General features: G+C 54.1%; 54 protein-coding genes and 1 tRNA gene (1 of these 55 only partly in view). 30 read left to right on the top strand and 25 right to left on the bottom strand.

Annotated elements, in window-relative coordinates; genetic code table 11:
* The 5 genes from EV680_RS03415 to EV680_RS03395 form a co-directional block, all read right to left on the bottom strand.
* A protein-coding gene (locus EV680_RS03415; protein WP_132953227.1) for a DedA family protein crosses the window boundary here: on the bottom strand, positions 1–341 show its 5' end (the start). 352 nt of this gene lie to the left of the window's left edge; 341 of the gene's 693 nt are visible here — the first part of the coding sequence; it begins with the start codon at positions 339–341; its stop codon lies off the left edge, out of view.
* A 91-nt stretch (positions 342–432) separates the two neighbouring features.
* Positions 433–1776, bottom strand: a complete 1344-nt coding sequence (gene glmM, locus EV680_RS03410) for a phosphoglucosamine mutase (RefSeq protein WP_132953225.1) — start codon at positions 1774–1776, stop codon at positions 433–435.
* 183 nt (positions 1777–1959) lie between these two features.
* Positions 1960–2817: a dihydropteroate synthase gene (gene folP, locus EV680_RS03405; RefSeq protein ID WP_132953223.1), complete on the bottom strand. Its 858-nt coding sequence runs from the start codon at positions 2815–2817 to the stop codon at positions 1960–1962.
* A gap of 356 nt (positions 2818–3173) precedes the next feature.
* Positions 3174–5228 (bottom strand): ATP-dependent zinc metalloprotease FtsH, encoded by a 2055-nt coding sequence (gene ftsH, locus EV680_RS03400; RefSeq protein WP_424580108.1) that lies wholly within the window; start codon positions 5226–5228, stop codon positions 3174–3176.
* Positions 5229–5294: 66 nt separating this feature from the next.
* Positions 5295–5915 (bottom strand): RlmE family RNA methyltransferase, encoded by a 621-nt coding sequence (locus EV680_RS03395; protein WP_132953221.1) that lies wholly within the window; start codon positions 5913–5915, stop codon positions 5295–5297.
* Between the two features lie 109 nt (positions 5916–6024).
* Between EV680_RS03395 and yhbY the strand changes: the two genes are divergently transcribed.
* Entirely contained in the window at positions 6025–6306 is a 282-nt protein-coding gene (gene yhbY / locus EV680_RS03390) for a ribosome assembly RNA-binding protein YhbY (RefSeq protein ID WP_132953219.1), read from the top strand.
* Between the two features lie 69 nt (positions 6307–6375).
* Here the strand turns inward: yhbY and EV680_RS03385 are convergent, their stop codons facing one another.
* The 4 genes from EV680_RS03385 to EV680_RS03370 form a co-directional block, all read right to left on the bottom strand.
* Positions 6376–6819 (bottom strand): DUF4149 domain-containing protein, encoded by a 444-nt coding sequence (locus tag EV680_RS03385; RefSeq protein WP_132953217.1) that lies wholly within the window; start codon positions 6817–6819, stop codon positions 6376–6378.
* 317 nt (positions 6820–7136) lie between these two features.
* Entirely contained in the window at positions 7137–7613 is a 477-nt protein-coding gene (greA, locus tag EV680_RS03380; RefSeq protein WP_132953215.1) for a transcription elongation factor GreA, read from the bottom strand.
* A 271-nt stretch (positions 7614–7884) separates the two neighbouring features.
* Positions 7885–8382, bottom strand: a complete 498-nt coding sequence (locus EV680_RS03375) for a single-stranded DNA-binding protein (RefSeq protein ID WP_132953213.1) — start codon at positions 8380–8382, stop codon at positions 7885–7887.
* Positions 8383–8385: 3 nt separating this feature from the next.
* Positions 8386–9768, bottom strand: a complete 1383-nt coding sequence (locus EV680_RS03370) for an MFS transporter (RefSeq protein WP_243650328.1) — start codon at positions 9766–9768, stop codon at positions 8386–8388.
* A 407-nt stretch (positions 9769–10175) separates the two neighbouring features.
* Here EV680_RS03370 and EV680_RS03365 point away from each other — a divergent pair, with 407 nt between their 5' ends.
* Complete coding sequence (locus tag EV680_RS03365) at positions 10176–11936, top strand: assimilatory sulfite reductase (NADPH) flavoprotein subunit (RefSeq protein ID WP_132953211.1); 1761 nt, start codon at positions 10176–10178, stop codon at positions 11934–11936.
* Positions 11937–12152: 216 nt separating this feature from the next.
* Here EV680_RS03365 and aroD read toward each other — a convergent pair whose 3' ends face one another.
* The 3 genes from aroD to EV680_RS03350 all read right to left on the bottom strand — a co-directional run bounded on the left by aroD (position 12153) and on the right by EV680_RS03350 (position 14130).
* Positions 12153–12911 (bottom strand): type I 3-dehydroquinate dehydratase, encoded by a 759-nt coding sequence (gene aroD, locus EV680_RS03360; RefSeq protein WP_132953207.1) that lies wholly within the window; start codon positions 12909–12911, stop codon positions 12153–12155.
* A 66-nt stretch (positions 12912–12977) separates the two neighbouring features.
* Complete coding sequence (locus tag EV680_RS03355) at positions 12978–13322, bottom strand: glycine cleavage system H protein (protein ID WP_132953205.1); 345 nt, start codon at positions 13320–13322, stop codon at positions 12978–12980.
* Positions 13323–13425: 103 nt separating this feature from the next.
* Positions 13426–14130 (bottom strand): 5'-methylthioadenosine/adenosylhomocysteine nucleosidase, encoded by a 705-nt coding sequence (locus EV680_RS03350; protein WP_132953203.1) that lies wholly within the window; start codon positions 14128–14130, stop codon positions 13426–13428.
* 126 nt (positions 14131–14256) lie between these two features.
* On the opposite strand from EV680_RS03350, the gene EV680_RS03345 reads away from it, so the two are divergent.
* The 6 genes from EV680_RS03345 to EV680_RS12000 all read left to right on the top strand — a co-directional run bounded on the left by EV680_RS03345 (position 14257) and on the right by EV680_RS12000 (position 18805).
* Positions 14257–15387: a PilT/PilU family type 4a pilus ATPase gene (locus EV680_RS03345; RefSeq protein WP_132953201.1), complete on the top strand. Its 1131-nt coding sequence runs from the start codon at positions 14257–14259 to the stop codon at positions 15385–15387.
* A gap of 399 nt (positions 15388–15786) precedes the next feature.
* Complete coding sequence (locus EV680_RS03340) at positions 15787–16104, top strand: HLGFF motif protein (protein WP_132953199.1); 318 nt, start codon at positions 15787–15789, stop codon at positions 16102–16104.
* Positions 16104–16328, top strand: a complete 225-nt coding sequence (ccoS, locus tag EV680_RS03335; RefSeq protein WP_132953197.1) for a cbb3-type cytochrome oxidase assembly protein CcoS — start codon at positions 16104–16106, stop codon at positions 16326–16328. The genes EV680_RS03340 and ccoS overlap by 1 nt, the downstream gene beginning before the upstream one ends.
* Complete coding sequence (locus EV680_RS03330; RefSeq protein ID WP_132953195.1) at positions 16312–17628, top strand: MFS transporter; 1317 nt, start codon at positions 16312–16314, stop codon at positions 17626–17628. The genes ccoS and EV680_RS03330 overlap by 17 nt, the downstream gene beginning before the upstream one ends.
* A 113-nt stretch (positions 17629–17741) precedes the next feature.
* Positions 17742–18269 (top strand): DUF2062 domain-containing protein, encoded by a 528-nt coding sequence (locus EV680_RS12005; RefSeq protein ID WP_207894280.1) that lies wholly within the window; start codon positions 17742–17744, stop codon positions 18267–18269.
* Positions 18266–18805 carry a type IV secretion protein Rhs gene (locus EV680_RS12000; RefSeq protein ID WP_207894279.1) on the top strand — a complete coding sequence of 180 codons (540 nt, stop codon included), beginning with the start codon at positions 18266–18268 and terminating at the stop codon, positions 18803–18805. Before EV680_RS12005 ends, EV680_RS12000 begins: the two co-directional genes overlap by 4 nt.
* Positions 18806–19387: 582 nt before the next feature.
* Here EV680_RS12000 and EV680_RS03320 read toward each other — a convergent pair.
* Entirely contained in the window at positions 19388–20299 is a 912-nt protein-coding gene (locus EV680_RS03320; RefSeq protein ID WP_132953193.1) for a LysR family transcriptional regulator, read from the bottom strand.
* 170 nt (positions 20300–20469) lie between these two features.
* On the opposite strand from EV680_RS03320, the gene EV680_RS03315 reads away from it, so the two are divergent.
* The 7 genes from EV680_RS03315 to EV680_RS03285 all read left to right on the top strand — a co-directional run bounded on the left by EV680_RS03315 (position 20470) and on the right by EV680_RS03285 (position 30021).
* Positions 20470–21570, top strand: coding sequence for an alpha/beta hydrolase (locus tag EV680_RS03315; RefSeq protein WP_132953192.1), 1101 nt, complete (start codon positions 20470–20472; stop codon positions 21568–21570).
* A 278-nt stretch (positions 21571–21848) separates the two neighbouring features.
* Complete coding sequence (locus tag EV680_RS03310) at positions 21849–22427, top strand: restriction endonuclease subunit S (protein WP_132953190.1); 579 nt, start codon at positions 21849–21851, stop codon at positions 22425–22427.
* Positions 22420–25623, top strand: coding sequence for a type I restriction endonuclease subunit R (locus tag EV680_RS03305; RefSeq protein ID WP_132953188.1), 3204 nt, complete (start codon positions 22420–22422; stop codon positions 25621–25623). Before EV680_RS03310 ends, EV680_RS03305 begins: the two co-directional genes overlap by 8 nt.
* A gap of 10 nt (positions 25624–25633) precedes the next feature.
* Positions 25634–26632, top strand: coding sequence for a virulence RhuM family protein (locus tag EV680_RS03300; RefSeq protein WP_132953186.1), 999 nt, complete (start codon positions 25634–25636; stop codon positions 26630–26632).
* Between the two features lie 22 nt (positions 26633–26654).
* Positions 26655–27185 (top strand): RhuM family protein, encoded by a 531-nt coding sequence (rhuM, locus tag EV680_RS03295; RefSeq protein ID WP_207894278.1) that lies wholly within the window; start codon positions 26655–26657, stop codon positions 27183–27185.
* The gene (locus EV680_RS03290; protein ID WP_132953184.1) at positions 27172–28395 is read left to right on the top strand and encodes a restriction endonuclease subunit S; all 1224 of its coding nucleotides are present in this window, start codon (positions 27172–27174) and stop codon (positions 28393–28395) included. Before rhuM ends, EV680_RS03290 begins: the two co-directional genes overlap by 14 nt.
* A gap of 27 nt (positions 28396–28422) precedes the next feature.
* Complete coding sequence (locus EV680_RS03285; protein ID WP_132953182.1) at positions 28423–30021, top strand: type I restriction-modification system subunit M; 1599 nt, start codon at positions 28423–28425, stop codon at positions 30019–30021.
* Positions 30022–30074: 53 nt separating this feature from the next.
* Here the strand turns inward: EV680_RS03285 and EV680_RS03280 are convergent, their stop codons facing one another.
* Positions 30075–30446 carry a restriction endonuclease subunit S domain-containing protein gene (locus tag EV680_RS03280; RefSeq protein ID WP_132953180.1) on the bottom strand — a complete coding sequence of 124 codons (372 nt, stop codon included), beginning with the start codon at positions 30444–30446 and terminating at the stop codon, positions 30075–30077.
* A 145-nt stretch (positions 30447–30591) separates the two neighbouring features.
* Between EV680_RS03280 and EV680_RS03275 the strand changes: the two genes are divergently transcribed.
* The gene (locus EV680_RS03275; protein WP_207894277.1) at positions 30592–31134 is read left to right on the top strand and encodes a restriction endonuclease subunit S; all 543 of its coding nucleotides are present in this window, start codon (positions 30592–30594) and stop codon (positions 31132–31134) included.
* Here EV680_RS03275 and EV680_RS03270 read toward each other — a convergent pair.
* Positions 31131–32063: a site-specific integrase gene (locus EV680_RS03270; protein ID WP_207894276.1), complete on the bottom strand. Its 933-nt coding sequence runs from the start codon at positions 32061–32063 to the stop codon at positions 31131–31133. The genes EV680_RS03275 and EV680_RS03270 overlap by 4 nt on opposite strands.
* A gap of 571 nt (positions 32064–32634) precedes the next feature.
* On the opposite strand from EV680_RS03270, the gene EV680_RS03265 reads away from it, so the two are divergent.
* The 3 genes from EV680_RS03265 (at position 32635) to EV680_RS03250 (ending at position 34547) form a co-directional block, all read left to right on the top strand.
* Complete coding sequence (locus tag EV680_RS03265) at positions 32635–33081, top strand: MmcQ/YjbR family DNA-binding protein (protein ID WP_132953176.1); 447 nt, start codon at positions 32635–32637, stop codon at positions 33079–33081.
* Positions 33078–34142, top strand: a complete 1065-nt coding sequence (locus EV680_RS03260) for an NAD(P)-dependent alcohol dehydrogenase (RefSeq protein WP_132953174.1) — start codon at positions 33078–33080, stop codon at positions 34140–34142. The genes EV680_RS03265 and EV680_RS03260 overlap by 4 nt, the downstream gene beginning before the upstream one ends.
* A gap of 329 nt (positions 34143–34471) precedes the next feature.
* Positions 34472–34547: transfer RNA gene (locus EV680_RS03250), tRNA-Asn, on the top strand.
* A gap of 55 nt (positions 34548–34602) precedes the next feature.
* Here EV680_RS03250 and EV680_RS03245 read toward each other — a convergent pair.
* From EV680_RS03245 to EV680_RS03210, 8 genes are all read right to left on the bottom strand, one after another.
* Positions 34603–35283: an SIR2 family NAD-dependent protein deacylase gene (locus tag EV680_RS03245; protein WP_132953170.1), complete on the bottom strand. Its 681-nt coding sequence runs from the start codon at positions 35281–35283 to the stop codon at positions 34603–34605.
* A 525-nt stretch (positions 35284–35808) separates the two neighbouring features.
* A complete protein-coding gene (locus tag EV680_RS03240; RefSeq protein WP_132953168.1) occupies positions 35809–36999 on the bottom strand; it encodes an acetylornithine/succinyldiaminopimelate transaminase in 1191 nt (396 codons plus the stop codon).
* A gap of 354 nt (positions 37000–37353) precedes the next feature.
* Positions 37354–38496: a glycerate kinase gene (locus tag EV680_RS03235; protein WP_132953166.1), complete on the bottom strand. Its 1143-nt coding sequence runs from the start codon at positions 38494–38496 to the stop codon at positions 37354–37356.
* 10 nt (positions 38497–38506) lie between these two features.
* Positions 38507–39766, bottom strand: a complete 1260-nt coding sequence (locus tag EV680_RS03230) for a GntP family permease (protein ID WP_132953164.1) — start codon at positions 39764–39766, stop codon at positions 38507–38509.
* Between the two features lie 224 nt (positions 39767–39990).
* The gene (locus EV680_RS03225; RefSeq protein ID WP_132953162.1) at positions 39991–41103 is read right to left on the bottom strand and encodes a sugar diacid recognition domain-containing protein; all 1113 of its coding nucleotides are present in this window, start codon (positions 41101–41103) and stop codon (positions 39991–39993) included.
* Between the two features lie 183 nt (positions 41104–41286).
* Positions 41287–41508 carry a methionine-binding protein gene (locus EV680_RS03220; protein WP_132953160.1) on the bottom strand — a complete coding sequence of 74 codons (222 nt, stop codon included), beginning with the start codon at positions 41506–41508 and terminating at the stop codon, positions 41287–41289.
* Between the two features lie 54 nt (positions 41509–41562).
* The gene (locus EV680_RS03215) at positions 41563–42507 is read right to left on the bottom strand and encodes a class I SAM-dependent methyltransferase (protein WP_132953158.1); all 945 of its coding nucleotides are present in this window, start codon (positions 42505–42507) and stop codon (positions 41563–41565) included.
* A 447-nt stretch (positions 42508–42954) separates the two neighbouring features.
* Positions 42955–45666 (bottom strand): hypothetical protein, encoded by a 2712-nt coding sequence (locus EV680_RS03210; RefSeq protein ID WP_132953156.1) that lies wholly within the window; start codon positions 45664–45666, stop codon positions 42955–42957.
* A 423-nt stretch (positions 45667–46089) separates the two neighbouring features.
* Between EV680_RS03210 and EV680_RS03205 the strand changes: the two genes are divergently transcribed.
* The gene (locus EV680_RS03205) at positions 46090–47472 is read left to right on the top strand and encodes a DEAD/DEAH box helicase (RefSeq protein WP_132953154.1); all 1383 of its coding nucleotides are present in this window, start codon (positions 46090–46092) and stop codon (positions 47470–47472) included.
* 329 nt (positions 47473–47801) lie between these two features.
* On the opposite strand, the gene hemF is transcribed toward EV680_RS03205, so the two are convergent.
* Positions 47802–48707: an oxygen-dependent coproporphyrinogen oxidase gene (gene hemF / locus EV680_RS03200; protein WP_132953152.1), complete on the bottom strand. Its 906-nt coding sequence runs from the start codon at positions 48705–48707 to the stop codon at positions 47802–47804.
* 210 nt (positions 48708–48917) lie between these two features.
* A complete protein-coding gene (locus EV680_RS03195; RefSeq protein ID WP_132953150.1) occupies positions 48918–50189 on the bottom strand; it encodes a NupC/NupG family nucleoside CNT transporter in 1272 nt (423 codons plus the stop codon).
* A gap of 142 nt (positions 50190–50331) precedes the next feature.
* Between EV680_RS03195 and EV680_RS03190 the strand changes: the two genes are divergently transcribed.
* The 10 genes from EV680_RS03190 to EV680_RS03145 all read left to right on the top strand — a co-directional run bounded on the left by EV680_RS03190 (position 50332) and on the right by EV680_RS03145 (position 57223).
* Entirely contained in the window at positions 50332–50769 is a 438-nt protein-coding gene (locus tag EV680_RS03190; RefSeq protein WP_165870896.1) for a peroxiredoxin, read from the top strand.
* A 40-nt stretch (positions 50770–50809) separates the two neighbouring features.
* Positions 50810–51010 (top strand): hypothetical protein, encoded by a 201-nt coding sequence (locus tag EV680_RS03185; protein ID WP_132953149.1) that lies wholly within the window; start codon positions 50810–50812, stop codon positions 51008–51010.
* 34 nt (positions 51011–51044) lie between these two features.
* On the top strand, positions 51045–51500 hold the full coding sequence (locus tag EV680_RS03180) for a methylated-DNA--[protein]-cysteine S-methyltransferase (protein ID WP_132953147.1): 456 nt from the start codon (positions 51045–51047) through the stop codon (positions 51498–51500).
* 124 nt (positions 51501–51624) lie between these two features.
* The gene (gene yciA / locus EV680_RS03175) at positions 51625–52068 is read left to right on the top strand and encodes an acyl-CoA thioester hydrolase YciA (RefSeq protein ID WP_132953145.1); all 444 of its coding nucleotides are present in this window, start codon (positions 51625–51627) and stop codon (positions 52066–52068) included.
* Positions 52065–52940 carry a site-specific tyrosine recombinase XerD gene (gene xerD, locus EV680_RS03170; RefSeq protein WP_132953143.1) on the top strand — a complete coding sequence of 292 codons (876 nt, stop codon included), beginning with the start codon at positions 52065–52067 and terminating at the stop codon, positions 52938–52940. The genes yciA and xerD overlap by 4 nt, the downstream gene beginning before the upstream one ends.
* 98 nt (positions 52941–53038) lie before the next feature.
* The gene (tadA, locus tag EV680_RS03165; protein ID WP_132953140.1) at positions 53039–53761 is read left to right on the top strand and encodes a tRNA adenosine(34) deaminase TadA; all 723 of its coding nucleotides are present in this window, start codon (positions 53039–53041) and stop codon (positions 53759–53761) included.
* A gap of 70 nt (positions 53762–53831) precedes the next feature.
* Positions 53832–54683 carry a CAF17-like 4Fe-4S cluster assembly/insertion protein YgfZ gene (gene ygfZ, locus EV680_RS03160; protein ID WP_132953138.1) on the top strand — a complete coding sequence of 284 codons (852 nt, stop codon included), beginning with the start codon at positions 53832–53834 and terminating at the stop codon, positions 54681–54683.
* Positions 54684–54843: 160 nt separating this feature from the next.
* A complete protein-coding gene (locus tag EV680_RS03155; RefSeq protein WP_132953136.1) occupies positions 54844–55338 on the top strand; it encodes a DUF4442 domain-containing protein in 495 nt (164 codons plus the stop codon).
* Positions 55339–55454: 116 nt separating this feature from the next.
* Positions 55455–56354, top strand: coding sequence for a Dyp-type peroxidase (locus EV680_RS03150; protein WP_132953134.1), 900 nt, complete (start codon positions 55455–55457; stop codon positions 56352–56354).
* A gap of 98 nt (positions 56355–56452) precedes the next feature.
* A complete protein-coding gene (locus EV680_RS03145) occupies positions 56453–57223 on the top strand; it encodes a TatD family hydrolase (protein WP_132953132.1) in 771 nt (256 codons plus the stop codon).
* Positions 57224–57333 lie beyond the last annotated feature (110 nt).

Raw genomic sequence — 57333 nt, 5'->3', positions numbered from 1 at the left:
AAGCGAGCCACAAACAACACGCGGTTGCCGTATTTATCAAATTTTTCCTGCACTTGCGCATAGCGCTTGGGCGTCATCACCCGCGCCACAAAGCGGGCTTTCAAAATGCGGTGGCCAAACACGCGCCCGGCGGTAAACATCAACCCGTCGCCCACCAGCACGCCCAGCATGCCCACCGCCACCATAATGTGCACATTGGCATAGCCCAGGCCGGAAATCACCCCGCCGGCTACCAAAGTAACGTCTTCAGGAATCGGCACGCCGAAGCCGCAAGCCACCAGCACGAAGAAAACCGCGGCATACCCGTATTGAGTGAAGAATGCTTCTAACAGCGACAGCATAAAGGCTTGTTCCTGAATTATTTCAACTTATGATTGTATGAATTGGTTGTATGAATCGGTTTCAGACGGCCTCGACATAGGCCGTCTGAAACTATTTGGCCGTTCCGCCGGTGATGGCCGCCGCAATGCGCTCGGCGCCTTGCTGCGCCCAATCGGTCTGGCGCGCTTCCACCATCACCCGCACCACAGGCTCGGTGCCCGATGCGCGCAGCACCACGCGCCCTTTGCCTTCCAGCTCTTTTTCGACCGCAGCCAGCGCTTCTTTGGAAACGCTTTGCCAATCTTGGCCTTTTTGGATGCGCACATTAATCATGGTTTGCGGATAAGGCTGCCAATCGGCGCACACCGTGGCCAAATCCTGCTTGAGCGTGCGCAGGGCGGCCAGCACCTGCAAAGCCGAGATAATGCCGTCACCCGTGTTGTGTTTATCCATACACAAAATATGGCCGCTGGCTTCGCCGCCGATCAGCCAACCGCGCTGATGCAGCTGCTCGAGCACATAGCGGTCGCCCACTTTGGCGCGGCAAAAAGCCACGCCCTGCTCTTGCAAGGCCAATTCCATCGCCATATTGGTCATCACCGTGCCCACCACGCCGCCGATGGCCACGCCCTCTTTGGCGCGCGCTTTGGCAATCACATAAATCAGGCTGTCGCCATCGTAAACCTTGCCGTGTTTATCCACCATCATCAGGCGGTCGCCATCACCGTCAAGCGCGATGCCGTAATCGGCTTCATTTTGCAACACAGCAGCCTGCAAGGCTTTCGGGTGGGTGGCGCCCACTTTTTCATTGATGTTGTAGCCATTGGGCTCGGCGCCGATAGCCACCACATGCGCACCCAATTCGTGAAACACTTTCGGTGCCACATGATAGCCCGCGCCGTTGGCGGTATCCACCACCAATTTGAGGCCGCGCAAATCGAGATGGCCGGGGAAAGTGGATTTGCAAAATTCGATATAGCGGTCGTCCGCGCCATTGATGCGGCGGGCGCGGCCTAAGTGTGAAGAAGGCTGGGTTTGCATTTCTTCGGCCAATTTGGCTTCGATTTCCAGCTCGATGGCATCGCTCAATTTCACGCCGCCTTCGGCAAAAAATTTGATGCCGTTATCGGAATACACATTGTGTGAAGCAGAAATCATCACCCCGGCGGCCAAACGCAGCGCGCGGGTGAGATAGGCCACGCCCGGCGTGGGCAGCGGGCCGGTTTGAATCACGTTGACGCCGGCTGCGGTAAAACCCGCCACCAGCGCGGCTTCGAGCATATAGCCTGAAATGCGCGTGTCTTTGCCGATTAACACAGTCGGCCGGTGTTCGTCATCATGCTGCACCAGCACTTGGCCGGCCGCATAGCCCAGCTTCAACACGAAATCAGGGGTAATCGGAAATTGGCCGACTTCGCCGCGCACACCATCGGTGCCAAAATATTTTTTTGCCATATCTGCTCCATTCAAACTTGGTTTACATTGTAAAGCAGCAAGGCTGCACGAGCCAGCGGTTTACAAGGTTTTTCGGTCGTGCGGCCAAGGTTGGCCGCAATTTGCCATTGTCATGTATAAACTATTTTTCGGCATAAGTTTGCGATTTCAGGCCGCTTAATCCAACAAACGGTATGCCCGCTTTCAGACGGCCTCAAACACACCCACGGCCTGCCACACTTTCAGCGCATCGGCAGTGGCTTTCACATCGTGCACACGCACGATTTGCGCACCGCGCGCCACCGCCGCCAGCGCCGCAGCCACGCTGCCGTGCACGCGCGCAGCCGCATCTTGTTCGCCGCTTAAATCGCCTATCATGCGCTTGCGCGACACGCCGATAAGCAGCGGCAGGCCGCTGCCGCGCAGCAAGCTGCCCAAATGCTGCATCAGCGCAATATTGTGCGGCAGCGTTTTACCGAAGCCAAAGCCCGGGTCGAGCACCAGCCGCGCGCGCGCAATGCCTGCCGCTTCGCAGGCCGCCACCCGCTCGTTGAGATAACGCAACACTTCTTCTGCCACATCTTGATAGCTTGGACTCTGCTGCATGGTTTCGGGCATGCCCTGCATATGCATCAGGCAAATGCCGGTGTGCGCCTGTTGCGCCAGCAGCCCGATAGCGCCCTCATCGCTTAGCGCCGACACATCGTTGATTATGTCGGCATAGCCATGTGCCAGTGCCTGCTGCATCACTGCCGTGCGCCGTGTGTCGAGGCTGATCGGCACTTGCCATTTCACCAACTCTTCCAGCACCGGCTGCACACGCGCCCATTCTTCTTGCGCCGACACCGCAGCCGCGCCCGGGCGCGTGGATTCGCCGCCGATATCGAGAATATCCGCCCCGCTTTCCAGCAAGGCTTCCGCATGTGCTAAGGCCGTCTGAACACTGGCCGAATAAGTGCCGCCGTCTGAAAATGAATCGGGCGTGATGTTGACGATGCCCATGATTTTCGGTGCGCTCAAATCCAGCGTGAAGCGGCCGCATTGCCATTGGCAGGTTGCCATGATTTGTCCTTGGGTTGAATCTGATCGACAGGCATTATAAAGGCCGAGACCTTTGAAAAACCAGATATTTGTCGCACCCGCGCAGGCGGGTGCCCAGTGCAAAGCAGCGCTTTGCTTTTCTCACACTTTTCTGAAAATGAAAAACTTATTATAAAATCAAATACTTGATTTCTAATATTTTGATGGCTACTACCTGACCGACTACTGAAGCTGCGCTTCAGGCTGGGCTCCTGCCTGCGCAGGAGCGACGGAAGGGGTGTTTTGCAAGGCCTCAAGCCGTCTGAAAAGCTTGCTATGCTTTCAGACGGCCTTGCGCAAAAACGGCAGCCTTGCGGCTGCCGTTGCAGAAAAACAGCTTAGATTTTATCGCCCTGATTCGGACGGCCTTCACCACCGGCCAGCACATCGCCGGCATTATGGCTGTTGCCCGGCTGCGGATCGGCTTCGGGACCTATGGTCGGCTCCAGCGGACGCACATCCGATTCGCCTGCTGCGGGCACTTCTTCGTAGCCTGCCTCAACCGGTGCGGCCGGGCGCAATTCATCATCACCCTCGCCGCTGTCTTGGCGGATATTGTGGCTGTAGTCTTTCGGCGGGCTGGGCTGCTTGCCTGCCATGATTTCCAACACTTGGTCGCGATCGATGGTTTCCCAATCCATCAAGGCTTGGGTCATGGTTTCCATTTTATCGCGGCTGCTGTCCAAAATTTGGCGCGCCACGGCATATTGCTCGTCGAGAATGCGGCGGATTTCGGCATCCACTTGCTGCATGGTGTGCTCGGAAACATTTTGCGAATGCGTTACCGAACGGCCGAGAAACACTTCGCTCTCGTTTTCGCCATACACCATCGGCCCCATTTTGTCGGACATACCATAGCGCGTGACCATTTCGCGGGCGATTTGGGTGGCGCGCTCAAAATCGTTGGATGCGCCGGTGGAAATGCGGCCGACAAACAAATCTTCGGCAATGCGCCCGCCAAACAGAATCGAAATCTGATTGAGCATTTGGTCTTTATACATGCTGATGCGGTCGCGCTCCGGCAATTGCCAGGTGAGGCCGAGCGCACGGCCGCGCGGCATAATGGTAACTTTATGCACAGGGTCGGTGCCTTCTAGGCTTTCGGCCACAATGGCATGGCCGGATTCGTGGTAGGCGGTGGCGCGTTTTTCATCTTCGTGCATCACCATCGAGCGGCGCTCGGGACCCATATAGATTTTGTCTTTGGCATCTTCAAAATCGCTTTGATCCACCTTGATCTTGTTGCGGCGGCCGGCAAAGAGCGCCGCTTCGTTCACCAAGTTGGCCAAATCGGCGCCGGAAAAGCCGGGCGTGCCTTTGGCCAGCGTTTTCAAATCCACCGATTCATCCAGCGGCACTTTTTTAGCATGTACATTCAAAATCTGCTCGCGGCCGCGGATATCGGGCAGCGGCACCACCACTTGGCGGTCGAAACGGCCGGGGCGCTGCAAGGCCGGGTCGAGCACATCGGGGCGGTTGGTGGCGGCAATCACAATCACGGTTTGGCTGCTTTCAAAGCCATCCATTTCCACCAGCAATTGGTTGAGCGTTTGCTCGCGCTCATCGTTGCCGCCGCCCAAACCGGCGCCGCGCTGGCGGCCGACGGCATCAATTTCGTCGATAAAGATGATGCAGGGTGAATTTTTCTTGGCCTGCTCAAACATATCGCGCACGCGGCTGGCGCCCACGCCGACAAACATTTCCACAAAATCCGAGCCGGAGATGCTGAAAAACGGCACTTGCGCTTCACCCGCAATCGCTTTGGCGAGCAGAGTTTTGCCGGTGCCGGGGCTGCCGGCCAGCAAAATACCGCGCGGCACACGGCCGCCGAGGCTTTGATAGCGGTTGGGCGCTTTGAGGTAATCCACGATTTCCTGCACTTCTTCCTTGGCCTCATCGCAACCGGCCACATCGGCGAAGGTCACAGTGTTGGTGTCTTTATCCAAGAGCTTGGCGCGGCTTTTGCCGAATGAAAATGCGCCACCCTTGCCACCGCCGCCGCTTTGCATGCGCATGAAGTAAAACCATGCGCCAATCAAAAGCATCACCGGCAAAAGGCTGAACAAAAGGCTGGTAAACATGCTGGGTTTGTCTTCAGGCGTAACCTTTACGCGCACTTTTTTATCCAGCAGCGTTTGCACCAAATTGTCGTCCAGCGGGGCATTGGTGAAAAACTGGCTCTTGTCTGTGCGCTCGCCTTTAATCAAATAGCCGCTCACCACCGAGCCTTCGATGTTGACACTGGCCACATCGCCTTGGTTGACTTGGTCGATAAATTGCGAATATTCGATCTGCTGCTGGCTTTCCTGCTTATCGGTGATGGCGTTAAACGCCGCCATCAAACACACAGCCAAAACCAGCCAGACCAATAGATTTTTAACGGTATTCCCCACTGAAACAGGCTCCAATACAAAGGGTAGAAAAGAAAAAACGGATTGTAAATCAGGCTGTCGGCATTGTCAGCGTTTATTTTTGCCCAATAAATAAACCTCACTGGAACGATTGCGGGAGGCTTCGGGCTTGCGGGTTTGCACCACGCCAAACACTTCGCGCATAGCGGCCATATATTCCTGATAGCCCGCGCCTTGAAACACTTTCACTAAAAAGCTGCCGCCGCTTTTGAGATGCGCTGCGGCAAAATCCAGCGCCAATTCGCACAAATAAAAGCTGCGCGCCTGATCGGTTACGGCATTGCCCGACATATTGGGGGCCATATCGCAAATTACAAGGTCCAAAGCGCGCTGCCCGAGCAAAGATTCAAACTCGGCCAACACGCCCTCTGCCCGAAAATCGCCCTGAATAAACGACACACCGGCGATTTCATCCATCGGCAGGATATCCAGCGCAAACACGCGCCCGCTCCCGCCGGCCAATTGCGCCGCCACTTGCGACCAGCTGCCAGGTGCGCTGCCCAAATCGGCCAACACCGTGCCGGGCTTGATTAATTTGTCTTTCTCGTTGATTTCCAAAAGCTTGTAAGCCGCGCGCGCACGATAACCGTCTTTTTGCGCCTGATGCACATAATGGTCGTTAACATGCTCGTTGAGCCAGGCTTTGGAAGATTTGGAACGCACCGCCATAGATAATCATGCCGTTGAAACAAAGGTGTTATTGTACGTTATTTTCTCCACGCGCGGCGGCAATTCGCGTAGAATGCGCCTTTAATCTTTACACACAGCAGCAAATATCATGACCGACACCCTCAGCACCAAAGACTTGCTGGCGCTTAAAGCCCGCGCCCACCATTTAAGCCCGGTGGTAATGATCGGCCAACACGGCCTCACCGATTCAGTGATTAAAGAAACCGATGCCGCCCTCACCGCCCACGAGCTGATTAAAGTGCGCGTGCTGGGCGACGACCGCGCCGAGCGCGTGGAAATGTGCCAAGCCTTGTGCGATGCCGTGGATGCGCAATTGGTGCAACACATCGGCAAGCTCTTGGTTTTGTGGCGTAAAAACCCTGAATTGTAAAATTTTATTGCATGCAAAAGGCCGTCTGAATGTTTCAGACGGCCTTTCTTATTGGGTATTATTTCACACTCAATGCCAATCCAGCTTCAGCAAACGAAACACCAAGCCCAGCGCCAACAAGCTGCACAGCATATAAATCACGCTGGAAGTGCCGTGCCATTGCCCGAAAGAGCCACCCAGCAAGGAGAGCAGCCAATTGCTGCCGCCGCTTTTGTGCGCTGCAATCACCGGCGTAACCAGAAATTGGTTTACCGCCAGCAAGGAGAGCAGCAGCAACACGAATTTATTGGTTTTACTGCGCATAAGGCTGCGCCCCAATTCATGGCGGCCGATAAAATAAAGCAGCAGCCACACCGCCAGGCCGGTGTAGGCCACAAAATCAAACATGCTGCCGGCCATGGCGCCGGCTTCCATTTTACCCATATGCTGAAACAGCACCGGCACGGCCACATAGCCGATGCCCAACTGCAAACCCAACCACATGCCCGCCAACACGGCTGCCAATTTATTCATTTATCCCTCTGCTTTTATTTTATGTGTGATGCCTGCTGCTGCAAAAAAGCGCAATAATTTCAACATTTGAAACATTTATTGCTCAATTAATGCATATCAGACCGATAATTGTCAAATAGTTCCATTTGATACATTCGATTTAAGTATCTATCTGCGTTGTTTATTTTAAACGCATAAACCACTTACCGGCTAATGATAAATCCCCGCTTTTTTACTTAGCTCACTATATCTTTATTGTCGGTTGCACTCGTCAAAATAAAGATAAAAGGCCGTCTGAAACCGATAAACGTTTCAGACGGCCTTTCAAAATAGCCATATCAAATATATTGCACAGCCACAATATCATATTCGCGCACGCCGCCGGGCGCTTGCACTTCGGCCACATCGCCCTCTACTTTGCCGATCAGGGCGCGGGCAATCGGCGAGCCGATGGAAATTTTGTTTTGCTTGATGTCGGCTTCGTCTTCACCCACGATTTGATAGCACACTTCTTCTTCGGTGGCCAAATCTTCCAGCGTAACCGTGGCGCCAAACACCACTTTGCCCTCGGCATGAATATCGGCCGGGTTGATGATGTGCGCCCGCGAAAGTTTGTTTTCCACGTCGGCAATGCGCCCTTCGATAAAGCCTTGGCGCTCTTTGGCCGCTTCGTATTCGGCATTTTCCGACAAATCGCCATGCGAACGCGCTTCGGCTATCGCTTCAATCACTTCGGGACGCGCTACGCTTTTCAGGTGCTGCAATTCTGCTTTCAAAAGCTCCGCGCCGCGTACGGTTAACGGGATTTTCTGCATGATGTCTCAATTCTCCGCAAAGGGTGGTTTCACCCGATGATTACAATAAAAATGCAAGCCGCCCGATGGATGGCGGCTTGCTGGTTTCGCTCTAAATTAGGTGCTATTGTATCAAAAACAGCTAAAATGGCAATGGTTTAAACTGCTTTTCATCTGCCAAGCGCGGCAATCTTTGATTTCGCTCAGACAGATGCAGACTCAGCGCATGTGTGGCCGTCTGAAACCCGATGCACCGGGCTTGAAACGGCGGCGGCAAAACTAAAACGCCAATTTAAAACGGAATATCGTCGTCGATATCGTCCACGGCGGCAGCAGGCGCAGCCGGTGCCTGGCGACGCGGCGCAGCAGGCGCGGCTGCGGGCGCTTCGGGCTGATAATGGTTTTGCTGCGGCGCGGCCTGCTGATAGCCGCCGTCGTCATAAGGCGCAGCACCGCCGCCTTCGCGCGGGCCGACCATTTTCATTTCGTTGGCGATGATGTCGTAAGCCGTGCGCTCGATGCCGTCTTTGCCGGTGTATTTGCGGCTTTGAATGCGCCCTTCGATATACACTTCACGCCCTTTTTTCAGATATTGGCCGGCGATTTCGGCCAAGCGGCGATACATGGTGATGTTGTGCCACTCGGTGCGCTCTTGGCGTTGGCCGTTGCGGTCGTTCCACGTTTCGCTGGTGGCGATGCTGAAATTGCACACGGCCTCGCCGTTGGGCATATAACGCACTTCGGGGTCGCGGCCGAGACGGCCGAGCAGAATCACTTTGTTCACTGACATGGTTTAAGCTCCTGAAATAATTTTTTTAGCGGCGGCTTCGTCAAAACCTTTTTGCATGGCCTTGATATACACGGTTTGCTTGTCGGCGCTCAACTTAACCGCCTCCACGCCCGAGAGCGCAATTAGCGCAAACTGTAAATCATCTTCGCGTCCGTGCCAAGTGGCAGACACCGCCAAGGTGATATTTTTTACCGGCCGCGGAGCCGGCGCAGCCGCCGCCAACGCCAGCCACAGCAGCATCAAGGCGCTGCAAAAAGTAAACACGCCGCTAAAGCCGTAATGCTGAAACAGCAAGCCGCCCAGCGCGCCGCCGGCAAAGAGCCCGAGCGACTGCGAAGTGTTATACACGCCCATGGCCGTGCCTTTTAAATCGGATGGCGCGATTTTCGACACCAGCGAGGGCAGGCTCGCTTCGAGCACATTGAAGCCGATAAAATACACCACCAGGCTCGCCAAAATCAGCCACAGCGAATGCAGGCCGAACAGCAGCCCCAATTGCGCCGCCGCAATACATACAATGCCGCCGACAAACACCTGCTTAAGCTTATTGCGCGTTTCGCCGATGATAATCAACGGCACCATCAAAACCAAGCCGGCCAGCGTGGCAGGCAGATACACCTGCCAATGCTGCACTTTTTCCAGCCCCACGCCCACCAAGGCAAAAGGCAGCGCCACAAAAAGCGCCATCTGCGCCGCATGCAGCGCAAAAATGCCGAAATTGAGCCGCAAAAGCTGTCGATCGGCCAGCACTTCGCTGATGCGGGCGGGCTGCGCTTGGGCATCTTCATGCAGCTTGGATTGTTGCGGATTGGGCGTTACCCACGCCACCACGGCAATGCTGATCAAGGTAAGCACACCGGTGAGCACAAACAAACCGCCCACGCCGATTAGGCCTGACAAAAGCGGCGCGGCCACGAGGCTCACCGAAAAAGTGAGGCCGATGCTCAGCCCTATCATCGCCATCGCCCGCGTGCGCACTTCTTCGCGGGTGAGGTCTGCCAAAAGCGCCGTCACCGCCGCGCTCACCGCGCCCGCGCCCTGAATGGCACGCGCCAGCACCAAAGCCTCCAGCGTTTGCGCCGAGGCGGCCATAAAGCTGCCCGCCGCAAACACCAGCAGCCCCGCATAAATCACTTTTTTGCGCCCGAATTTATCCGAAGCCATGCCCAACGGCAGCTGCAACACAGCCTGCGTGAGGCCGTAGGCACCCATGGCCAGGCCGATGAGTGCTTTGTTGTTTTCCGCGCCGGGCAGCGTGGCGGCATAAAGCGCCAGCACCGGCAGCACCAAAAACATGCCGAGCATGCGCAGCGCATACACGCCGGCCAACGAGGTGCTGGCGCGCCATTCGGCGGGGTTCATCTGAGAGCGTTGCTTGCTTGCCATTTGTGCCTGCCATCTGCGCCGCCCTGCTTCATTCTTTCTTCGCAAAGCCGCACATCTGAAACGGAATAGATAAAAGCGGCGATTATACAACGATTGCCGCGCTTTGTTGCCGGTTTGTTGCGCTGCCGGAAATATTGCTGCGGCAAAGCAGGCGCATGTTTGAATGTTGGGTATAAAAACTCAAGCCCAGCCAAACAACACAGGCCGTCTGAAAGCTTTCAGACGGCCTTAGGGCGTGTTTATCATCTTTTTCCCAATCATTTTATTTGTTGAAACAGGCTGTTAAACAAAGACAAGCAACAGAACTTTATATATAACAAAACTGCATTTGGTTACAACAAACCATTCTTTCCCTTTTTCAGACGGCCTGATTAAAGTGACACCCAAATCGAAAACAAGGAACCGCCATGACCCAAGCCGCACCGCTGCCCCCCGAAATCACCGCCGGCCTTGCTGCGCTCTCGCCCACCCAGCTGGCCTGGTTGTCGGGCTATTGTTGGGCGCAAAGCCAGCAAGGGTCGGCACCGGCGCTGCCTGAAGCCGCCGCGCCCGCGCGCCGCATCACCGTGCTTTCAGCCTCGCAAACCGGCAATGCCCGCCGCGTGGCCGAGCAATTATTGCTCAAGCTTGAGCAGGCCGGCTTGGATGCGCGCTTGGTGGCGGCGGCCGATTTCAAAAGCAAAACGCTGGCCGGCGAAGATATTGTGCTGCTGGCCACCTCCACTCAGGGCGATGGCGAGCCGCCGGAAGAAGCGGTGCCGCTTTATCAATTTTTATTCGGCAAAAAAGCGCCCGATTTGAGCCGGCTCTCGTTTGCCGTGCTGGGTTTGGGCGATTCGAGCTACCCCGATTTCTGCCAGGCCGGCCGGGATTTCGACCGCCGTTTGGCCGAGCTTGGCGCAAAGCGTCTGCTCGATTTGGGCATTTGCGACCTCGATTATCAGGCTGCGGCCGATGCCTGGATTGGCGCAGCGGCCGACACTTTGGGCAAGCTTGCCGCCGCAGCCGTGGCTGCGCCCGCATCCCAAGCGGCCGTTGCCGAAGCTGCGCAGGTCTATAGCAAAGCGCAGCCTTTCAACGCCGTTTTATCGCTGCGCCAAAAAATCACCGCCCGCGAGGCCGAAAAAGATGTGGAACACATCGAAATCGACTTGGCCGGCTCGGGCATACGCTATCAGCCGGGCGACTCATTAGGCGTGTGGCCACTCAATGCGCCCGATTTAGTGGCCGAAATCCTCGCCTTGCACCAATTGGCCGGCCACGAGCCGGTGCGCCTGCCCGACGGCCGCGACACCGATATTCAGACGGCCTTGATCGAGCACGCCGACATCACCCAAAACACGCCCGCGCTGGTGCAGCAATATGCCGCCTTAAGCGGCAGCAGCGCGCTGCGTCAAACCGTGGAAAACGCCGCCGCGCTTGATGTGTATCTGGCCGCCACGCCGCCGGTGGGCGTGTTTGCCGAGCACCCGCACCCGCTGCCGGCGCAGGCTTTGTTTGAACTTTTCCGCCCGCTCACGCCCAGGCTCTATTCCATCGCTTCATCGCAAGCCGAGAGCGAAGACGAAGTGCACCTCACCGTGGGCATGCTGCGCTATACGCATCACGGGCAAGCCTACAGCGGCGCGGCTTCAGGCTTTTTAGGCGAGCGCTTGGCCGAGGGCGGCAGCGTGCGCGTGTTTGTGGAGCCGAACAAAAATTTCCGCCTGCCTGAAAACGGCAACACACCGATTATCATGATAGGCGCCGGCACCGGCGTTGCGCCCTTCCGCGCCTTTATGCAGCAGCGCGAAGCCAATGGCGACGCCGGCAAAAACTGGCTTGTGTTCGGCAATCAAAAATTCACCGACGATTTTCTCTATCAGGCCGAATGGCTGCAACACCGCAAAAGCGGCCTGCTCAACCGCGCCGATTTGGCCTGGAGCCGCCAAGGCGCAGAAAAAGTGTATGTGCAGCACAAGCTGGCCGCCGCCGCGGCCGAGGTGTGGCAATGGCTGCAACAAGGCGCGCACATTTATGTGTGCGGCGATGCCGGCCGCATGGCGCGCGATGTGGAACAAGTGTTGCTCAACATCATTGCCGACCAGGGCAAAATGAGCGACGACGATGCCGCCGATTATTTAAACGATTTGCGCGAAGAAAAACGCTATCAGCGCGATGTGTATTGATGCAAACAGGCCGTCTGAAAGATTGCCGTTGCCGACCATTCATACTTGCTCGAATAATCAAACAACAACGCTGAGAAGCGATTGCTGCGGGTTTTGTGGCCGCTGCCGAAGCAATTTTATCAAGCGGAAAATATCGGATACCAATATCTGCCCCACAAATTAATTGGCCGTCTGAAAACCTTCAGACGGCCTTTGCCAACCTATGCCGCAAACGCTTCAATCTTGCGCCAACATCTGCAAAATAAAGCGCAAATCACCGGCATCAATCTGGCCGGGCGCGGAAGCCTGCCCCGCAGCGCCGAAGCTCACCGCCGAGCCGAACACCTCACCCGCCAGCCGGCTCACCATGCCCAGCCGTCCCATGGCCATCGTAATCAGCGGGCGGCGCGCATGGCAGCGCTGCATGGTTTCGGTGGCGCTCAAAAGCGTGAGCACATCGGCCGCCGATTGCGGCATCACCGCGATTTTGCAAATATCGGCGCCCCAGTCCTGCATGCGGCACAAGCGGCCGACGATTTCCGCTTCGGCAGGCGTTTGCTGAAAATCGTGGTTGCACAACACCACCGCCACGCCGTGCGCCTTGGCCGCAGCGATTGCGGCTTGCACACCCTCATCGCCGGCAAACAATTCGATGTCGATTAAATCCGCATCGCCCGAAGCGGCGGCCGCATGCAGCAAGTCGAAATAATCAGCCGGCGCCATTTCGCAGGCGCCGCCCTCGGCAAAGGTGCGGAAAGTAAACAGCAGCGGCACATCGGGTAATTGCGCGCGCACGCTTTTCAGGCAGGCGAGCACCTGCGCCTGATCGGCGGCGGCGTTTAAAAAATCGGCGCGAAATTCCACCAAATCGTATTCCACGCCCAAGAGCCCCGCCACCGCCGCTTGCAGCGCAGCGGGCGTGTCTGCCACCAGCGGCACGCAGATTTTCGGGCGGCCGCTGCCGATAATGAGATTTTTAACGCGAATGCTGTTCATAAAGATATTCCAATTTGCGGCACTTGGTGTGCCGCTGGCGTAAAATAACTGTTCTGCTTTGGCCGCTTATACTGCGGCATTTTTAAAACGCAGGTCGGCTTCGAGAGCAGTTTTCAAATCGGCGTTAAACGGCTGCAACACCGCCGCGCTGCACGCCTGCATAATGATTTGACTTACCTGCACAAAGGCTTCGGCCTGCAAACCTGAAATCGACATGACGCCGCCGGCATACTCACCCTCGAATTGAGGGATATATTCCGGCACGATTGCAGCCATGCCATCCCGGATCCGCTCAAACAATTCCCAAGTGGCGGCCTTGCTCAAATCAACAACCACAAATTGGCGGTCAGTATCTTCACCTATATATAATTCTGATGCACTCATTTTTGCTCCCCCCGCCACAAACAACACTTTTTCCTGCCGTTTTTTAGCGTATTCCGACTATTCTGTTTACAGATATATTTCGTTGCTGAGGCCGTCTGAAACATTTCAGACGGCCTTCAATATGATCGTTTTATAAAGCTTCTATAATGCTGCGCACCATTTGCGCCGAATGCACCGAGGCCGTTTCCAAAAAGGTTTCAAAGCTCACATCGGCTTTTTCATCGGCCAAATCCGACACCGCGCGCACCACCACAAACGGCACTTCCAGCTGCGCACAAGCCTGCGCAATCGCCGCTGCTTCCATTTCCACCACTTGCACACCGGCAAAATCGCGGCGGATTTGCGCCACTTTATCGCTGCTGTGCACAAATTGATCGCCGCTCACAATCAGGCCGCGGTGCACGGCAGCGCCTTCAAACGCAGCCGCCGCTTCAGCCGCCACCGCGATTAAAGTGGGTGCGCTCTCAAAACGCGCCGGCAGCTGCGGCACCTGCCCTATTGCATAGCCGAATGCCGTTACATCCACATCGTGGTGCGCCACCGCCTCACCGATCACCACGTCGCCCACGCGCAGCCCCTGCCCCAAGCCGCCGGCGCTGCCGGTGTTGATCACGCAATCGGGCGCAAAATGCTGCACCACCAAAGCTGTGGCCACCGCGGCATTCACTTTGCCGATGCCGCTTTGCGCCAGCACCACACGCTTGCCCGCCAACATGCCGTGGTGCACGCTGAAGCGGCCGAATTTCATCTCGGCCGCGCCCTCAAGGCTTTGTTTCAACAATTCGATTTCCTGCGGCATCGCGCCGATAATGGCGATGGTGTGTGTTGCGCTCATATCCAACCGGTTTCTTTATTTTCAAAGATACGCATTATACGCATGCTGCAGCCAACGGCATATGATATTGGCCGCATATTCGGCTATAATCCGCCTCACAAACCACCTCAGCGGAAATAAAAAGCAATGACCTCTTCAGAACCTCAATCTGCCAAAGAAGCGCTCTTCAGCTGGCTGCGCCACCTTAATAAATACAAAGGCTCCGATCTTTTCGTTACCACCAATTTCCCGCCTGCCATGAAAGTGGACGGCAAAATCGTGCCCATCACCGAAGAGCCGCTCACCGCCGAGCGCTGCATGGAAATCGCGTTCAACATCATGAGCCCCAAGCAAATAGAGGAATTCACCAACACCAACGAATGCAATTTCGCCATCAGCCTGCCCGACACCAGCCGTTTCCGTGTAAACGCCATGGTGCAGCGCGGCGCCACCGCGCTGGTGCTGCGCGCCATCACCAGCAAAATCCCCACGTTTGAAAGCCTCAACCTGCCGCCCGTGTTGAAGCAGATTGCCCTCAAAAAGCGCGGGCTGGTGATTTTTGTCGGCGGCACAGGCTCGGGTAAATCCACCTCGCTCGCCTCGATGATCGACTACCGCAACGAAAACAGCCAAGACCACATCATCACCATCGAAGACCCGATTGAATTTGTGCACCCGCACAAAAGCTGCATCATCAGCCAGCGCGAAGTGGGCGTAGACACCGACAACTGGTTTGCCGCATTGAAAAACACGCTGCGCCAAGCGCCCGATGTGATTTTGATCGGCGAAATCCGCGACCGCGAAACCATGGATTACGCCATCGCCTTTGCCGAAACCGGCCACTTATGCATGGCCACGCTGCACGCCAACAGCACCAACCAGGCGCTCGACCGCATCATCAACTTTTTTCCCGAAGAGCGCCGCACCCAGCTGCTCACCGATTTATCGCTCAACCTGCAAGCCTTTATCTCGCAGCGGCTGGTGCCGCGCGAGCACGGCAAAGGGCGCGTGGCGGCGGTGGAAGTGTTGCTCAATTCGCCGCTGATTGCCGATTTGATCCACAAAGGCGAAGTACTCGGCATCAAAGAAATCATGAAGCGCTCCAACGACATCGGCATGATTACATTCGACCAAGCGCTCTACGAATTATACGAAAGCGGCCAAATCGGCTATCAAGATGCGATTAAAAATGCCGATTCCGCCAACGATTTGCGCCTCGATATCCAGCTGCGCAGCCGCCGCGCCCAAAATGCCGGGCCGGATTTGGAATTGATTTGATTTGATTTTTCGCGCACAGGCCGTCTGAAAAATAATGTTTCAGACGGCCTGGCTTTTTACCATCTATAGTGAAATGAATGAAAAACTTACACAGACGGATGTAGCAAGCCATACACGCAGAAGCCGTTTAAAACGCGCGCGTGGCTGCGCCACACACACCACACACGATTTAAGATTTCTTATTTTGGTATCCGTTTTTTTTGATTTCACGATATTCAAATGCGTAGAAATTCTCTCACCCCTGCTGCCCCAATGCCGGACTCAAAATCCGTTCTACACCCGCAAGGCCGGTGCAACAATTTCCCGCCCGCCCTTTGCAGCCGCCGCGCAAACTGCTACATTACGCGCTGATGATAACTCAGGCCGTCTGAAGCTTTTCAGACGGCCTTCTTGAAAAACATGCATTATTTCAGCATCCACACCCAATCGGGCGAGCATTTGGGCTTTTTGATTATGCTGGCCGACGATGAAACCGAGCAGCCGCCGCAAAGCGGGCGCTTTGCCGTGAAGCTGCAAAGCGAAGCCCCGCCGCAAGATCAAGCCGCCGTGCAGGCGCTATCCGCTTGGCAGCTCGCCGACACACCGCTTTTGTGGGCGGCGGAAAAAGATTATGTGGCGCTTTTTGGCGGCGACGAAGCCATCGGCCGCATCCGCAACGAATTTCTCAGCATCGGCGGCCACACCCTGCTGCTCACCGACCTCACAGGCATGATGTAATGGAAAGCGTATTTATTCTGATTCCCATCAGCGTGATATTGGCGTTTATCATCGCTTATTTTTTCTGGTGGTCGGGCAAAAGCGGCCAGTTTGACGACCTCGAAGGCCCCGCCCACCGCATTTTGATGGACGACGATTCCACCGACCGCCTCAACGCTGATACAGAATCTGCCACCCCGCCCGAAGCCGAACAAGAAGCCGAAAAAAATGAGCCTGAAAGATAACCTCTATTTTGCCCGCAGCCGCCGCTTTGCCCCGCTTTTCGGCACCCAGTTTCTCGGCGCATTCAACGACAATCTGTTTAAAACCGCGCTGTTTGTGATGATCAGCTTTTACGGGCTGGGCCACAACGATACGCTGCCCGCCAGCCAGATGCTCAATTTGGGCGCGCTGCTGTTTATTCTGCCCTATTTCCTTTTTTCGGCCATTTCCGGCCAGCTGAGCAACCGCTTCGACAAGGCCAAGCTCGCGCGCGTGGTGAAGCTGCTCGAAATCGCCGTGATGGGTGTGGCGGCGCTGGGCTTTTATATTCAGTCGGCACCTTTATTGTTGTTTTGCCTCTTTTGCATGGGCACGCAATCCACGTTGTTCGGCCCGCTCAAATACGCCATTTTGCCCGATTACCTCAACCGCCAAGAATTGCTGATGGGCAACAGCCTGATTGAATCGGGCACTTTTCTGGCGATTTTGTTCGGCCAGATTCTCGGCACCGCCATCGCCGGCTTCAATCCCAACGCCACCGGATTACTGGTGGTGGCCATTGCCATTTTGGGCACACTCAGCAGCTTTTTTATGCCCTCTGTGCCAGCCAAAGCGCCCGACACCAAAATCGAAATCAATATTGTAAAAGGCACGCTGGACCTGCTGCGGCAAACCTTCGTCCAACCAGCGCTCACCACCGCCATTATCGGCATTTCGTGGTTTTGGTTTGTGGGCGCGGTTTACACCACCCAGCTGCCCACGTTTACGCAGATTCATTTGGGCGGCAACGATAATGTGTTCAACCTGATGCTGGCGCTTTTTTCCATCGGCATCGCCACAGGCTCGGTGTTGTGCGCCAAATTGAGCCGCCAGCAATTGCGGCTGGGGCTGGTGGCGCTGGGCACCATCGGCCTGACCGTGAGCGGCCTGGCGCTGGTGTGGCTCACCCGCGGCAGCCATTATACGGAGCTCAACGGCATCGGCTGGTTTCTGATGCAGCCGCATGCCTACCCGATTATGCTGGCCATGATTGCCATCGGCTTTTTCGGCGGTTTTTTCTCGGTGCCGCTCTACACTTGGCTGCAAACCGCCAGCAGCGACACTTTCCGCGCCCACGCCGTGGCCGCCAACAATATTGTGAACGGCTTATTTATGGTGGCCGCCGCGCTGCTGAGCGCCTTTTTGCTGTGGGCTTTCGACAGCATTGTGCTGCTTTATCTGATTGTGGCGCTGGGCAATCTGCCGATTCTGATTTACCTCTGCAAACGCGAAACCACGATTTGGCCGGATTTGAAAAGCTTTCTCAGCGGCCGCCGGCTTTAAACAAATAGGGACAAAGGCCGTCTGAACGCTTCAGCTTTCAGACGGCCTTTAAATTCCGCACCACAAACGCCATATAAATGCATTCTTTTATTTAAAAACATTTAAAACACCCCATGCGCCGACTCCGCCACAAGCTGCCCGACCGCGAGCAAATTTTCGCCGCCCGCTGGGCCAAGCCTTTTGCACCCTTGTTTGACAAGCCTTATTTCTGGACCCTCAACCGCCGCCAGGCCGCCGTGTCGGTGGCGGTGGGCATGTTTTGCGGGCTGATGCCCGGCCCCACGCAAATGATCAGCGCCTTGATGGCCGCCTATTTTCTGCGCACCAATCTGCCGGTGGCCGTGTTCAGCACGCTCTACACCAATCCGCTCACCTATATGCCGCTTTATTTTCTGGCCTACCAAATCGGCGCGCGCCTGCTGGGCACCGAAGCCGGCGCTGAGCTGGTGTTTCCCGAGTGGCAAAACGGCCATTTTTTTGCAGATGCCTGGCATTGGCTTTTGGGCGCGGGCAAGCCGCTTTTGGTGGGCGTGCCCACGCTGGGCGCGCTCTTGGCCGTGGCCGGCTATTTTATCGTGCTCGGTCTGTGGCGGCTCAACACCGCCCGCCAATGGCAGCGCCGCAAGGCCGGGCGCGAATGAGAAAGCCGCGCCCGCTTCATGCCGATGAAATCAAGCTCGCCCGCTTGGTGTTTGCCGAGAGCATTGATTATGCGCGGGTGCGCATCCACCGCGGCATAGCCTGCCTGCCCGACCTGCCTTTCGCTTTTGCACCCAATAATCACATCTATTTTCCCCGCCGCCATTGCCCCGATGATTTCAGCCGCGCCCCCGCGCATTACCGAGTGTGGCTGATACACGAGCTCACCCATGTGTGGCAGCACCAACACGGCTACCGAGTCTGGCTCGGCGGCCTCTTTTTAGCGCTCAAAGGCGGCTACCGGCGGCGCAGCGCCTATGTTTATCCGCCGCTATGCAGCATCGGCAGCCTGGCCGATCTGAATATGGAGCAACAAGCCGATCTGATCGCCCATTATTACGCCGCCAAATTCCTGGCCCGGCCGCCCTACGCCGCCGAGCTGCCCCGCTTTCAAGCCGCCCTGGCCGGATTCTTGACCGACCCGCACGACAAAACCCTGCTTCCCCGCTACCGCAACACGCTCAAATGGTTTGCCTGAAAAACATAAGGCCGTCTGAAACGTTCAGACGGCCTCATGCTAAAAATAAACATTCTGATAAATCAATTTGTTATAACGACCCGCTCACGCAGCCCGTAGGTCGGATTCTCGAATCCGACACTTGTTCGCAGAACAAGGCACGCACATTGCTTTGGCCGATGTCCAAACGTCGGATTCGAGAATCCGACCTGCGCAGATGGTGCCGGCGAACGGCTTTTATCTTGTAAGGTTATTTTTTTGAATGGGTATAGCATGAGGCCGTCTGAAACGTTCAGACGACCTCATGCCAAAAATAAACATTATTACAAATCAATTTGTTACATGCAAACCTACTCACGCAGCCCGTAGGTCGGATTCTCGAATCCGACACTTGTTCGCAGAACAAGGCACGCACATTGCGTTGGCTGATGTCCAAACGTCGGATTCGAGAATCCGACCTAAGCAGATGGTGCCGGCGAACGGCTTTTATTTTATAAGGTTATTTTTTTGAATGGGTATAATATAAGGCCGTCTGAAACGTTCAGACAGCCTCATGCTAAAAATAAACATTCTGATAAATCAATTTGTTACACGCAAACCCGCTCACACAGGCAGCTCAAAACGCTTGCCCAAAATCTCTATCAACAAATCAAACACCACCTTCACCCGCATCGGCGTGACCACCCGTTGCGGGCGATAAATCGACACCGGCCAGCGGATTTTCGGCACTTCGGCAAACAGCTCCACCAATTCGCCGCTGCTCAAATACGGCGCCACCATCCAATCGAGCTGCTGCGACACAGCATTGCCCGCCAGCGCGGCTTGCAAGGCGTTGTGGATATGGCTGCCGACAAAGTGCGGTTTGGCGGGGGTGAATTGCAGGTTTTCGTTGATATACCAAGTGTCGGCGCGGCCGTTGTTGTGGTTGAGCACGGCGGCGAGCGGGTAGTTTTTCTGCAAATCGGCGAGGTCTTTCGGCTTGCCCAGCCGGCGCAATAAAGCCGGCGCCATCACGATTTTTTCGCAAGTTTCACCGATTTTTCGGGCAATCAAGCGGCTGTCGGCAAGGTGGCCGATGCGCACTCCGATGTCGATTTGCTCCTGCACCACGTTCAGCCGCACGGTGTCGCGGCGCCAATCGAGCACCAGCTTCGGATAAGCCTGAAGTGCGGTGAGCAATTCGCGCAACACGGCGTGCTCGTCGGGCAAATCGGGCACGGTAATGCGCACCAGCCCGGCCATTTCATCGGCATGGCGGTGGCGGCCGGCGGCAAACAGGCGCTCGCTCTCTTCCAATAATTGCTGCGCTTGCGGCAAAAACTGCGTGCCGAAATCGGTGAGCACGATTTGGCGCGTGTTGCGCTGAAACAGCGGCTCGCCCAATTCGTCTTCCAGCGCCGCCATCATGCGCGTAATCACCGGCGGCGACACCGCCAAACGAATGGCGGTTTCCTTAAATTGCAAGGTTTCAGCGGCGGTGCAAAACACTTTTAAGGCTTCGATTTTATCCAGCATGGCGGTTTCCTTATATGGCGATATTGATGCTCAACATAGCGCAAACGCATCACCTCAAGCAAGCAATAATTTCTATTTTAGAAATTATAAAATAATAATTGATGAATTTACTTGAAACCATCACCGCCTTAAGATGACGGCATCGAATCACCAATTAAAAGGACAACCACATGAAACTGAATAAACTTTCCGCCGCCATTATCTTCGGCGCCACTTTATTAACAGGAGCCCACGCCATGGCAAACACCCACACCGCCCAATCGGCAACCGCAATCGAAGTTCCCGCGCAAACCATCCGGCTCACCCAAGAATGGGACAAAATTTTTCCGCAAAGCGACAAGGTAACGCACCGCAAAGTCACCTTTAAAAACCGCTACGGCATCACGCTGGCGGCGGATTTATATGTGCCGAAAAACGCACGCGGCAAGCTGCCTGCGATTGCGGTGGGCGGCCCGTTTGGCGCGGTGAAAGAGCAATCTTCCGGCCTGTATGCGCAAACCTTGGCCGAGCGCGGTTTTGTCACACTCGCATTTGACCCTTCCTACACCGGCGAGAGCAGCGGCCTGCCACGCAATATGGCCTCGCCCGACATCAACACCGAAGACTTCAGCGCAGCGGTGGATTTTCTGGGCAATTTGGCCAATGTGAACCGCGATGAAATCGGCATTTTGGGCATTTGCGGCTGGGGCGGCTTTGCGCTCAATGCCGCCATTTCCGACACCCGCATCAAGGCCGTGGCCACCAGCACCATGTACGACATGACGCGCGTGGCGGCCAAAGGCTATAACGACAGCGTGGATGCCGAAGCGCGCTATAAAATGAAGCAGGAAATCAACAATAAGCGCTGGGAAGGTTCGAAAAACGGCTATGCGGATTTACAGCCCGCCAATAATTTGCGTAGCAACCAATTTACTGCCGATACACCGTTGTTTGTTAAAGAATATTCCGACTTTTACACCGCCAAGCGCGGCTTCCACCCCCGCGCCGTCAACTCCAACCCCAACGGCTCTTGGGCAGACACCGCCATGTTGGGCATGATTAATATGCCGATTCTGCAATACGCCGCCGAAATGCGCACCCCGGCGCTGGTGGTGCACGGCGAAAACGCCCACTCGCGCTACTTCAGCGAAGACGCGTTTAAAGCTTTGGGCAGCAAAAATAAAGAGCTGTATATCGTGCCGAACGCCACCCATGTGGATTTGTACGACAACCAAGCAGGCAAAATCCCGTTTGATAAATTCGAGCAGTTTTTTAAAGCGAATTTGAAATAAACCCAATTGCGAAAACAAAGGCCGTCTGAAATATTTCAGACGGCCTTTGTTTATATCTGGAGCATATAATACCAATTCAAAAAAGTAAGCTAACAAGGCGGCGAGCCGCAGACAGTACAGATAGTACGGCAAGGCGAGACAACGAAGTTAGGTTATTTTTTTGGATTGGTATAAAATGTAATTTAAAAAAATTACAAAATAATATTGAAAACAGTAAAATATCAGCTTATGATATGGAAATTTTATGTGATTTAAAAAAATCACAAAAGGAATTTCTGATGGTAAAGCTGGAAAAATTGGTTCGATTTGCCGGTGGCTCGCCCCAATTTAGAGTGGTTGAGTCGCCCGACAAACAGGCGCCCCGTTATATCTGGTATGCGCAACATCATCTGAATGCCGATTTATCCGGCTACGAGCCCGCGCATACCGATACCAAAGCCGTATCCACCTGGAGCAAGGTTTGCACACTGGCGGCGGGGGATATTGTGTTCAGCCTGATTTCCGGCACTGCGGCAATAGTGAGCCGCCACCATGAAGGCTATATCCAAACGCAAAACTACATCAAGCTCATTCCCGGCAAGCAGCTGGATAAGCAGTTTTTGCTGTATTTGCTCAACGAAAACAAACACATTAAAAGGCAATGGGCAGCGGCCTTACAAGGCTCCAGCGTGCTTAAATACACCTTGGCACAGCTGAAAAACCTGCAAATCAGCACTTTGCCGTCGCTGGAAAAGCAAAAAATCATCGGTCAGGTATACATGATGCAGCTACGGCTGCAAGCGTTGAAAAACCGGGTGGCGGCACAAGAAACCAAAATCACATTAGGGCTAATCGAAAGCGTGGTGAATCATGAATGAACAGCAATTTGAAACCGAACTGATCCAATATCTGAGCAGCGGCGTGATCAGTCATCGCGGCAACCACTCGGACGGCGGCAACACGCTGGCCGAGCCGGCGGCGGATTATATCTATAAAACCAAGCGCTGGCGCCATCATCCCGAAATCAAAACCACCGATGATTTGTGGGCTAATTTCAAAGCCATTTTGGAGCAGCACAATCAAAACACTCTGGATCACCCTTTGAGTGTGGTGGAATTCAATCAGGTAAAAAAAATTATTTCCGAGCTGCACACGCCCTATCTGGCCGGGCAATTTCTCTACGGCTTAAATGGCGTGTCGCAAATTGAAATTGATCTGGACGATGGCCGCCATGTGTTTCTCACCGTGTTCGACCAAAAACAAGTCGGCGCGGGCGACACCGTTTATCAGGTAGTGAACCAAATCCGCCGCCCGGCCAAAATCATCGGCAAGCAAAACCGCATCTTCGACACCACCTTGCTGATCAACGGGCTGCCGGTGATTCAGATTGAAGAGAAGCGCGACACCCGCGATGTGAACGAAGCGCTCAATCAGATGCACCAATACATCGACGAAAACCAGTATCGCGATATTTTTTCCACCTTACAAATCTTGGTGGCCATCACGCCCAACAACGTCAAATACATGGCCAACACCACCGCCGACAAATTCAACAAAGATTTCGCCTTCAACTGGCAAAACCGCGACAACGCCATTGTGCGCGATTGGAAAACCTTTGCCGATGCCATGCTGAGCATCCCGATGGCACACCAAATGGCCACCAATTACATGATTTTGGACGGCACCAAAAACAAGCAGGCGCTCAGAGTGATGCGCCCTTATCAAGTGTATGCCACCCAAAAAGTCATTACCCATTTGAAACAGATCGACTTTGAATTGGGCAGCAACAAAGTGGGCTATATCTGGCACACCACCGGCTCGGGCAAAACCATCACCAGCTTCAAAACCGCCTGGCTGGCCAGCCGCATGCCGCATGTCGACAAAGTGGTGTTTGTGGTGGATCGCATCGCCCTCACCCGCCAAACCAGCGAAAACTACCAAGCCTACGACCCCGACGGCGATGTGGCCGATATCGCCCAAAACGGCATGGTGAAGAGCACCAACACCACCACCGATTTAAGCCGCAAGCTCAAAAGCCGTGGCAACGACATTATCGTAACCTCGGTGCAAAAGCTGGACACCTTAATCAAACGCAAGCACTTTCAAGCGCCCGACAAAAACATCGTGTTTATTGTAGACGAAGCCCACCGCTCCACCGGCGGAGATAGCTTTAAAGCCATTCAGGCAGCCTTCAAACGCTCCGCCTGGATAGGCTACACCGGCACACCCATGTTTGACGACACCACCAAAGGCTTGCGCACCGAAGATATTTTCGGCCCGCTGCTGCACGCCTACACCATCCGCGAAGCCATTGCCGACCGCAATGTGCTTGGCTTCAAAGTGGATTTTGAAACCACCATCGATGAAGTGCAGATGAAAAGCCAATATCTGCCCGCTTTTTATCGTGAACGCAATCCGAATTGGACGGAAGAAAAAATCCGCCAAAAAATCGACAACCTCACCCAAGAAGACATGGACGATGCCGTGGAACCGAGCTTCTACGATGAAAACATCGAGCATGTGCGCCTGGTGGTGGCCGATATTTTCAAAAACTGGCGCAACCGCTCCAACGACGGCAAATACAATGCCCTGTTCACCACTCATGTGGGCGGCGGCAAAGCCAGCACGCCGATGGCGATGATGTATTTCCGCGAATTCCAGCGCGTCAATCAGGAGCATAAGGCCGCAGGCTTGCCCACCCTGAAAGTAGCGATTACCTTCAGCCACAACACCAGCAACAACGACAATATGCTGGCAACCAATCGCGGTTTGTCAGAAGCCATGGCGGCGTATGAAGCAGAATTCGGCATCCATTTCGGCATGGATGATGTGGCGGGCTATACGCAAGATGTGACCAGCCGTCTGAACAAATCCGCCGCTGATAAAAACTTTCTCGATTTGGTGATTGTGGTTGATCAATTGCTCACCGGCTTTGATGCGCCCGAATTAAACACGCTTTATGTTGACCGCACTTTAAAAGGCGCCGGCTTAATACAAGCCTATTCGCGCACCAACCGCATTGCCGACATGAAAGAAAAACCGTGGGGGCGCGTCGTGAATTACCGATGGCCGGCACAAAACGAAAAGCTGATGAATGAAGCGCTGGCCATTTATGCCAACAAAGATTCCGCCATCTTGTCGCCCGACGAGCAACGCATAAGCAATGAAAAAGACGGTCTTTTGGCCAAGCCGTTTTATGAGCTGCTTGCCGAAGTAAAAGCCGTGGTGGCAGAGCTGGCTGAGCTGACCGACGGCTTCAACAACTTACCGCCGTCTGAAAAAGCCAAGGATCACATGGTGGAATTACTGCGTGCCTACAACAATGGCATGAGCCAGCTCAAACAATACAATCCGGAAGCGCAAGCCGGTGAAATCGGCTTTGATTACGACAAGCCCGAAGTACTGCTGGCCGCATTGGGCATGAATGCCGAACAGGAAACCATGCTCACCACCGTGCTGGCCAACGATCTGAAAGCGCATTTGGCCGAAACCCAGAAAATTCCGCTGCACCAAATCGAATTGCGCATGACCCATGTGAAAGACGTCAAAATCGACTACGACTACCTCACCGAGCTGGTGACGCGCCTGCTGAACGAAGTGCACGAGCAAAAAATGGAAGCCGCCGCACACACCCGCGAAGACATCAACCGCTTTGCCAGCGGGCTGGAAGACCGCGGCCATGCTAAAGAAATCACCAATGCCGCCACCGCCATCTATAACGGCAGCTATCAGGCTGAACACTACCCGGTTGAAAACCTAACCGAAAGCGACAGCATTATTCAGGCAGCCAATAAGATAATACTCGACCATATCCTGATTGACTTCAGAGTGAAATGGGGCATTACCGATGCCATCAACAACACCCAAATGCGCGAGATGTTTTCCCGCCACCAATACGGCATGCAAGATTTGGACAGCACCGGCCAATTGCGCGACCTGATTACCGAAGCCGGCAAAAACTACCGCCTATTGGCGCGCGAGCCGGAAATCCGCGATTTAAACAAAATCCGCTATCGCAACGATTTGCGCCAAGCCATTTACCAGCTGGCCGACGAAATGGCAGAAAACCAATAAGGAGCAAGCCATGAATAAGCAAATGATCATCTATAACACCGAAGACGGTAAAGCCGAGATTTCATTGCATTTGCAAGACGGCACCGTATGGCTAAACCAATTGGAAATCGCAGAGCTGTTTCAAACCAGCAAGCAAAATATCAGTAAACACATCAAAGCGATTTTTGCCGATGGTGAGCTGGTGGAAGATTCAACTGTCAACTATCAGTTGACAGTTCAAAACGAGGGCGAACGAAGCATTCAGAGGCAAATCGCTTATTACAATCTGGATATGATTTTGGCCGTTGGGTATCGGATACGTTCAGTGCGCGGTGCACAATTTCGCCACTATGCAAGCAATGTATTAAAAGAATATTTAGTCAAAGGCTTTGCAATGGATGACCGCCGCTTAAAAGAGTTGGGCGGTGGCGGCTATTTTAAAGAATTGCTTGAGCGGATCCGAGATATTCGCTCCAGTGAAAAAGTGTTTTACCGCCAGATATTGGATTTATTTGCAACCAGCCAAGATTACAACGGTAAGGCAGACGAAGCCAAACAATTTTTTGCCACGATACAAAATAAAATGCACTACGCCATTCATCAGCATACCGCAGCAGAGTTAATTTATGAGCGCGTGAATGCCGAACAAAATTTTATGGGGTTGAAGTTATTCAACGGCGAATTGCCCACATTAAAAGAAGCCAAAACCGCCAAAAACTACCTGTCAGAAGCGGAATTAAAAGGCTTAAACCAGTTGGTTTCAGGTTATTTGGATTTTGCCGAACGCCAAGCCGATAGACAAGCTGCCATGACCATGCACGATTGGATTGCACATGTTGACAAGGTTTTGATGGCAACCGGCGAAGTGTTGTTAACAGATAAAGGCAAAATCTCTCATCAACAAATGGAGAAAAAAGTTGAAGTGGAATATCAAAAATTCCAAGCTAAAACCCTGACTCAAGTGGAAAAAGATTATTTGGAAAACTTGAAATCCCTCGAGCAAACGGCAAAAAAAGCCAAGGGCGGATGAGTTTATAAATAAGGGGATGAAAATGAATGAAATACAATTTTTAATTTATGCTGAGGATGGGCAGACCGAAGTATTGGTTCAAGACGAAACCCTGTGGGCGACCCAAAAAAGTATTGCCGAATTGTTTTCCGTCAGCGTACCGACCATTAACGAACACTTGAAAAATATCTTTGAAAGTGGCGAGTTAGAACAAAATCCAACTATTCGGAAATTCCGAATAGTTCGCCAAGAAGCAGCAGACAGGTTACGCGGAAAATTGAACACTACAATTTTGATGCCATTATTTCCGTCGGCTACCGCCTATTTCGATTATGTAGGGCGTCTGCTGGAAGACAAACATTTATTGGGTATGCAGGATTTTGCCAGAAGCATTGATGATTTCTTAAGTTTTAACCGTTATGACATTCTGCCGCACAAAGGCAAAATCAGCCGTGAACAAGCGGCACAAAGAGCGGTTGAAGTCTATCAGGCATACAATAAGCAGCAAAAAATCACCTCGGATTTTGATAAAGCGGTGAAACGCATTCAAGGAAATAAAAATGGGAAAAAATAAGCAACAAGTGCCAAGATTACGCTTCCCCGGCTTCAATGACACTTGGGAACAGCGAAAGCTGGGGGACGTAGTGGACATTGTGGGTGGGGGAACACCTGAAACAACAAACTCAGCATACTGGAATGGAGATATTGATTGGTATTCACCTACTGAAATTGGAGCTAAAGTTTATGCCAATGGAAGTGTCAAAAAAATTACAACTTTGGGGTTAGAGAAAAGTTCAGCAAAAATACTACCTGCGAATAAAACAATTTTGTTTACATCTCGCGCTGGTATTGGAGATATGGCAATCCTTCAAAAACAAGGAGCTACAAATCAAGGTTTCCAATCTTTTATTGTACGAGATGGAATAAATATCTATTTTCTATATTCGATGGGTAAAAGGATAAAAGACTTTGCACTCAAAAATGCTTCCGGCTCAACATTTTTAGAAGTTTCTAAAAATCAATTAGTGAAAATGGACGTGTTTATGCCATCTGAAAAAGAACAAATCGCCATCGGCAACTTTTTCAGGCAGCTGGATGAGGCTATCGCTTCTCATCAGCGTAAGTTGGAGAGAGTAAAGGAATTAAAGAAAAGTTTACTGCAAAAAATGTTTCCCAAGGATGGAGAGGCATTTCCGGAGCTTAGATTCCCGAATTTTACTGATGCTTGGGAACAGCGAAAGTTGGGGGATGTGTTACAGGAAGAAAAAAGACCAGTAATTTTAATTGATGAATATAACTATGAATTGCTAACTGTAAAGAGAAGAAATGCTGGAATAGTGTCTCGAGGAAGATTGCGAGGGAAAGAAATATTGGTAAAAAATTATTTCTCAGTAAAATGTGATGATTATGTTATTTCAAAAAGGCAAGTTATACATGGGGCAAATGGTTTAGTGCCTTCAACCCTAGATAATGCAATAGTTTCAAATGAATATCTTGTTCTTATTAGTAATCATCTTATTAATACTCAATTTTTATCTTTGTTATCAGCACGGAAAGAGATGTATAAGCATTTCTTTTTGAGCTCTTATGGTATTGATATCGAAAAATTAGTTTTTGATTTTACGGACTTTAGAAAACGTAAAATTTACTTGCCTTCCCTATCTGAACAAACCGCCATCGGCAACTTTTTCAGGCAACTGGACGAGGCTATCGCTTCTCATCAACGTAAACTCGAACATATGCAAGCCCTAAAAAAGGGTTTATTGCAACAAATGTTTGTATAAACAACCAATTACACAAGAGAATTCACCATGAACAATAATTTACAAACTATTACCGCCAAGCTATGGGCCATGGCCAATGAATTGCGCGGCAATATGGACGCCTCGGAATACAAAAACTATATTTTGGCCTTTATGTTTTACCGCTATTTATCCGAACGGCAAGAAGCCTACCTGCTGGGTGGCGATGTGCTGGATTTGATGGAGGGACAATCGCTGAATGAAGCCTATAAAGCACAGGCATCAGGCGATGATCTGGACGATTACTTGCAGGATATTTCCGCCACTTTGGGCTATGCCATCAATCCGGAAAACACCTGGGCATCGTTGATTGAGAAAATCGATAACAATCAGGTAGTTCCAAGCGATTACCAAACCCTATTCGACAGCTTCAATAAAAACGCCGAGCTAAATAAAGAAGCCTATCAGGATTTCAGCGGCCTGTTTAACGACATCAATTTGGGCGATTCCCGCTTAGGCAATTCCACCATCGCCCGCGCCAAAGCATTGAATGGTATTGCAAAATTGGTGGATAGCGTGCAATACAAGGGAGATGACGGCAAAGATATTCTCGGTGAAATTTATGAATACCTCATCGGCCAGTTTGCCGCCTCGGCGGGTAAAAAAGGGGGGGAATTCTATACCCCTCACCAAGTCAGCAAGATATTGGCGAAGCTGGTTACCCACAATGTGGCGGCATCCAAACAGGCTTTTGCGGTGTACGATCCGGCCATGGGCTCAGGCTCTTTGCTGCTTACCGTGCGCGGCGAGCTGCCCGGCGGCGAAAAAGAAGGCGCCATCAAATTTTACGGGCAAGAGCTGAACACCACCACTTATAACTTGGCACGGATGAATTTGATGATGCACGGGGTGAATTATCACAATATGACCCTGCACAATGCCGATACCTTGGAGAGCGATTGGCCGGACGGCCCGGACGATAAAGGCGTGGATCAACCGCGCGCTTTCGATGCCGTGGTGGCCAATCCGCCCTATTCGGCCAAATGGGATAATGCCGACACCAAATTGAAAGACCCCCGTTTCAGCCCCTACGGCAAGCTGGCCCCCTCATCCAAGGCCGATTACGCCTTTATCCTGCACAGCATCTACCATCTAAACGACAGCGGCACCATGGCCATTGTGCTACCGCACGGCGTGTTGTTCCGCGGCGCGGCAGAAGGCCATATCCGCCAAACCGTTATCGAAAAAAATTATCTTGATACCGTAATCGGCTTGCCTGCCAATCTGTTTTACGGCACAGGTATTCCCACCACCATTCTGGTATTCAAGAAAAACCGCCAAAACAAGGATATTTTATTTATCGACGCCAGCCGTGATTTTGAAAAAGATAAAAATCAAAATAAATTAAGCGATATGCATATAGAAAAAATCATTTCAGCCTATAAAGCACGGCAAGATATTGAAAAATATGCCTATGTCGCCTCGATTGAAGAAATCAAGGAAAATGATTTCAACCTGAATATCCCTCGCTATGTGGATACTTTTGAAGAGGAGGAGCAGATTGATTTGGATCTGGTTTTGCAACAGCTGGCCGAAGACAATCGCGAAATTGCCCGGCTGGAACAGGAAATCCAGCAGCAATTAAGATTATTGGGCGTGAAAATTTAAAATTTATGCGCAAACCGCCATTGCGGGATACACCCACAATGGCGGTTTGATTTTTAAGGCTTACGTTGATGAGAAGCGATAGCCGCGTCCAGCTGCCTGAAAAAGTTGCCGATGGCAGTTTGTTCTTCAATTTGTTTGGGTACAGTTCTTTCAATATCTAAAAATTCAGATTTTTTCAAAACTCGATTTCTCCCTGCACCACCTGGTGAAGCAAGCATCAAATCACTTTTAAATCTTTTGTCATATATTAAATTCTTAAAGAAAGTAGGTGAGTATTGATTTTTGAATTTATATTGAGGAAATCTGTGCGAAACCAGCTTTCCAGCATCTTCAGCATCGGTTACAGCCAATGCCAACTCCCAAGCAAATGTTATGTTAATAATTAAATTATCCGTTTCTACCTTGAACATAGTATCAACTGCCAACCCTGAGCCTGCCTCTACCTGCTCATGGAATGTGCCTTTGCCGTGACTTCTTATACCTAAACGAATATATGAGCCTGAGGGCTTCGGAACTGGAATTTGATTTATTTCTAGAATTTCCCCCAGCTTTCGCTGTTCCCAAGTGTGTGTGAAATCATTCCCGAAATTTAAACGGCAAAAGACACACGCTTGGGAACAGCGAAAGCTGGGAGAGGTAATAAATGTTTGTTCAGGTAGAGACTATAAACATCTATCCGATGGAGATATTCCTGTTTATGGAACAGGTGGATATATGTTAAGTATCAATGAAGCACTTTCTTATCTCGAAGATGCAATTGGTATTGGTCGAAAAGGGACAATTGATAAACCTTATATTTTGAAAGCACCATTTTGGACTGTGGATACCTTGTTCTATGCACTACCAAGAAAAAATAATAATCTGGATTTTATGTTTTCAGTTTTCCAGAAAATTGATTGGAAGAGCAAAGATGAATCAACAGGTGTTCCGAGTTTATCAAAAGCTACGATTAATAAAGTTACTTCTTCAATGCCATCTGAACAAGAACAAACCGCCATCGGCAATTTTTTCCGGCAGCTGGACGCGGCTATCGCTTCTCATCAACGTAAGCCCGTGTATAAAAAAGCGTCAAAAATAAAGCAGGCGGACACAATATCCGCCTGCTGCCGCTAGCAAAGTCCGGCCAAATGCCGCATCACAATATCGGTGTCCTGATTTTCAAGTTCCTGAATAATATGGATATAAGTGTGTTGCGTAGTGGTCATGCTTGAATGCCCCAGCCGTCTGGCCACGCTGGCAATCGACACACCGGCAAAAAGCAGTAATGAAGCATGGGTATGTCGCAGACCGTGAATGGTAATGGCGGAAACATTGGCTTTGTGGCATAAGCGCGCCAAGATGCCATTGATAGTGGAGTTGTAAATCGGGTTTGGATGGTGAAATACCGGCTGCTCCGGCGGCAGGTTTTTCACCAGCTGTGAAAACTGGATTACGGTTTGCCAATCAATCTGGATTTTGCGCACCGATGAACGGTTTTTGGTGGGCGAAAAGCCGCCTTTTTCCTTGTAATTCCAAGTTTTATTCACTTGCAAGGTTTGGTGCGCAAAATCAAAATCGGCCGGCGTCACAGCCAAGGCTTCTGAAAACCGCATCCCCGTTTTGGCCACCAGCAGAATAAACCAGTCCCAATTCAGCGTTGGCGATAAATTCAAGCTATTCAGTAAAGCCTGTAGCTCAAACTGATTAAGGTATTTGATTTTTTTGCCTCTCGGTGTTTTGCCTTTGATAATGGCTTTGCGACTCGGATCGCTATCGAGCAAACCGTCATCCACTGCATCGAGAATGGCGCCTTTGAGCTGATGGTGAAAATCCAGCGTGGTTTGCCGTTCGTGCGTTTGCGCATAATCATTGAGCAATTTCTGATAGGCAATCCGAGTGATATCGCCAATACGCAATGTGGGGGCGAGCGTTTTGATCCAATGCTGCGTGGCGCGGTATTTTTTCATCGTGACCAAACGAATCGCGCCTTCTTTATAAGTTGCCACCCAAGTATTGAAATAATCGGAAAACAGCGGCGAATTGAGTTGTGATTTTTTCATCATAAAATCCTTTTGGGTTTACGCCTCGTAATTAAGGCAATAAATTATAAAAAGATTTTTTTCAGTATTTTAAAAATACAAAAACAATTTTTAAAGCTGAGATGCTCTTTTTGAAGATGCCGTCTGAAACTGCACTGAAGATCCAAATCATTAAACATATGGGAATTATTTCTTATTTATTATGCAAGCCACTGCTGGCGGCCATGCTCTATTACGGTGAACCCACAGATGGCAAAGCACCTGATATTTTGTTTTTTTCAATGGCAACTGTGGCTATGCTAAACACTTTGCCGTAATCAACACGCAATAAAGCCGTTTGATTTCGCCATAATGAAAAATGACGTTTATAATCAAGAAGAACGTAAATCTGCATAATGTCTAAACACGCAAACCATACCCGCCGCCGCGCCGAAAATCGGCACTAAATGTTCAATATCCAGCAACGGTTGCACACATTTGGGCGGAACGCTGGGTGTAATATCCCACTCAAAACACAAAATATCCGACAACAAGCCGAGAGTAGCTCTGCGCGTGCAACAAGGCCGTCTGAAACCATCCATAAAAAGAGCGTAGAATGAAGCGACAAAGCCTGATTGAACATATTAAAAACCGCTACGGCATAGCGCCCGAATATTTATGGGCGGCCACGCCCGATTATGCGGTGTTCCGCCACGGTGCGGGGCGCAAGTGGTTTGCGGTGCTGGTGGCCATTCCTGCCGGCAAGCTCGGTTTGCCCGGGCAGGCGGTTATTGATGTGTTGAATGTGAAAGCCCGCCCCGAAATGGTGGGCGCTTTGCGGCAAATGCCGGGCATTTTTCCGGCTTGGCACATGAATAAGGCGCATTGGCTCAGCCTGCCGCTTGAAGGCGGACAAAGTGCGCAAAGCATTCAAGATTTGCTTGATGACAGCTATTTGCTCACCGCCAAGCCTGCTCAAAAATCAGGCCGTCTGAAAAGCGGAAAAAGCCTTTCAGACGGCCTCATCCCAAATCCAACCAACCATCGAAAGGAAACATCATGAGCATCAAAGTGCGCGGCTATGCCGCCCAATCCGACTCTTCCCCTTTGGCACCGTTTGAATTCGAGCGGCGCGAAGTGCGCAGCAACGATGTGGAAATCGACATCGAATATTGCGGCGTGTGCCATTCCGATTTGCACCAAGCGAAAAACGACTGGGGCTGGAGCCATTATCCGATGGTGCCCGGCCACGAAATCGTGGGGCGTGTGCGCCGCGTGGGCGCGGGCGTGAGCAAGTTTAAAGCAGGCGATTTGGTGGGCGTGGGCTGCATGGTCGATTCCTGCCAACATTGCCACCCGTGCGAGCAGGGCTTGGAGCAATATTGCGAAAACGGCAACGTGCAAACCTATAACGACACCGACCGCTTCGGCGATAATCTGCCCACTTACGGCGGCTACAGCGACACCATCGTGGTAACGGAAAAATTTGTGGTGCGCGTGCCGGAAAACCTCGACACCCAAGCCGTGGCGCCGCTTTTGTGTGCCGGCATCACCACTTATTCGCCGCTCAAACATTGGAATGTGCAAAAAGGCAGCAAAGTGGCGGTGGTGGGCTTGGGCGGGCTGGGGCATATGGCGCTGAAATTGGCGCATGCCATGGGCGCGGAAACCACCCTCTTCACCCGCTCGGCCGGCAAAGAAGCCGATGCCTTATCGCTGGGCGCGGATAAAGTGGTGTTGTCCACCGATGAAGCGCAAATGCAGGCCGTGGCCAATTATTTCGATGTGATTATCGACACCGTGCCCTACAGCCACGATTTAAACCCGTATATCAACACTTTAGCGCTGGATGGCGCATTGGTGCTGGTGGGCTTGGTGGGCGATTTGGAATCCACCCTCAGCACCGTGCCGCTGATTCTCGGCCGCCGCAGCGTGGCCGGATCGCTGATCGGCGGCATCGCCGAAACGCAGGAAATGCTCGATTTTTGCGGCGCGCACAATATCGTGCCCGAAGTGGAAATGATTGATATCCAACACATCAACCAAGCCTACGAGCGCCTGCTCAAAAGCGATGTGAAATACCGTTTTGTCATCGACATGAAAAGCCTGAAGCAAGCCGGCTGATGCGCTTTTGCTGTAATATTTTCAGACGGCCTGAAGAAAATGCAAGCCGCTCCTTTAGGATCTGTTCACAATTCATCCGCGAGTAAGACTTTGAGGCAAAAGCGTGGATGCAAGGCGAAAAGCACAGCAAGGTTGAACACCTTGCGAGCATTTTCAACGCAGCAGGCGCGTTTTTGAGCCAAAACATTGCCGCGTGATGAAATGTGAACAGCCCCTAAGGCCGTCTGAAAATAAATTATTCGAATATTCAAATTATTGCTGCGTTTACGCAAAAAACTTTACCGCCAAGTATTGACACTTTCCGCCGCGCGGCTATAATGCACGCTTCTTCCCTGATAGCTCAGTCGGTAGAGCGACGGACTGTTAATCCGCAGGTCCCTGGTTCGAGCCCAGGTCGGGGAGCCAAATTTAAAGCCCAAACTTTTGTTTGGGCTTTTTTCTTATGTCTGCAAAGCTGTTTTCAGACGGCCTGGCGGATTAAATTGTCCACCAGCTTCGGCACGCCTTCTTTGGCTTTTTCGGCCATCACTTCCACGCCCGGCAAGCGCTGCGGCTGCGGGTCTATCAGATAAACGGCGGCTTGGTGCGGCGCAAATTGCAGCAGCGAAGCGGCGGGATACACTTGCAGCGAAGTGCCCACCACCATCACCACATCGGCATCCTCCATTTCAGCCAGCGCCTGCCCAAACAGCGGCACTTCTTCGCCAAACCAAACAATATGCGGGCGCAGCGGCCGGCCTTGGCTGTCGGCATCGGCAAGGGTTTGATCGCCTGTCCACTCGATAATCTCGTGCTCATCCGCGCTGCTGCGCAGTTTGTTTAATTCGCCGTGTAGATGCAGCACCCGGCTGCTGCCGGCGCGTTCGTGCAGATTGTCGACATTTTGGGTGATAATCTGCACATGGTAATAAGGCTCGAGCCGCACCAAAGCTTTGTGCGCGGCATTGGGCTCGGCCTCAGCGGCTTGGCGGCGGCGCTGGTTGTAGAAGTCGAGCACCATTTGCGGATTGCGCGCCCATGCCTCGGGCGTGGCCACATCTTGCACGCGCTGCCCTTCCCATAAGCCGCCGGCATCGCGGAAAGTGTTTAAGCCGCTGTCGGCGCTGATGCCCGCGCCGGTGAGGATGATGCATTTTTTCATACCATTTCTTTCCTTCTATTCACTTTCAGACGGCCTTCACTTTCAGACGGCCTGATACCCATCCTAAAAAAACAAGCTGGAAAAATAAAAGCAGTTTGAGCGCACCATCTGCGCAGTTGGGCCATCGGCCAAAGCGATGTGCGTGTTTTGTTCTGCGAACAAGTGTCGGATGCGAGCATCCGACCTACGGGCTGCTTTCAGACGGCCTCGTTTATATCAGGCCGTCTGATACCAATCCAAAAAAATAACCTATTGATTCGGCAATTAAATATTGAACATTTTCAGATGCCGGCAAACAAGCCTTTGGCTTGTTGCCCTCTCCCTAGCCCTCTCCCACGGGAGAGGGAACAGGTTTCTGCTGCGGGCAAGAGGATCTGAATATTCAATAATTAGTTGCCGCATCTATAACTTCGTTGTCTCGCCTTGCCGTACGTGTGTACTGTCTGCGGCTCGCCGCCTTGTTAGCTTACTTTTTTGAATGGGTATGAAACAAAAAAGCAGGCTGCGCCTGCTTTTCTTTCCGCTTTATACCGCGCTTTGCTGCCACTCGGCCACAGCCGCGCCCAAGCGCTCGATGCCTTCGTTTAAATCTTCATCGCTCAGCAACAAGCCGGGGGCGAGACGCACCACATCGGGGCCGGCCACCAAAATCATCAGACCGTGTTTGAGCGCCGCCTGCATCAATCCGCCCGCGCGGCCGGCATATTCATCGGCCAGCACGCAGCCGATCAGCATGCCCATGCCGCGCACGCTTTGAAACACGCCGGTTTCTTCACCTAAAACCCGCAAGGCCGTCTGAAGCTTTTCGCCTTGGGCGGCGGCGTGCGCGAGCGTGTCGGCGCGGTTGATAATGTCAAACGCGGCATTGCCCACGGCGCAGGCCAGCGGGTTGCCGCCGAAGGTGGAGCCGTGGGTGCCGGGGCCGAAGCTCGTGGCGGTTTTGTCGGTGCACAGCATCGCGCCGATGGGAAAGCCGCAGCCGAGCGCTTTGGCGCTGGTGAGGATATCGGGCGCTACGCCGTAATGCTCGTAGGCAAACAATTTGCCGGTGCGCCCCATGCCGGTTTGCACTTCATCGAATATCAGCAGCGCCTGATGCGCATCGCAGGCGCTGCGGGCGGCTTCGAGAAAGGTTTTTTGCGCGGGCAGCACGCCGCTCTCACCTTGCACCGGCTCGATCATCACGGCGCAGGTTTGCGGGCCGACAGCGGCTTCGAGCGCGGCGGCATCGTTATACGGCACATGGGTGATGGCCGGCGGCAGCGGGGCGAAATCCTGGCTGTATTTGGGTTGGCCGCCCACCGACACGGTGAACAGGGTGCGGCCGTGAAAGCCGTTGACACAAGCGATGATTTCGCCTTTGCCCTCGCCGAAATGGTCGCGCGCATATTTGCGCGCCAGCTTCAGCGCCGCTTCGTTGGCTTCGGCGCCTGAGTTGCAGAAAAACGCCTTGTCGGCAAATGTGGTGGCCACCAGCTTTTGCGCCAGCTTTTGCGCCGCTTCGGTGGTGTAGATATTGGAAATGTGCCACAGCTTGTGCGCCTGCTTTTCGAGCGCCTCAACCAACGCCGGGTGGCAATGCCCCAATGCGTTTACCGCAATGCCGCCCGCCAAGTCGATGTATTCGCGCCCTTCGGTGTCCCACACGCGGCTGCCTTGCGCATAATCGGGAATGATGGGGGCAAACGAAAAATTGGGGGTGAGATAATTCTGCATAGCGCCGCTTCCTTTGGTGGTGTGTGTTGTCGCGGCTTATTATGCGCTGCTCGGGCGCTCATTTCAATACGCTTTCTATCGGTTCAGACGGCCTGTTTTGTATCGCAGGCCGTCTGAAAACATATATACAAACAGCCTGGTTTCGTTGTTGCTTGCGCGTTTTAAAAAGCGATTTTTTGATAGGCAAAAGGCCGTCTGAAACGTTTCAGACGGCCTTTGCAATTACTATAAGTGGAATGAAAAACTGATACAAGAAGTCGTTTAAACCGCGTGCGTGGCTGCGCCACACACCCTGCACACGATTTGGAATTTCTGATTTTTGCATCAATTTTTCTTTGATTCCACTATATCAATTTATTTCCGGCTGATGCCCATCTGATAAATCCTGGCCACATTTTGCGCGGCCGACACCAAATTATCACGCCCGTGCTGCAAAATTTCTTCCAGGCTGCCGAGCTGGCGGATAATCGGAAACACAGCATCAATGCCTTGTGCATACACCACTTCGTAGTCTTCACGCAGGCAGCCCACAATCGCAATCACGGGCTTGCCGAAGGCTTTGGCTGTGTGCGCCACGCCGATGGGCGTTTTGCCGTGCACGCTTTGCGCATCCATGCGCCCCTCGCCGGTGATCACCAAATCGGCATCCTGCACTTTCTCGGCCAGCTTCACCGCTTCCATCACAATTTGCACGCCCGCTTGCAGGCGCGCATCGGGCAGCAGCAGCACGCCGCCGCCCATGCCGCCGGCCGCGCCGGCACCGGCCGGGCTTTGAATATCCAAGCCTAAATCGCGCGCGGCAATGTCGGCAAAATGCTGTAAGCCCGAATCCAACGCCTGCACCATTTCGGGCGTGGCGCCTTTTTGCGGGCCAAACACGGCCGATGCGCCCTTTTCGCCGCACATTGGGTTATCCACATCGCAGGCCACCACGATTTCCACGCCGGCCAGGCGCTTATCCAGGCCGCTAAGGTCGATGGCGGCCAAATCCTGCAAACAGCCGCCGCCGGCACCGATGGGCTGATGCTGCGCATCCAGCAGCAAAGCGCCCAGCGCCTGCAACATGCCGGCACCGCCGTCGTTGGTGGCGCTGCCGCCGATGCCGACAATGATTTTTTCCACGCCCTCGGCCAGCGCGGCCAAAATCAATTCGCCGGTGCCGTAGCTTGTGGTGCGCAAAGGGTTGCGCGCTTCGGGCGGCACCAAATGCAGGCCCGATGCGGCGGCCATTTCGATAATGGCGGTGCGCCCGTCGCCCGAGAGGCCGAATTCAGCCTTCACTTTGTTGCCCAAAGGCGCGCACACTTCTGCGCTTATCAATCGGCCCTCGGTGGCATCCACCAAAGATTGCACCGTGCCCTCGCCGCCATCGGCCATCGGCACTTTCACATATTCGGCATCGGGCAGCACTTTTTTCAAGCCGGCTTCAATGGCCTCGGCCACTTCCAGCGCGGTTAAGCTTTCTTTAAATGAATCGGGGGCGATCACGATTTTCATCACTTGCTCCTTAAAATTTAAACACGCCGAAAATCAAGGTAGACACCAGCGCCAGCGTTAAGCCCACCGCGCTCTCATAAGGAATAAGCTTCAAGCGCTCTTTGATGTCCATGTTGACGCTGCCACCGGTGGCGTGGAAAAACGAGCCGTGCGGCATGTGGTCGAACACGGTGGCACCGGCATGAATCATCGCCGCGCCGGCAATGCCGCTGATGCCCAATTCGAGCAAGGTGCTGCTGAACACATTAGAGGCCACCACCGTGCCCGCCGTGGTCGAAGCCGTGGCCAGCGACATCAGCGCGCCGGAAATGGGCGCAAGCAGATAAGAAGGCAGCCCCGATGCGGTGAGCCCGTCGATCAGCACATCTTTCAGGCCGGAATTGGCGATAATGCCCGCCAGCGCACCGGTGCCCAACAGCATAATCGCCACCGGCGCCATTTTGCTCAGGCCGCTGATGGCGTAATGATTGCTGTGTTTGAATTTGCCCATCAAAAACGCGCCCACCAAGCCGCCGACCGGAAGCGCCACCAGCGGGTCGACCGCAATGCCGGCAATCGGGCGCAGCGCCAGCAGCACAATCGCCACCAAGGGCGCAGAAATGGCGGCGGCAAAATGCGGCAGCTTGCTGTGGTGTTCGGTTTCCACTTCGCTATCCTGCACCATGCTGCCTTTTTTCACCAAGCGCTTAGCCAGAAAATAAGTGACCACCACGCCAAACAGCGCCGGCACAATGCCCGCAGCCATCACCGAGGTGAGCGGAATATCGAAAGCATCGGCCGCGGCAATGGCATTAGGGTTGGGCGACATAATATTGCCCGCCTTGCCGCCGCCCACCATCGCCAGCAAAATCGCCGCTTTAGACAAACCGCCGCGCTTGGCCAGCGCCAGCGCAATCGGCGCTACGGTAATCACCGCCACATCCACAAACACGCCCACGGTGGTGAGTATCATGGTGGCGAGCGTGAGCGCCAGCAGCGCGCGGGTTTCGCCGAGCTTTTTCACAATGGTTTCGGCAATCACCGTGGCCGCGCCCGATTCAATCAACACACCGGCCAGCACACCGGCGGCCAAAATGCGCATCACGGCGGTGGTGATGCCTTGCGCGCCGCCTATCATCAGGCTCACGGTTTCGCTCAAACCCGCGCCGCCCACTAAGCCGCCCACTAAGGCGCCCACAATCATGCCGTAGGCCGGCGGCACTTTCTTTAAAATCAATCCGATGGCCACCACCAAAGCGGTGATGGCGCCCAAAGCCGATACGCTGACCATGTGTTTCTCCTTGTTAAATCCGGTAAATATATTTGTTTGCGGCCACCATTATCGGCGTTTGATGTGAAAAAAGTCTTTATATTTTTGCACAAAAAATTATGCTGAAAATGTGTATATTTTGTGAAATTATCCAATTCCGATTCTAAAAAAACGGCAAGCCGCAAACCGCACAGGCAGCACGGCAAGGCGGGGCAACGCCGTGAGCTTGTTTTTCAGGTTGGGCATCAATCTTCATGCAGCAGCATGCCCAGATAAAGCATGGTTTGCTCATCGGTTTTGTGCAGCGATAAGCCTGTGATCTGCTCAATCTGCGCGAGCCGGTAGCGCAAGGTATTGGGATGCACAAACAAAGTTTGCGCCGCGCGCGGCACATCGCCCTCGGCATCGAAATAATGCCGCAGCGTTTTGAGCCATATCTGCCGGCTGTCTTTCGCGCGCAAGGCTTCCAGCGGCCGGCGCAATTCCTGCGCCTGCCACGAGCCGGAAAATTCGGCCAAAAGCGCGGGCAGCCGATAGTGGCGGTAAAAATAATGTGCCTGCTCGGGCGCGCGCGTTTGCGCATAAGCCAGTGTGCTGGCGGCGGTTTGATAAGCCATGTGCAACGCATCGGCGCCGCTGAAGGCCGCGCCGGCGGCCATATGGAAATCCTGTGCCGCCATGCCCTCCGGCAGCATGGCCTGCAATAATTTTTCATCGGCCTCTTGCGCGGCTGCAAGCGCTTTCAACACAGTGATTTCATCAAGCGCCGTCATCACCACCCATTGCTTGAATTTGGGCTGCTCCAGATAAGCCACCAGCCGGTGGGTGAGCAAAAATTCTTCCGGGCGGCGGCATTTGATCACCACCGCCGCAAAGCGCCCCGACACATCCAGCCCCAGCGCGGCGGCGCGGCGCTTCAAATCGGCCGGTTTGGCGCTGCCGCGTATCGCTTCGAGCAGAAATTCTTCCTGATAGCGGCGGCTCCAATGCTCCTGCGCCAACAAAGCGCCCTGCTCGATAATCAATTCTGCCGTCATTTTCACCAGCTCGGCATAAGGGCGCACTTCGGCGGGCACGCCCGAAATGCCCACCACACCCAAGGGCTTGCCCAGATAAGTGATGGGCAGATTGATGCCGGGCAGCGCTTCATAGCGCCATTGCTCGGCCAGCTCGCGGTCGATTTCCACGATTTTATTGTCGCGCAGCGCCAAGAGCGCACCGGGGTGGCGCTGCCCCAGCCGGCCGGCATTGCCCGAGGCGATAATGATGCCGTGCTCGTCCATCACATTCACCGATTTGCCGATCACCTTCATGGCGCGGTTGACGATATTTTGCGCGGTGGTTTTGCTGATTTTCATTGATGTGGCTCTCTAATACCCATTCAAAAAAGTAAGCTAACAAGGCGGCGAGCCGAAGACAGTACAGATAGTACGGCTAGGCGAGCCAACGCAGTTAGGTTATTTTTTTGGATTGGTATAAAATGCGTTCAGACGGCCTTCATCTCAATATGTAAGGCCGTCTGAAATATGATGCAGATGGATTCAATAATAGCGGTAATAAGGCCGCCGGCGCGGATAGTCCACCGGCTCGGCATCTTGGTAAATCACGGTGGTGCCCGGCGGCGCGTTGATGGTGACGGTTTTGTTGACCGTGGTGCTGGAATGCACCGGCAAATCAACGGCCGCCACGCGTCCGTAAGGTGTGTCGGCATACATGCAGCCGCCCAGCAGCAAGGCGGTGATGCAAATGATGGTTTTATACATGCGCGCTCCGTTTCAGACGGCCTTCAATCATCAAGGCCGTCTGAAACTTTTATCTTAGCGATGCCGGATTTCCCAACATTGGTGGATTTTTTTATTGCGGAAATCTTCCGGCACCGATTGTTTGGAAATCTCTTTCACCGCATATTTCTGCGCCACGGCTTCATCAAGCGCAAAGCTGCGCAGATTGTTGGAGAAAAACAGCAGGCCGTCTGAAGCGAGCAGCGCCATTGCGCCATCGATCAGCTTTTGATGGTCACGCTGGATGTCGAGAATGTCGAGCATTTTCTTGCTGTTGGAAAAACTGGGCGGGTCCATCACGATTAAATCGAATGGTTTGCCGGCTTGGGCAGCCGCTTGAAGATATTGAAACACATCGGCGCGCACGATTTGGTGGCGCGCTTCATCGATGCCGTTCAATTCGAAATTGCGCCGCGCCCAATCGAGATAAGTGTTGGATAAATCCACCGTTTCGCTTGCCGCTGCACCGCCGGTGGCGGCATACACGCTGAAGCTGCCGGTGTAGGCAAAAAGGTTTAAAAAACGCTTGCCCGCCGCCATTTCGCCCACACGCTGCCGGGTGTTGCGGTGGTCGAGAAAAAGGCCGGTGTCGAGGTATTTTTCCAAATTCACCCAAAAGCGGCGGCCGTGTTCGTGCACGATAAAATCTGCGCCTGCTTTGCCGGTTTTCTCGTATTGCTGCGTGCCTTTTTGGCGTTCGCGCCGTTTCAGATGGATGTCGGCCGGCGCAAAGCCGGTGATAAAAGCCACCGCTTCGAGCACTTCCGAGAGCCAGGCTTCATATTCTTCCGGCTGCATCAGCCAGCCGGTGTCGTATTCCTGCAAGTGGATTTGGCCGCCATACACATCAATGGCAAACGGAAATTGCGGAATATCGCGGTCATACAGCCGCCAGGCTTCGATATTGTGGCGGCGCGCCCATTTCAGATAATGCTTGGCGTTTTTGCCCAAACGGTTGGCAAATGCGGTGATGTCGCTCATGTTTCAGACGGCCTGTAGTGAATAGAGGCGTATTTTACAATAGTTTGCCTGGGTGTCCTGACATTTCGTTTATGAGGGGGATTTTGTTTCTGAGAATGCAGATGCAAGGCAAAAAACGCAGCAAGGTGGACACTTTGCGAGGCTTTTTAACGCAGCAGATGCGTTTTTGAGCCAAAATATTGCCGCGTGATGAAATGTGAACAGACCCTAATTCCGCCGGCAAATAAAAAAAGCCGCCTGCTTTCAGACGGCCTGTTCCGACATTGATGCCGATTCAAATTAATCAAACAAACACCGCACAACACATCATCAATATCGTTTAGGTTTGCATCAAACCAAATGCCTGCCTGCACAAAAGCGGCGGGCTGAGGCTTTGCAAAGGCCGTCTGAAAGGTTTTCAGACGGCCTTTGCAGCATTTAATTAATGACTATTGAATTAATTAATGACTATTGAATATCATACAAAGCCCTAAGCTCGAAAATCTTGGCTTGCAGGGCATTGTTGTCCAACACCCGATTGGGATAAATCGCCAAGCCCTCACCGATTTTGCCTTGCGTCACACCATTGCCGTCGTAGCGGCCGAGCAAAGCCAGATCGCGCCCGACCAGCGGCGCCGTCCACGAAATAATCAGCCATTCATCGCGTTTAAAGCGGGTTTCCATGGTAATCGGCTGCCCGTTTACCAGCACGCCCGAGCTTCGCGACAAGGTGAATTTGCCGGCATCATCCGCTACGCTCAAAGCAGTCAGGCCGCCTGAGCCGGCGCTGTTGTCCGGCTTGGCGGCCACCAAAATCCAGCCCGACTGCCGACCACCGAAAGCACCGATTTTCACGGGCATCACCACCGTGGTGCCGCCCTCGGCATACACCCCGCGCACGATATAATAAGCGCCGGCCGGGTCGCCCTCGCTAAACAGGCGGCCATCAATATTGCGCGGGCGCTCATCGGCGTGGATAAGAGCCGATGTGTCGGCAAACACTTTGGTTTGCGATGATTTCATCAGCTGCATCGGCACTTTGCGGCGGGTGTCGGCTATTCGTGATTCGGTGGCGCCGGCAAAATCAAAAACGATTTCGGCTTGCGCCTCGGCAGGAATGGCCACTTCGGTATCGGCGTTGCCAGAGGGAAACACAAACGGCACCACCTCGTCGGTTTGCATGCTTACTGCATAACAGCCGCTAATATCGGCATGTAAAGGCCCGGGGCTTAAATGGAAATTGTGGGTTTTGCGGCCGCTTCGGATCACCGGCTTGGCAGCGGTAAAAGCCGGTAACCCGTTGCCGGCCAAATCGGTGGTGTAGGGCGTGGTGTCAACCATAAAATTCCACATATTGAGCACGTTGATATACTCAATCAACATTGCCGATGCATAATTGCCCACCGGGCTGTTCATCGCGCGGCAATTATTCAAGGTGTAATCCAGCGGCAGGCCGCGCTCGGCCGGATTGCTGCTGCCCAGCCAAAACGCACGGTATTTATCTGTATTCATATCCGTGCGTACGCCGTAAGGCGCATCGAACACCGCCGTTACATTGTTTAATTTGAAGCCGCCGCGGCCATAATTGTCCATCCAGCCCACAGGCGCAGCCAGCAAGGTGTTTTCCACCGCCACATCCACCCGCAAGCCCCACGCCTGGCGGCCGTCGCCGGTTTTATTTCGCCGCCAGCCAAACGCGCCATTATGAAAACTCAACGCCTCCTGACTGGAATGAAACTCGCAATCACGCACGATATAACGCGCCAGCTGCAAACCCAAATTGGAAGCCTCGGCTAAATCCACCTGCCGCTCCTCAAATGCCACCTGCATACCCCACACCCCGGCTTTCACATAACATTTCTCTACAATCGTGTCTGCCCCGTGATGCGCATCAATGCCTTTGCGCGCGCAATCCACATAAGTGCATTGGCTGATGCGGCGGCGGATTTGCGGGCTGGCGCGCCCCGAAGCCGAGCCGTAGCCCGGATCCACCGAGCTCGCACCCGGCCTAGCCGGATTGGTGTGCTCCAACGACCAATCCGGATGCCCGCTGCGCCTGATGTGCGAGCCCTGCTCCCACACATCGATATAGCGGTTGTGCTGTATGCCTGCTGTATAGTTGTCTTCGGCCAGCGTGTTGTGCAGCCGGATATTGCGTGGCACATAAGGCTCGATGCCGGCGCCCCAGCGCGACAAATGCGTGCTGTCGGGTTTGCCGAGCAAGCCCACTTCGATGACGGCACCGGCAAAGCCCCGCCCATAAATGCCGGCGCAGGTGAAGTGTGCAATGGTGCGCGCCGATTCCGGCACGGAGGGCAATTGGTAAATCACCAGCGCCGAACCGGCATTGCCTATCCAGCCGCCGCGCCATGTGCCCCAAGTGGCTGCGGTACGGCCGTTTTCTTGCGGAAAAGCGCGGCCATAGCCGCCTGCTGATAATCGGCTTGTATCGAGGCTGTTGTTGCGAAAGGGTGCCAAATCATAAGCATATTCGCTCGTGTTAAATCCACATGTCGTATTACCTTTAAAAGCAAAACCGGTGTTGTTGCCTATCGGTGCCAGCCAATCGTTGCCGCGCCCTTTCGAGCCTAATGCGCCTTTCCAATTACTCGCGGAAAGTTTGTTCTGATCCACCGCCAAAATGGCGGCGGTAAACCAGTGCCCCATATGCTCCGCGCGGCAATCGCCTTGATAGCCGGCTATGTGCACGCCGTCTTGAAATAATTTATCCACCGTAAACACGCAATTGCTGAAATCATAAATATTGTTATCCGCCCGCAGCATCAGGCAAGGTTGCGCGCCGTGGCGGGTGAGCAGCGGCTGCCCCGGCACCGGCTGGTTGTCGCGCCCGTAAATATCCGGCCGGTAGCCGGCCAGCTTGCTCATTTTAAAGTTGCCAAACAGCCGCACCGTCATGCCCGGTTTCACATGCTCATCCACCGCTTGTTGCAGCGCTGCGCTGTGGGAAGCCATTTGCGGGCGCTCAAGCAGCACATCGGCCTGCACATTAGGCGGCAGAAAATCATTCAAGATGATCTCACCCGGCCGGCGGCCATTCTCTTGCAGCAGGGTTTGCGCGCCGGCCAGCATTTTTCCCACCAATTGGTCGAACGATTCATCGCCAAGGCCGGCATTGAAAGATGCATCCTTGTCTGTTGTTGTGTTCAGTTCGTGCGTCATTTTGCTTTCTCCTTTTCTGCTTTGATAAAACCGCATGGCTTGCCGCAGCAGTATAAGCGCCCGTTGTTTCATTTATCGTGTTTGCCGACCAACGGTCAGCCGGCAGCGCTGCCCTTGCTCTGCCCCTCGCCTTTACCCGACTTAACCCGATTGCACTTGACCTGCCGCCACTTTATCTCTATCATCCGCCGATTAATCTTTTATTGAAGCCATCGTCTTCAGCCAACCAAATCTGAATCACAAGATTTGCTGCGCCCCGAGCGCTCTCTTCATTGCAGGTTGTCGCCGATGTTTACCCCAAGCCACAAGGCTTGCGACAACCTTGCGTAACCTCTTCCGCTGCGAATATCCGTTACCCGCTCCATTGCTTCAGGCTGCCTGAGTGTTTCAGGCAGAATGCGTTGTTGCCCGTTTAGGAAAACCATGTCTATTAAATTCGCCGACTTAAACCTCGATAAAAATATTCTTTCTGCCTTAACTTCGGCCGGCTACGAATCGCCCACTCCGATTCAGGCACAAGCCATTCCGCATGCGCTCAACAAGCGCGACATCATGGCCTCGGCACAAACCGGCTCAGGCAAAACCGCCGCCTTTTTGCTGCCCACACTCCAGCAGCTCAGCCACCGCAGCGACAAGCCCGGCAAAGGCCCGCGCGCACTGGTGCTCACCCCCACCCGCGAATTGGCCGCCCAAGTTGAAAAAAGCGCCCTCACCTACGCTGCCGACATGAAATGGCTGCGCACCGTCACCCTCGTGGGCGGCTCTTCTTTCGGCCAGCAAATCCGCGCCCTCGGCCGCCCGGTTGATATTGTGGTGGCCACACCCGGCCGCCTGATGGATCATATGCGCAGCGGCCGCATTGATTTCGACCGCCTCGAAGTGCTGATTCTCGATGAAGCCGACCGCATGCTCGACATGGGCTTTATCGACGACATCGAAACCATCGTGGCCGCCACCCCCGCAGATCGCCAAACCCTGCTTTTCTCCGCCACTTGGGACGGCGCCGTGGGCAAGCTCGCCCGCAAGCTCACCAAAAACCCGGAAGTGGTGGAAGTGGAGCGCGTGGACGACCAAGGCAAAATCGAAGAGCAGCTTTTATACTGCGACGACAAAAACCACAAAAATCGCTTGCTCAACCATATTTTGCGCGATGCCAACATCGATCAGGCCGTGATTTTCACCTCCACCAAAGTGATGAGCGAGCAGCTGGCCGATGAATTATACGAGCAAGGCTTCTCCGCCAACTGCCTGCACGGCGACATGCCGCAAGGCTGGCGCAACCGCACGCTGATGGACTTGCGCAAAGGCCGCATCAAAATTCTCGTGGCCACCGACGTGGCCGCGCGCGGCATCGACGTGCCCAGCATCACCCATGTGATCAACTACGACCTGCCCAAGCAGGCCGAAGATTATGTGCACCGCATCGGCCGCACCGGCCGCGCCGGCCGCACCGGCTTGGCGATTACTTTTGCCGAAGTAAACGAATACATGAAAGTGCACAAAATCGAGCGCTACATCAACCGCAAGCTGCCTGAAATGGCCATCGAAGGCATGGAGCCCACCCGCAAACGCGGTAAAGGCGGCGCAGCCAAGCCCAAAGGCAAAAGCTGGGGCGGCAAAGGCGGCTACGGCAGCGAGCGCAAATTCGGCGACCAAAAGCCGGGCGAGAAAAAATTCGGCGGCAAGCCCCGCTCTGAGGGCGGCTTCGGCGGCAAACCCCGCAACGAAGGCGGCTTCAAAGGCAAGAAAAAGCCCGCCGGCCAAGGCGGCTTCAGCAAGCCCGCACGCTCATCGTATAAAGGCTGATTGAGGCAAAGCGCCGATTCATGCAAACCCATGCCGTCTGAAAATGTTCAGACGGCATTTTTCATGCTTTCAACCATACAGCAAGGCCGTCTGAAACCTTCTTTCAGACGGCCTGTGCCGACACTCCATCAAACAGACAAACCGCAACGCGCTCACGCAACGCCAAAAGCCAATCACGCACCTGCACAAGACGTAGGTACGATTAGCTTTGTCAAAACAAAGCGTAATCGTACGCATGACACACACAGGCCGTCTGAAACCTTTTTTCAGACGGCCTGTGCCGACATTCCATAAAACAGATAGACCCAAACAGACACACCGCAACGCGCTCACGCAAATTCCGAAAGCCAATCGCGCGCCTGCAAATAATCGCCCAGCCGCGCTTCCGCCGACCCTTCTTGCGGCTCATAGCGGTATTCGAAGCGCACCAAGGGCGGCATCGACATCAATATACTTTCGGTGCGCCCGCCGCTTTGCAGGCCGAAGAGCGTGCCCCGGTCCCACACCAAATTGAATTCCACATAGCGCCCGCGCCGGTAAAGCTGGAAATCGCGCTCGCGCTCAGCATAAGGCGTATTTTTCCGCTTCGCCACAATCGGCGCATAAGCCGCGATAAAGCCCGCGCCCACCGCCTCGATAAAACGCAGGCAGGTGGCAAAATCCCAGCAGTTTAAATCGTCGAAAAAAAGGCCGCCCACGCCGCGGGTTTCGCCCCGGTGCGGCAGATAAAAATAATCGTCGCACCATTTTTTATACTCGGCATACACTTCCGCACCAAACGGCGTACACAGCTTTTGCGCGGTTTGGTGCCAATGCACGATATCTTCGTCAAACGGATAAAACGGCGTTAAATCAAAGCCGCCGCCAAACCACCACACCGGCGCTGTGCCCTCGGGATAAGCAATAAAAAAACGCACATTGGCATGGCTCGTGGGCACATAAGGATTGCGCGGATGAATCACCAGCGACACGCCCATCGCTTCAAACGGCGCGCCGGCCAATTCAGGGCGGTGCGCCGTGGCCGAAGCAGGCATGGCGCGGCCTTTCACATGCGAAAAATTCACCCCCGCCTGCTCGAATACCGCCCCGTTTTTCAACACCCGGCTCTTGCCCGTGCCCAGCTTGCTCTGCCATTCATCGGCCACAAAGCGCGCTTCACCCTCTTCTGCCTCGAGTGCGGTGCAAATATTTTCCTGCACACTTTGCAGCAGCTGCAACACCGTTTGCGTGTTCATATTTTTTCCTCATCACGTTTTCAGACGGCCATTATAGCCGACAATACAAACCGCAGCAGGCGAAGGTGCCAAGCAAAACAGGCCGTGAAACCTTTCAGACGGCCTGTTTTATCCCTATTTTTTCCTGCTTTATCCCTATTTTTTTATAGTGACACAATTTAAATCAGAATAACGCTGCATCGGTTTAAATTGTGCCACGATATCCAACGCTCAACCCACAATCGCCGCGCCGGAGAGCCCGATAAACAAGCCTGCAATCACCGCGCTCATCAAATTCGAGAGCGAGCCGGCCACCACGGCTTTAAAGCCCAGTTGCGCCACATCTTTGCGTCGGCTCGGCGCGATAATACTCAGGCCGCCCATCAGCACCGCGATGGAGCCCAAGTTGGCAAAGCCGCACAAGGCAAACGAAATAATCGCTTTGGTGGTGTCGCTCAGCTGCACCGCCGATTCGGGCGCAAGGTATTTCACAAATTCGGCATAAGCCACAAATTCGTTCACCACCACTTTCTGGCCGATCAGCGAGCCGGCAATGCCCGCCTCGCTCCAAGGCACGCCGATGGCCCAAGCCAAGGGCGAAAAGAGCCAGCCCAAAATCGTTTGCAGGGTGAGGCTGCCATAGCCAAACCAGCCGCCCACGCCGCCTATCATGCCGTTTACCAGCGAAATCAGCGCCACAAAAGCCAAAAGCGAAGCGCCCACCGCAATGGCAATATGCGCCCCGGTTACCGCGCCACCGGCAGCCGCATCAATCACGTTCACCGGCTTATCGCCCTCATCCGACAGCTCTTCATCGGTGCGCGGCTTTTCCGTTTCCGGCACCAAGAGCTTGGCAAACAAAAGGCCGCCGGGCGCCGCCATAAACGAAGCGGCAATCAGATAAGGCAGCGGCACGCCCATTTGCGCATAGCCCGCCAGCACCGAGCCTGCCACCGAAGCCAAGCCGCCGCTCATCACGGCAAACAATTCCGAGCGCGTCATGCTTTTGATAAACGGGCGCACCACCAAGGGCGCTTCGGTTTGCCCCACAAAAATATTGGCCGCTGCCGACATCGACTCGGCTTTGGACGTGCCGAGCACTTTTTGCAGAAAGCCGCCAATCACCTTAATAATAATCTGCATCACGCCGGTGTAATAAAGCACCGCCATCAGCGATGAGAAAAACACAATCATCGGCAACACGCGCAAGGCAAACACAAAGCCGCCGCCGCCAAACAGCTCAAACATTTGGTCCGACACCAAGCCGCCGAATAAAAAGCCCACGCCATCGTTGCCATAAGCAATTACCTTGCTCACCCCTTCCGATGCCGCCAAGAGCCCTTCTCGCCCCCACGGTACAAACAACACCAGCGCGCCCAAGCTTATCTGAATCAGAAAAGCGCCCGCTACCGTGCGCACATTAATCGCACGGCGGTTGCTCGAAAGCAGCACGGCAATGGCAATCAACACCACCATGCCGAACAAACTGTTTAACACGTTCATCGTGTTTTCCTTTTTTTAAGCTGCACAATCAAATCTTGCCGAGATTATAAAAGAATTTCACTTTTCTTGTTTGATTTTACCTTGGCGCGGCCGGCGCAGATGCCGTAAGATAAGGCCGTCTGAAACTTTCCGGTGCTTTATTATGCCTGCTTATTCTTTCACCCTGCCCACTGCCGGCGGCCAAGATTTTGTATCTGACGAACATTTGCCGCTGATTGTTTATTTTTATCCCAAAGACAACACCCCCGGCTGCACCACCGAAGGCCACGATTTCAACGCGCGCCTGGCGCAGTTTGAAGCGCTGGGCTACACCGTGGCCGGCATCTCGCGCGACAGCGTCAAATCGCACCAAAATTTTTGCGCCAAGCAAGGCTTTCAATTTGAATTGCTGAGCGATAAAGACGAAACCGTGTGCAAACTGTTTGACGTGATCAAGCTGAAAAAACTCTATGGCAAAGAATCGCTCGGCATCGAACGCAGCACGTTTGTGCTCGATAAAAACGGCGAAATCGCACACGAATGGCGCAAGGTGAAAGTGGCCGGCCACGCGCAGGAAGTGCTCGACACTTTGAGCCAATAATCTTTCAGACGGCCTTCAGCCTATTCTTCAAGGGGGATGAATGATATTTACTGAAAAAACATCTGCTACTACAAACAACTGTGTCTCTGAAGCCATTCAAGCACTCAACGAGCAGAACTTGCGTCTTATCCGGCAAAACGACTCAGTATGGCACACCTATTTCAAACCGATTTTATTGGCTGCCTTGCTCGTACTGCTTGGTGCGGGCATTGCCGTTTTGCTGAATATTTTTCTGAGTTGAACGGTTGCCACCCTTTTTTCAGACGGCCTTTATCATGAAACAAGCCTGTATATACCAAGCCCCGTTCGGCAACATCACCTTGATTTTCGATGGCGGCGAATTGATCGAGCTGAATCTGCACGGCGATTTGGCGCACGCGCCCTATCCGCTGCCCGAAATGTGGCAGCAAAAGCTGGATGATTATTTTGCAGGCCGTCTGAAAAACTTTGCCCATCCTATTTCATCCAAAGGCACGCCTTTTCAGCAAAAAGTGTGGCAGGCAATTAGCGAAATCCCCGCCGGCCAAGTGATGAGCTATCAGGATATCGCCCGCCAAATCGGCAGCGGCCCGCGCGCCGTGGGCAGTGCCTGCGGCAAAAACCCACTCGCACTGGTGGTGCCCTGCCACCGCGTGGTAGCCAAAGGCGGCCTCGGCGGTTTTTCCAGCGGCGAAGACAACGCGTTGGCCATCAAACGCTGGTTGCTGCATCATGAAGGCGTGGCTATTTAAACGTTTTCCAGCATGTTGCCAACGCGTTATATTCCGCTTGAAAGGCCGTCTGAAACCTTTCAGACGGCCTCACACCCATCTAAAAACAACCTTCCAAACAATTAACTTTCCCCGCGAGAAAACCATGAGCAGCACCGAAAATCTTCCCACCCAACCCCAAGGCGAGCTGCTGCTGCGCACGCTGGCCATGCCCGCCGACACCAATCCGAATCAAGATATTTTCGGCGGCTGGATTATGGCGCAAATGGACATCGGCGGCGGCATTTTGGCCGCCGAAATCGCCCAAGGCCGCATCGTTACCGTGGCTGTGCAGCAGATGAATTTTATCCGCCCGGTGAAAGTGGGCAATGTGGTGTGCTGCTATGGCCGATGCGTGCGCGTGGGCAACACCTCGCTGCAAATCAAAATCGAAGTGTGGGTGAAAACGCTGATGAACGACAAGCTCACCGAAGAGCGCCGGCTCGTTACCGAAGCCGTGTTTACCTATGTGGCCATCGATGCCGGCGGCACACCGCGCCCGGTGCCCAAATCCGGCAACCCCAAGCTCGCCCACCTTGAGCAGCCATGAACAACACCTTGATCGAACGCCTGCTCGAGCATTTATGGCTGCAAGCGCGACTGAGCCAAAACACGCTCCAAGCCTACCGGCACGACCTCGAAAAAATCGCCGCGCGCCTGGCGCTGAACCATCTCGACTGGCTCAGCGCCCAAAACACCGATTTGGCCGCCGCCATCTACCACCCCGACGAGCAGCCGCGCTCGCAAGCCCGCGCCTTGTCTGCCTGCAAACGCCTTTACGGTTGGCTCTCCGACACCGAACAGCGCGCCGATAATCCCACCGAGCGGCTGCATGCATCGCACCCGCCCCAAAATCTGCCTAAGCTGATTACCGAAGCCCAAATCGACGCCCTGCTCGCCGCCCCCGACACCACCACCGCCCACGGCCTGCGCGACAAAGCCCTGCTCGAGCTGATTTACGCCAGCGGCCTGCGCGTTACCGAAGCGGTGAAGCTCAAAATCGGCGAAATCAACCTCGAGCGCGGCCTCATCAACACCATAGGCAAAGGCAACAAGCAGCGCATCGTGCCGCTGGGGCAGGAAGCCGCCCACTGGATTGCACACTATCTTGCCCACGCCCGCCCCCGGCTTGCCAAAGGCCGCATCATCGATGAATTGTTTATCAGCCAAAAGCGCACCGGCATCAGCCGCCAGCTCGCGTGGATGATTGTGAAACAATATGCCGAAGCCGCAGGCATTGCCGGGCTCAGCCCCCACGGCCTGCGCCACGCCTTCGCCACCCATTTGGTCAACCACGGCGCCGATTTGCGCGTAGTGCAGCTGCTGCTGGGCCATGCCGACATCAGCACCACCCAAATCTACACCCATGTAGCCAACGAGCGCCTGAAAAACATCGTGGCCGAGCACCATCCGCGCAATTGATTGCAGACAAAGGCCGTCTGAAACAAAAGCTTTCAGACGGCCTATGCCTGCAATATCCGTTACAATAAACATCTTTCAGACGGCCTGATTCATACCCCATGAAGCTCACCACCCCGCCTCTCGCCCCCAACACCTTGCAAACCCTGCAAAAGCTCGGCATCGCCACGCTGGCCGATTTGCGTGCACAAGGCGCGGCCGCAAGCTTTTTGCTGCTCAAAGCCGCCGGGCTCACCCTCACCCGCAGCACCTTGTGGCAGCTTGCCGCACTCGAGCAACACACCACGCCTCAAGCTTTGGGCGAAGCCGAAAAAGCCGCCCTGCTCGAAGCCGTGCGCACCCACCCGCCCGTGGCCGTGTTTCCGCCACAGGCAGAAATGGAACACTTTATGCGCGCGGCGCTGGCGCAAGCGGCACAATCGGCGGCCATGGGCGAAATCCCCGTGGGTGCAGTGGTGGTGCATCGCGGCAACATCATTGCCGCCGCGCACAACACCTGCGTGGCCGACCACAACATCAGCCACCACGCCGAAATCCGCGCGCTCGCCGCCGCCGGAGCGGCCCTGCAAAACTACCGCCTCGACCAATGCGATGTGTATATCACACTCGAGCCGTGCAGCATGTGCAGCAGCGCGCTGATGCAGGCGCGGGTGCGGCGGGTGGTTTACGGTGCGGCCGAGCCCAAAAGCGGCGCAGCCGGCAGCGTGGTGAATCTCTTTGCCGAGCCGCGCCTCAATCCGCACAGCGCCGTGAAAGGCGGCATTCTGGCCGCCGAATGCCGCGCTTTGCTGCAAGATTTTTTCCGGCAGCGGCGGCAAAAGTAAAGCCGCTTTCAGGCGGCCTTCAGAGCGCGTAAAATCATCACCCACACACACTCAGCCAACAAGGATTTTTATGCAAACCCGCCTGCCCTTTTTCGGCCTTGTGCGCGCCAGCGGCGACGATGCCGCCGCTTTTTTGCACAACCAGCTCTCCAACGACATTCAAAACCTCGCCCCCGGCCAAGCCTGTTACGCCACCTACAACACCCCCAAAGGCCGCGTGATTGCCAATATGCTGGTGCTCAATCGCGGCGATGACTTGCTGCTTGCGCTCTCGGCCGACTTAATCGAGCCGCTCGTGAAGCGTTTGCGCATGTTTGTGTTGCGCGCCAAAGTGGTGTTTGAGCCACTGGCCGATTTTGCCGTGGCCGCCGAGCTGCCCGACAATATCGCCGCCGCCCCTGCCGCCGCACCCGCGCTCGCTTTTGCCGCACAAGCGCACGGCCAAATGTGGCAGATTACCTTGCCGCACCAAGGCCGTCTGAACATCGGCCCCGCCGCCGATTTGCCCGATTACGATGCCGCCGCCGAAAACGCTTGGGTGCGCCACGAAATCGAAAGCGGCTACCCGTGGATTTGCGCGGCCACCAGCGAAACCGCCGTGGCGCAAATGCTCAACCAACACATCATCGGCGGCGTGCACTTCAAAAAAGGCTGCTACCCCGGCCAGGAAATCATCGCGCGCGCGCAATACCGCGGCCAGGTCAAACGCGGCTTGGCCGTGCTCACCGCCGCCACGCCCGAAGCCGCCGGCATTGCCGTGCAGCAGAGCGGCGAAGAAGCCGGCGTGATACTCAACAGCGCGCTCACGCCCGAGGGCAGCATCAACTTGGCGGTGATTAAATTCGCCGCCGCCAAAGCCGCGCTCACCGATGCCGACGGCAACGCACTTGCCTTACAGCGCGTGTTTTTTGATGCGGAATAAATAAGCAGCAATATTTAAGCAGGCCGTCTGAAACGCTTTCAGACGGCCTGCTTAATCTACTTTCACCCCGCCCAACCGAGCATTCGCCCTAATTCTCTGCCCCGCACAGGCCGCAAATATGGTAAAAATCCAGCCACAATAACCACAACAAGGCACACCCATGAAATCCTGGTTTTTCCAAAAGTCCTCCCGCGTGCGGCGGGTGCTCAATTTATGGCCGCCGTTTTTGTTCAGCGGCATCCGCATCACCGAATTGTCCGACGATTACCGCCATTGCCGTGTCGAGCTGAAAAACTGGCCGGGCACGCGCAATGCCAACGGCAGCCAGTTTGGCGGCAGCCTTTTTGCCATGACCGACCCGGTTTACTCGCTCATGCTGATGGGCCTGCTCGGCAGCCGCTATTATATTTGGGACAAATCCGCTCACATCGATTTCATCCGCCCCGGCCACAGCAAAATATTTGTGGAATGCGACATCAGCGATGACATGCTGCGGCAAATCCGCACCGCCACCGAGAGCGGCGACAAATACCTGCCCGAAATCAAATCGGTGCTCACCGATGAAAAAGGCGAAACCGTGGCCGTGGTCACGCGCACCTTGTATATCCGCCTCAAACCGGCTTTCAGGCCGTCTGAAAGCAATGCCGACAAATAAGCCGTTATCAATAATAAAGCGGTAAAAGGCCGTCTGAAACCTTGCTTTCAGACGGCCTTTTCTTTATGTTAAAATCCACAATCCATTTCACCCACAGCCACCCGAAAAGAGCCCCTATGAACACTGCGCAAAGCGCCATTGTGCCCGACCACTGCAAATCGGGCATTTTTATCGAAGCCGATGCCCAAGGCAGCACCGACGCCATCAAACAAGCCTGCGTGCAAAGCCTTGATGCGCTGGCCGATTTGCAAACACAATTTCCCGATGCTTCGCTGGGCCTCACCCTGGCTTTCGGCAGCCGCCTGTGGCAAAGCTTCGGCCACAACGAAGAAGGCCGCGAAATCAAGCCTTTCAAAGCACTCGGCGGCGGCCTTGCGCCGGCCACCCAACACGATGTGCTGATTCACATTCAATCGCTGCGCCATGATTTGAGCATTGCGCTGGCCGAAAAAGTGTTGGCCGCATTCGGCAACAGCATCAGCGTGGCCGACGAAACCCACAGCCACCGCTTGCTGGAAGAGCGCGGTTTTGACGGTTTTGTGGACGGCACCGAAAACCCGCAAGATGAAAAGCGCGCCGAAGTGGCCGTGATTGCCGAGGGTGCCGATGCCGGCGGCAGCTATGTGTTGCTGCAAAAATACCGCCACGATCTGCAAAAGTGGGGGCAATGCGACACCGCCAAGCAAGAAGCCTGCATCGGCCGCACCAAAGAGCGCGATGAAGAGCTCGAAGGCGATATGCGCCTGAGCGATTCGCACTTAGGCCGCGTGGACCTGAAAGAAAACGGCGCCGGCCTGAAAATCGTGCGCCGCAGCCTGCCCTACGGCACCCTCAGCGGCGAGCGCGGCTTAATGTTTATCGCCTATTGCGCCCGTTTGTATAATATCGAAGCGCAATTGCAAAGCATGTTCGGCGAGCGCGACGGCCAAACCGATTTGATGCTCCACCACTTAACCACAGCCGTGAGCGGCGCGTATTACTACGCCCCAGGCGTGGCGCGTTTGCAGAATTTGTGATGCATTAGTGAAAAAAAGCGCGCAGCTTTGGGCTGTGCGCTTTTTTATGCGCCGGCAAACTGCTGTTGTTCAGACGGCATTTGCCCTACAATCCGCCCATGTTCACCGACACCCACTGCCACCTGGCCGACCCCGCCCTGCTGCCGCAGCTGCCCGAAGTGCTGGCCGCCGCCCGCGCGGCAAACGTGTGCCGCTTTATCGTGCCCGCCACCTGCCGCGCCGATTGGGCGGCGGTGCTCGCTCTGGGTGCGGCCAATACCCACAGCGCCATCGGCATCCACCCGTGGTTTGCTGCTGAGGCCGGTGCCGATGATTTGGCCGCACTCTCGCAGCTGCTCACACAACACCCGCAAGCCTTGGTGGGCGAAATCGGCCTCGATTTTCTGCACGAAAGACCTTCAAACGAAGCGCGCGCGCGGCAAATCAGCCTGTTTGAACAGCAATTGCGGCTGGCCGAGCAACACCGCCGCCCGGTGATTATCCACAATCTCAAAGCCTCCGCTGCCATTGTGGCCGCGGTGCGCACCACCCGCTTCAGCCAAGGCGGCATTGTGCACGCATTTTCCGGCAGCCTTGAAGAGGCGCAGGCTTTTATCCGCTGCGGTTTCAAAATCGGCATCGGCTCGCTGCTGCTCAACCCCGCCGCCAAAAAAGCCCGCCAAGCCGCAGCTGCTCTGCCGCTTGAGCATATTGTGCTCGAAACCGACAGCCCGTTTATGCTCAAAAACGAAATCAACACCCCCGCCAATGTGCGCGTCATCGCCGAAACCGTGGCCGGCTTGCGCGGCATCAGCGTGGCGGCGCTCTCGATGCAGACCGAAACCAATGTGGCGCAGCTTTTGGCCTTTCATACCAATCCAAAAAAATAACCTAACTTCGTTGCCTCGCCTTGCCGTACTATAGTGGAATGAAAGAAAAACTTATACAGGCGCATGTAGCAAGCCATATGCAGAAGCCGTTTAAACCGCGTGCGTGGCTG

The organism is Uruburuella suis, from assembly GCF_004341385.1.
Classification (GTDB): domain Bacteria; phylum Pseudomonadota; class Gammaproteobacteria; order Burkholderiales; family Neisseriaceae; genus Neisseria; species Neisseria suis.
This window is presented reverse-complemented; position numbering and strand designations above follow the sequence as displayed.

What these genes read in the sequence shown, in the direction of transcription:
- glmM (WP_132953225.1), bottom strand. Translation starts at nt 1,776, where the DNA reads ATGGCAAAAAAATATTTTGGCACCGATGGTGTGCGCGGCGAAGTCGGC.
- folP (WP_132953223.1), bottom strand. Translation starts at nt 2,817, where the DNA reads ATGGCAACCTGCCAATGGCAATGCGGCCGCTTCACGCTGGATTTGAGC.
- EV680_RS03395 (WP_132953221.1), bottom strand. Translation starts at nt 5,915, where the DNA reads ATGGCGGTGCGTTCCAAATCTTCCAAAGCCTGGCTCAACGAGCATGTT.
- yhbY (WP_132953219.1), top strand. Translation starts at nt 6,025, where the DNA reads ATGACCGACACCCTCAGCACCAAAGACTTGCTGGCGCTTAAAGCCCGC.
- EV680_RS03385 (WP_132953217.1), bottom strand. Translation starts at nt 6,819, where the DNA reads ATGAATAAATTGGCAGCCGTGTTGGCGGGCATGTGGTTGGGTTTGCAG.
- greA (WP_132953215.1), bottom strand. Translation starts at nt 7,613, where the DNA reads ATGCAGAAAATCCCGTTAACCGTACGCGGCGCGGAGCTTTTGAAAGCA.
- EV680_RS03375 (WP_132953213.1), bottom strand. Translation starts at nt 8,382, where the DNA reads ATGTCAGTGAACAAAGTGATTCTGCTCGGCCGTCTCGGCCGCGACCCC.
- EV680_RS03370 (WP_243650328.1), bottom strand. Translation starts at nt 9,768, where the DNA reads ATGGCAAGCAAGCAACGCTCTCAGATGAACCCCGCCGAATGGCGCGCC.
- EV680_RS03365 (WP_132953211.1), top strand. Translation starts at nt 10,176, where the DNA reads ATGACCCAAGCCGCACCGCTGCCCCCCGAAATCACCGCCGGCCTTGCT.
- aroD (WP_132953207.1), bottom strand. Translation starts at nt 12,911, where the DNA reads ATGAACAGCATTCGCGTTAAAAATCTCATTATCGGCAGCGGCCGCCCG.
- EV680_RS03350 (WP_132953203.1), bottom strand. Translation starts at nt 14,130, where the DNA reads ATGAGCGCAACACACACCATCGCCATTATCGGCGCGATGCCGCAGGAA.
- EV680_RS03345 (WP_132953201.1), top strand. Translation starts at nt 14,257, where the DNA reads ATGACCTCTTCAGAACCTCAATCTGCCAAAGAAGCGCTCTTCAGCTGG.
- EV680_RS03340 (WP_132953199.1), top strand. Translation starts at nt 15,787, where the DNA reads ATGCATTATTTCAGCATCCACACCCAATCGGGCGAGCATTTGGGCTTT.
- ccoS (WP_132953197.1), top strand. Translation starts at nt 16,104, where the DNA reads ATGGAAAGCGTATTTATTCTGATTCCCATCAGCGTGATATTGGCGTTT.
- EV680_RS03330 (WP_132953195.1), top strand. Translation starts at nt 16,312, where the DNA reads ATGAGCCTGAAAGATAACCTCTATTTTGCCCGCAGCCGCCGCTTTGCC.
- EV680_RS12005 (WP_207894280.1), top strand. Translation starts at nt 17,742, where the DNA reads ATGCGCCGACTCCGCCACAAGCTGCCCGACCGCGAGCAAATTTTCGCC.
- EV680_RS12000 (WP_207894279.1), top strand. Translation starts at nt 18,266, where the DNA reads ATGAGAAAGCCGCGCCCGCTTCATGCCGATGAAATCAAGCTCGCCCGC.
- EV680_RS03320 (WP_132953193.1), bottom strand. Translation starts at nt 20,299, where the DNA reads ATGCTGGATAAAATCGAAGCCTTAAAAGTGTTTTGCACCGCCGCTGAA.
- EV680_RS03315 (WP_132953192.1), top strand. Translation starts at nt 20,470, where the DNA reads ATGAAACTGAATAAACTTTCCGCCGCCATTATCTTCGGCGCCACTTTA.
- EV680_RS03310 (WP_132953190.1), top strand. Translation starts at nt 21,849, where the DNA reads ATGGTAAAGCTGGAAAAATTGGTTCGATTTGCCGGTGGCTCGCCCCAA.
- EV680_RS03305 (WP_132953188.1), top strand. Translation starts at nt 22,420, where the DNA reads ATGAATGAACAGCAATTTGAAACCGAACTGATCCAATATCTGAGCAGC.
- EV680_RS03300 (WP_132953186.1), top strand. Translation starts at nt 25,634, where the DNA reads ATGAATAAGCAAATGATCATCTATAACACCGAAGACGGTAAAGCCGAG.
- rhuM (WP_207894278.1), top strand. Translation starts at nt 26,655, where the DNA reads ATGAATGAAATACAATTTTTAATTTATGCTGAGGATGGGCAGACCGAA.
- EV680_RS03290 (WP_132953184.1), top strand. Translation starts at nt 27,172, where the DNA reads ATGGGAAAAAATAAGCAACAAGTGCCAAGATTACGCTTCCCCGGCTTC.
- EV680_RS03285 (WP_132953182.1), top strand. Translation starts at nt 28,423, where the DNA reads ATGAACAATAATTTACAAACTATTACCGCCAAGCTATGGGCCATGGCC.
- EV680_RS03270 (WP_207894276.1), bottom strand. Translation starts at nt 32,063, where the DNA reads ATGATGAAAAAATCACAACTCAATTCGCCGCTGTTTTCCGATTATTTC.
- EV680_RS03265 (WP_132953176.1), top strand. Translation starts at nt 32,635, where the DNA reads ATGAAGCGACAAAGCCTGATTGAACATATTAAAAACCGCTACGGCATA.
- EV680_RS03260 (WP_132953174.1), top strand. Translation starts at nt 33,078, where the DNA reads ATGAGCATCAAAGTGCGCGGCTATGCCGCCCAATCCGACTCTTCCCCT.
- EV680_RS03245 (WP_132953170.1), bottom strand. Translation starts at nt 35,283, where the DNA reads ATGAAAAAATGCATCATCCTCACCGGCGCGGGCATCAGCGCCGACAGC.
- EV680_RS03240 (WP_132953168.1), bottom strand. Translation starts at nt 36,999, where the DNA reads ATGCAGAATTATCTCACCCCCAATTTTTCGTTTGCCCCCATCATTCCC.
- EV680_RS03235 (WP_132953166.1), bottom strand. Translation starts at nt 38,496, where the DNA reads ATGAAAATCGTGATCGCCCCCGATTCATTTAAAGAAAGCTTAACCGCG.
- EV680_RS03230 (WP_132953164.1), bottom strand. Translation starts at nt 39,766, where the DNA reads ATGGTCAGCGTATCGGCTTTGGGCGCCATCACCGCTTTGGTGGTGGCC.
- EV680_RS03225 (WP_132953162.1), bottom strand. Translation starts at nt 41,103, where the DNA reads ATGAAAATCAGCAAAACCACCGCGCAAAATATCGTCAACCGCGCCATG.
- EV680_RS03220 (WP_132953160.1), bottom strand. Translation starts at nt 41,508, where the DNA reads ATGTATAAAACCATCATTTGCATCACCGCCTTGCTGCTGGGCGGCTGC.
- EV680_RS03215 (WP_132953158.1), bottom strand. Translation starts at nt 42,507, where the DNA reads ATGAGCGACATCACCGCATTTGCCAACCGTTTGGGCAAAAACGCCAAG.
- EV680_RS03210 (WP_132953156.1), bottom strand. Translation starts at nt 45,666, where the DNA reads ATGACGCACGAACTGAACACAACAACAGACAAGGATGCATCTTTCAAT.
- EV680_RS03205 (WP_132953154.1), top strand. Translation starts at nt 46,090, where the DNA reads ATGTCTATTAAATTCGCCGACTTAAACCTCGATAAAAATATTCTTTCT.
- hemF (WP_132953152.1), bottom strand. Translation starts at nt 48,707, where the DNA reads ATGAACACGCAAACGGTGTTGCAGCTGCTGCAAAGTGTGCAGGAAAAT.
- EV680_RS03195 (WP_132953150.1), bottom strand. Translation starts at nt 50,189, where the DNA reads ATGAACGTGTTAAACAGTTTGTTCGGCATGGTGGTGTTGATTGCCATT.
- EV680_RS03190 (WP_165870896.1), top strand. Translation starts at nt 50,332, where the DNA reads ATGCCTGCTTATTCTTTCACCCTGCCCACTGCCGGCGGCCAAGATTTT.
- EV680_RS03185 (WP_132953149.1), top strand. Translation starts at nt 50,810, where the DNA reads ATGATATTTACTGAAAAAACATCTGCTACTACAAACAACTGTGTCTCT.
- EV680_RS03180 (WP_132953147.1), top strand. Translation starts at nt 51,045, where the DNA reads ATGAAACAAGCCTGTATATACCAAGCCCCGTTCGGCAACATCACCTTG.
- yciA (WP_132953145.1), top strand. Translation starts at nt 51,625, where the DNA reads ATGAGCAGCACCGAAAATCTTCCCACCCAACCCCAAGGCGAGCTGCTG.
- xerD (WP_132953143.1), top strand. Translation starts at nt 52,065, where the DNA reads ATGAACAACACCTTGATCGAACGCCTGCTCGAGCATTTATGGCTGCAA.
- tadA (WP_132953140.1), top strand. Translation starts at nt 53,039, where the DNA reads ATGAAGCTCACCACCCCGCCTCTCGCCCCCAACACCTTGCAAACCCTG.
- ygfZ (WP_132953138.1), top strand. Translation starts at nt 53,832, where the DNA reads ATGCAAACCCGCCTGCCCTTTTTCGGCCTTGTGCGCGCCAGCGGCGAC.
- EV680_RS03155 (WP_132953136.1), top strand. Translation starts at nt 54,844, where the DNA reads ATGAAATCCTGGTTTTTCCAAAAGTCCTCCCGCGTGCGGCGGGTGCTC.
- EV680_RS03150 (WP_132953134.1), top strand. Translation starts at nt 55,455, where the DNA reads ATGAACACTGCGCAAAGCGCCATTGTGCCCGACCACTGCAAATCGGGC.
- EV680_RS03145 (WP_132953132.1), top strand. Translation starts at nt 56,453, where the DNA reads ATGTTCACCGACACCCACTGCCACCTGGCCGACCCCGCCCTGCTGCCG.